The organism is uncultured Parasphingorhabdus sp. (assembly GCF_963975735.1).
Classification (GTDB): domain Bacteria; phylum Pseudomonadota; class Alphaproteobacteria; order Sphingomonadales; family Sphingomonadaceae; genus Parasphingorhabdus.
In genome coordinates this window covers 1-55,580 of the sequence record NZ_CAXBIA010000011.1, presented here as the reverse complement: position 1 = coordinate 55,580, position 55,580 = coordinate 1, and the positions used below count along the sequence as shown (strand labels likewise).

Annotated in this window: 61 protein-coding genes and 1 tRNA gene (1 of these 62 running past the window's edge); 44 read left to right on the top strand and 18 right to left on the bottom strand. The window is 58.2% G+C overall.

The genetic code is table 11. The features are described from left to right. Positions 1-1,072, top strand: the 3' portion of a protein-coding gene (locus AACZ86_RS12130) for an acetyl-CoA C-acyltransferase (protein WP_339692925.1). 107 nt of this gene lie to the left of the window's left edge; only the last 1,072 of its 1,179 coding nucleotides appear in the window; its start codon lies off the left edge, out of view; it ends in the stop codon at positions 1,070-1,072. Positions 1,073-1,135: 63 nt separating this feature from the next. Continuing rightward, a complete protein-coding gene (locus tag AACZ86_RS12125; RefSeq protein ID WP_339692923.1) occupies positions 1,136-1,429 on the top strand; it encodes a putative quinol monooxygenase in 294 nt (97 codons plus the stop codon). Here AACZ86_RS12125 and dgcA read toward each other — a convergent pair. The 3 genes from dgcA to AACZ86_RS12110 are packed head-to-tail and all read right to left on the bottom strand — an operon-like array spanning position 1,426 to position 4,014. Further along, the gene (dgcA, locus tag AACZ86_RS12120; protein ID WP_339692921.1) at positions 1,426-2,406 is read right to left on the bottom strand and encodes an N-acetyl-D-Glu racemase DgcA; all 981 of its coding nucleotides are present in this window, start codon (positions 2,404-2,406) and stop codon (positions 1,426-1,428) included. The two genes, AACZ86_RS12125 and dgcA, sit on opposite strands and share 4 nt — an antisense overlap. Positions 2,407-2,441: 35 nt before the next feature. Then, a complete protein-coding gene (locus AACZ86_RS12115; RefSeq protein ID WP_339692920.1) occupies positions 2,442-3,854 on the bottom strand; it encodes a putative O-glycosylation ligase, exosortase A system-associated in 1,413 nt (470 codons plus the stop codon). Beyond that, positions 3,847-4,014 (bottom strand): hypothetical protein, encoded by a 168-nt coding sequence (locus AACZ86_RS12110; protein ID WP_339692918.1) that lies wholly within the window; start codon positions 4,012-4,014, stop codon positions 3,847-3,849. The genes AACZ86_RS12115 and AACZ86_RS12110 overlap by 8 nt, the downstream gene beginning before the upstream one ends. A 109-nt stretch (positions 4,015-4,123) precedes the next feature. On the opposite strand from AACZ86_RS12110, the gene AACZ86_RS12105 reads away from it, so the two are divergent. After that, positions 4,124-5,356 carry a TIGR04063 family PEP-CTERM/XrtA system glycosyltransferase gene (locus AACZ86_RS12105; protein ID WP_339692917.1) on the top strand — a complete coding sequence of 411 codons (1,233 nt, stop codon included), beginning with the start codon at positions 4,124-4,126 and terminating at the stop codon, positions 5,354-5,356. Between the two features lie 16 nt (positions 5,357-5,372). Further along, positions 5,373-6,401 (top strand): hypothetical protein, encoded by a 1,029-nt coding sequence (locus AACZ86_RS12100; protein ID WP_339692914.1) that lies wholly within the window; start codon positions 5,373-5,375, stop codon positions 6,399-6,401. A gap of 7 nt (positions 6,402-6,408) precedes the next feature. Here AACZ86_RS12100 and AACZ86_RS12095 read toward each other — a convergent pair whose 3' ends face one another. Both AACZ86_RS12095 and AACZ86_RS12090 read right to left on the bottom strand, forming a co-directional pair. Next, positions 6,409-6,753, bottom strand: a complete 345-nt coding sequence (locus AACZ86_RS12095; protein WP_339692912.1) for a hypothetical protein — start codon at positions 6,751-6,753, stop codon at positions 6,409-6,411. Beyond that, on the bottom strand, positions 6,743-6,976 hold the full coding sequence (locus AACZ86_RS12090) for a hypothetical protein (protein WP_339692910.1): 234 nt from the start codon (positions 6,974-6,976) through the stop codon (positions 6,743-6,745). The genes AACZ86_RS12095 and AACZ86_RS12090 overlap by 11 nt, the downstream gene beginning before the upstream one ends. A 169-nt stretch (positions 6,977-7,145) precedes the next feature. Between AACZ86_RS12090 and AACZ86_RS12085 the strand changes: the two genes are divergently transcribed. After that, the gene (locus AACZ86_RS12085; RefSeq protein WP_339693013.1) at positions 7,146-7,724 is read left to right on the top strand and encodes a S24 family peptidase; all 579 of its coding nucleotides are present in this window, start codon (positions 7,146-7,148) and stop codon (positions 7,722-7,724) included. 56 nt (positions 7,725-7,780) lie between these two features. Then, complete coding sequence (locus AACZ86_RS12080; RefSeq protein WP_339692908.1) at positions 7,781-8,443, top strand: MBL fold metallo-hydrolase; 663 nt, start codon at positions 7,781-7,783, stop codon at positions 8,441-8,443. Between the two features lie 40 nt (positions 8,444-8,483). Here AACZ86_RS12080 and AACZ86_RS12075 read toward each other — a convergent pair whose 3' ends face one another. Both AACZ86_RS12075 and AACZ86_RS12070 read right to left on the bottom strand, forming a co-directional pair. Next, the gene (locus AACZ86_RS12075; protein ID WP_339692906.1) at positions 8,484-8,849 is read right to left on the bottom strand and encodes a hypothetical protein; all 366 of its coding nucleotides are present in this window, start codon (positions 8,847-8,849) and stop codon (positions 8,484-8,486) included. Between the two features lie 63 nt (positions 8,850-8,912). After that, a complete protein-coding gene (locus AACZ86_RS12070) occupies positions 8,913-9,308 on the bottom strand; it encodes an MAPEG family protein (RefSeq protein ID WP_339692904.1) in 396 nt (131 codons plus the stop codon). Positions 9,309-9,505: 197 nt separating this feature from the next. Between AACZ86_RS12070 and rpmF the strand changes: the two genes are divergently transcribed. The 4 genes from rpmF to AACZ86_RS12050 all read left to right on the top strand — a co-directional run bounded on the left by rpmF (position 9,506) and on the right by AACZ86_RS12050 (position 12,899). Then, positions 9,506-9,685 carry a 50S ribosomal protein L32 gene (gene rpmF / locus AACZ86_RS12065; RefSeq protein ID WP_100093644.1) on the top strand — a complete coding sequence of 60 codons (180 nt, stop codon included), beginning with the start codon at positions 9,506-9,508 and terminating at the stop codon, positions 9,683-9,685. 52 nt (positions 9,686-9,737) lie between these two features. Further along, entirely contained in the window at positions 9,738-10,781 is a 1,044-nt protein-coding gene (gene plsX / locus AACZ86_RS12060; RefSeq protein ID WP_339692901.1) for a phosphate acyltransferase PlsX, read from the top strand. Next, complete coding sequence (locus AACZ86_RS12055; protein WP_339692900.1) at positions 10,778-11,746, top strand: beta-ketoacyl-ACP synthase III; 969 nt, start codon at positions 10,778-10,780, stop codon at positions 11,744-11,746. The genes plsX and AACZ86_RS12055 overlap by 4 nt, the downstream gene beginning before the upstream one ends. Positions 11,747-11,858: 112 nt before the next feature. Then, the gene (locus AACZ86_RS12050; RefSeq protein WP_339692899.1) at positions 11,859-12,899 is read left to right on the top strand and encodes a helix-turn-helix transcriptional regulator; all 1,041 of its coding nucleotides are present in this window, start codon (positions 11,859-11,861) and stop codon (positions 12,897-12,899) included. 20 nt (positions 12,900-12,919) lie between these two features. Here the strand turns inward: AACZ86_RS12050 and AACZ86_RS12045 are convergent. Beyond that, a tRNA-Val gene (locus tag AACZ86_RS12045) sits at positions 12,920-12,994 on the bottom strand. Between the two features lie 43 nt (positions 12,995-13,037). Continuing rightward, complete coding sequence (locus tag AACZ86_RS12040) at positions 13,038-13,415, bottom strand: response regulator (RefSeq protein ID WP_339692898.1); 378 nt, start codon at positions 13,413-13,415, stop codon at positions 13,038-13,040. A 138-nt stretch (positions 13,416-13,553) separates the two neighbouring features. On the opposite strand from AACZ86_RS12040, the gene AACZ86_RS12035 reads away from it, so the two are divergent. Continuing rightward, on the top strand, positions 13,554-14,441 hold the full coding sequence (locus AACZ86_RS12035) for an N-formylglutamate amidohydrolase (RefSeq protein ID WP_339692896.1): 888 nt from the start codon (positions 13,554-13,556) through the stop codon (positions 14,439-14,441). A gap of 228 nt (positions 14,442-14,669) precedes the next feature. Here AACZ86_RS12035 and AACZ86_RS12030 read toward each other — a convergent pair whose 3' ends face one another. Both AACZ86_RS12030 and AACZ86_RS12025 read right to left on the bottom strand, forming a co-directional pair. Beyond that, a complete protein-coding gene (locus tag AACZ86_RS12030; RefSeq protein ID WP_339693011.1) occupies positions 14,670-15,455 on the bottom strand; it encodes a SapC family protein in 786 nt (261 codons plus the stop codon). A 52-nt stretch (positions 15,456-15,507) separates the two neighbouring features. Next, positions 15,508-16,956, bottom strand: a complete 1,449-nt coding sequence (locus tag AACZ86_RS12025; RefSeq protein WP_339692894.1) for an FAD-binding oxidoreductase — start codon at positions 16,954-16,956, stop codon at positions 15,508-15,510. A 176-nt stretch (positions 16,957-17,132) separates the two neighbouring features. Here AACZ86_RS12025 and AACZ86_RS12020 point away from each other — a divergent pair, with 176 nt between their 5' ends. Both AACZ86_RS12020 and AACZ86_RS12015 read left to right on the top strand, forming a co-directional pair. Then, entirely contained in the window at positions 17,133-17,639 is a 507-nt protein-coding gene (locus AACZ86_RS12020; RefSeq protein WP_339692892.1) for a hypothetical protein, read from the top strand. A 107-nt stretch (positions 17,640-17,746) separates the two neighbouring features. Further along, on the top strand, positions 17,747-19,180 hold the full coding sequence (locus AACZ86_RS12015) for a DEAD/DEAH box helicase (RefSeq protein WP_339692890.1): 1,434 nt from the start codon (positions 17,747-17,749) through the stop codon (positions 19,178-19,180). A gap of 39 nt (positions 19,181-19,219) precedes the next feature. On the opposite strand, the gene AACZ86_RS12010 is transcribed toward AACZ86_RS12015, so the two are convergent. Both AACZ86_RS12010 and AACZ86_RS12005 read right to left on the bottom strand, forming a co-directional pair. Further along, entirely contained in the window at positions 19,220-19,819 is a 600-nt protein-coding gene (locus tag AACZ86_RS12010) for a hypothetical protein (protein WP_339692888.1), read from the bottom strand. A gap of 126 nt (positions 19,820-19,945) precedes the next feature. Further along, the gene (locus tag AACZ86_RS12005) at positions 19,946-21,373 is read right to left on the bottom strand and encodes a sigma-54 dependent transcriptional regulator (protein ID WP_339692886.1); all 1,428 of its coding nucleotides are present in this window, start codon (positions 21,371-21,373) and stop codon (positions 19,946-19,948) included. A 313-nt stretch (positions 21,374-21,686) separates the two neighbouring features. Between AACZ86_RS12005 and AACZ86_RS12000 the strand changes: the two genes are divergently transcribed. From AACZ86_RS12000 to AACZ86_RS11970, 7 genes are all read left to right on the top strand, one after another. Further along, positions 21,687-22,817, top strand: a complete 1,131-nt coding sequence (locus AACZ86_RS12000) for a Re/Si-specific NAD(P)(+) transhydrogenase subunit alpha (RefSeq protein WP_339692884.1) — start codon at positions 21,687-21,689, stop codon at positions 22,815-22,817. A 9-nt stretch (positions 22,818-22,826) separates the two neighbouring features. Continuing rightward, complete coding sequence (locus AACZ86_RS11995) at positions 22,827-23,123, top strand: NAD(P) transhydrogenase subunit alpha (RefSeq protein WP_066743604.1); 297 nt, start codon at positions 22,827-22,829, stop codon at positions 23,121-23,123. A gap of 98 nt (positions 23,124-23,221) precedes the next feature. Beyond that, the gene (locus AACZ86_RS11990) at positions 23,222-24,670 is read left to right on the top strand and encodes an NAD(P)(+) transhydrogenase (Re/Si-specific) subunit beta (RefSeq protein ID WP_339693009.1); all 1,449 of its coding nucleotides are present in this window, start codon (positions 23,222-23,224) and stop codon (positions 24,668-24,670) included. A gap of 36 nt (positions 24,671-24,706) precedes the next feature. Then, complete coding sequence (locus tag AACZ86_RS11985; RefSeq protein ID WP_339692878.1) at positions 24,707-25,402, top strand: amino acid racemase; 696 nt, start codon at positions 24,707-24,709, stop codon at positions 25,400-25,402. A 93-nt stretch (positions 25,403-25,495) separates the two neighbouring features. Continuing rightward, the gene (locus tag AACZ86_RS11980) at positions 25,496-26,689 is read left to right on the top strand and encodes a parallel beta-helix domain-containing protein (RefSeq protein ID WP_339692877.1); all 1,194 of its coding nucleotides are present in this window, start codon (positions 25,496-25,498) and stop codon (positions 26,687-26,689) included. Next, positions 26,689-27,699 carry an SO2930 family diheme c-type cytochrome gene (locus AACZ86_RS11975; RefSeq protein ID WP_339692875.1) on the top strand — a complete coding sequence of 337 codons (1,011 nt, stop codon included), beginning with the start codon at positions 26,689-26,691 and terminating at the stop codon, positions 27,697-27,699. The genes AACZ86_RS11980 and AACZ86_RS11975 overlap by 1 nt, the downstream gene beginning before the upstream one ends. A gap of 8 nt (positions 27,700-27,707) precedes the next feature. Next, on the top strand, positions 27,708-28,130 hold the full coding sequence (locus tag AACZ86_RS11970) for a GFA family protein (protein ID WP_339692873.1): 423 nt from the start codon (positions 27,708-27,710) through the stop codon (positions 28,128-28,130). Positions 28,131-28,175: 45 nt separating this feature from the next. Here the strand turns inward: AACZ86_RS11970 and AACZ86_RS11965 are convergent, their stop codons facing one another. Together AACZ86_RS11965 and AACZ86_RS11960 are read right to left on the bottom strand one after the other, a co-directional pair. Next, positions 28,176-28,610 (bottom strand): DUF2147 domain-containing protein, encoded by a 435-nt coding sequence (locus AACZ86_RS11965; protein ID WP_339692872.1) that lies wholly within the window; start codon positions 28,608-28,610, stop codon positions 28,176-28,178. A 42-nt stretch (positions 28,611-28,652) separates the two neighbouring features. Continuing rightward, positions 28,653-29,912, bottom strand: coding sequence for a multidrug effflux MFS transporter (locus AACZ86_RS11960; protein WP_339692870.1), 1,260 nt, complete (start codon positions 29,910-29,912; stop codon positions 28,653-28,655). Positions 29,913-30,001: 89 nt separating this feature from the next. Here AACZ86_RS11960 and AACZ86_RS11955 point away from each other — a divergent pair, with 89 nt between their 5' ends. After that, the gene (locus AACZ86_RS11955; RefSeq protein WP_339692868.1) at positions 30,002-31,579 is read left to right on the top strand and encodes a pentapeptide repeat-containing protein; all 1,578 of its coding nucleotides are present in this window, start codon (positions 30,002-30,004) and stop codon (positions 31,577-31,579) included. 39 nt (positions 31,580-31,618) lie between these two features. Further along, complete coding sequence (dinB, locus tag AACZ86_RS11950; RefSeq protein WP_339692866.1) at positions 31,619-32,725, top strand: DNA polymerase IV; 1,107 nt, start codon at positions 31,619-31,621, stop codon at positions 32,723-32,725. Positions 32,726-32,760: 35 nt separating this feature from the next. Here the strand turns inward: dinB and AACZ86_RS11945 are convergent, their stop codons facing one another. From AACZ86_RS11945 to AACZ86_RS11935, 3 genes are all read right to left on the bottom strand, one after another. Beyond that, positions 32,761-34,134: a glutamate--cysteine ligase gene (locus tag AACZ86_RS11945; RefSeq protein ID WP_339692863.1), complete on the bottom strand. Its 1,374-nt coding sequence runs from the start codon at positions 34,132-34,134 to the stop codon at positions 32,761-32,763. Between the two features lie 74 nt (positions 34,135-34,208). Continuing rightward, on the bottom strand, positions 34,209-34,790 hold the full coding sequence (locus tag AACZ86_RS11940) for a YqaA family protein (RefSeq protein ID WP_339692862.1): 582 nt from the start codon (positions 34,788-34,790) through the stop codon (positions 34,209-34,211). Positions 34,791-34,966: 176 nt separating this feature from the next. Further along, a complete protein-coding gene (locus tag AACZ86_RS11935) occupies positions 34,967-36,523 on the bottom strand; it encodes an alanine/glycine:cation symporter family protein (RefSeq protein WP_339692860.1) in 1,557 nt (518 codons plus the stop codon). A 107-nt stretch (positions 36,524-36,630) separates the two neighbouring features. Here AACZ86_RS11935 and AACZ86_RS11930 point away from each other — a divergent pair, with 107 nt between their 5' ends. From AACZ86_RS11930 to AACZ86_RS11825, 22 genes are all read left to right on the top strand, one after another. After that, positions 36,631-37,737, top strand: a complete 1,107-nt coding sequence (locus AACZ86_RS11930) for a DUF2855 family protein (protein ID WP_339692858.1) — start codon at positions 36,631-36,633, stop codon at positions 37,735-37,737. A 75-nt stretch (positions 37,738-37,812) separates the two neighbouring features. After that, positions 37,813-39,606, top strand: a complete 1,794-nt coding sequence (locus tag AACZ86_RS11925; RefSeq protein WP_339692856.1) for a cyclic nucleotide-binding and patatin-like phospholipase domain-containing protein — start codon at positions 37,813-37,815, stop codon at positions 39,604-39,606. A gap of 171 nt (positions 39,607-39,777) precedes the next feature. Further along, complete coding sequence (locus tag AACZ86_RS11920; protein ID WP_339692855.1) at positions 39,778-40,266, top strand: hypothetical protein; 489 nt, start codon at positions 39,778-39,780, stop codon at positions 40,264-40,266. Beyond that, positions 40,256-41,590: a terminase family protein gene (locus AACZ86_RS11915; protein WP_339692854.1), complete on the top strand. Its 1,335-nt coding sequence runs from the start codon at positions 40,256-40,258 to the stop codon at positions 41,588-41,590. Before AACZ86_RS11920 ends, AACZ86_RS11915 begins: the two co-directional genes overlap by 11 nt. Before the next feature lie 38 nt (positions 41,591-41,628). Next, the gene (locus AACZ86_RS11910; RefSeq protein ID WP_339692853.1) at positions 41,629-42,765 is read left to right on the top strand and encodes a phage portal protein; all 1,137 of its coding nucleotides are present in this window, start codon (positions 41,629-41,631) and stop codon (positions 42,763-42,765) included. A 150-nt stretch (positions 42,766-42,915) separates the two neighbouring features. Continuing rightward, entirely contained in the window at positions 42,916-43,224 is a 309-nt protein-coding gene (locus AACZ86_RS11905) for a DUF6127 family protein (RefSeq protein ID WP_339692851.1), read from the top strand. 110 nt (positions 43,225-43,334) lie between these two features. After that, positions 43,335-43,724 carry an HK97 family phage prohead protease gene (locus tag AACZ86_RS11900; RefSeq protein WP_339692850.1) on the top strand — a complete coding sequence of 130 codons (390 nt, stop codon included), beginning with the start codon at positions 43,335-43,337 and terminating at the stop codon, positions 43,722-43,724. A 117-nt stretch (positions 43,725-43,841) separates the two neighbouring features. Then, complete coding sequence (locus AACZ86_RS11895) at positions 43,842-45,014, top strand: phage major capsid protein (RefSeq protein WP_339692848.1); 1,173 nt, start codon at positions 43,842-43,844, stop codon at positions 45,012-45,014. Positions 45,015-45,130: 116 nt separating this feature from the next. Continuing rightward, positions 45,131-45,676, top strand: a complete 546-nt coding sequence (locus AACZ86_RS11890; RefSeq protein ID WP_339692847.1) for a hypothetical protein — start codon at positions 45,131-45,133, stop codon at positions 45,674-45,676. Continuing rightward, positions 45,676-46,002 carry a head-tail adaptor protein gene (locus tag AACZ86_RS11885; protein WP_339692845.1) on the top strand — a complete coding sequence of 109 codons (327 nt, stop codon included), beginning with the start codon at positions 45,676-45,678 and terminating at the stop codon, positions 46,000-46,002. Before AACZ86_RS11890 ends, AACZ86_RS11885 begins: the two co-directional genes overlap by 1 nt. After that, positions 45,999-46,220 (top strand): hypothetical protein, encoded by a 222-nt coding sequence (locus AACZ86_RS11880; RefSeq protein WP_339692843.1) that lies wholly within the window; start codon positions 45,999-46,001, stop codon positions 46,218-46,220. The genes AACZ86_RS11885 and AACZ86_RS11880 overlap by 4 nt, the downstream gene beginning before the upstream one ends. Further along, positions 46,217-46,615, top strand: a complete 399-nt coding sequence (locus AACZ86_RS11875) for a DUF3168 domain-containing protein (protein ID WP_339692841.1) — start codon at positions 46,217-46,219, stop codon at positions 46,613-46,615. Before AACZ86_RS11880 ends, AACZ86_RS11875 begins: the two co-directional genes overlap by 4 nt. A gap of 144 nt (positions 46,616-46,759) precedes the next feature. Then, positions 46,760-47,167 carry a phage tail protein gene (locus AACZ86_RS11870; RefSeq protein ID WP_339692839.1) on the top strand — a complete coding sequence of 136 codons (408 nt, stop codon included), beginning with the start codon at positions 46,760-46,762 and terminating at the stop codon, positions 47,165-47,167. Beyond that, the gene (locus AACZ86_RS11865) at positions 47,160-47,483 is read left to right on the top strand and encodes a gene transfer agent family protein (protein ID WP_339692837.1); all 324 of its coding nucleotides are present in this window, start codon (positions 47,160-47,162) and stop codon (positions 47,481-47,483) included. Before AACZ86_RS11870 ends, AACZ86_RS11865 begins: the two co-directional genes overlap by 8 nt. Then, positions 47,476-47,757, top strand: a complete 282-nt coding sequence (locus AACZ86_RS11860; RefSeq protein ID WP_339692835.1) for a phage tail assembly chaperone — start codon at positions 47,476-47,478, stop codon at positions 47,755-47,757. Before AACZ86_RS11865 ends, AACZ86_RS11860 begins: the two co-directional genes overlap by 8 nt. Beyond that, entirely contained in the window at positions 47,750-48,337 is a 588-nt protein-coding gene (locus AACZ86_RS11855) for a tail tape measure protein (protein ID WP_339692833.1), read from the top strand. Before AACZ86_RS11860 ends, AACZ86_RS11855 begins: the two co-directional genes overlap by 8 nt. A 1-nt stretch (position 48,338) precedes the next feature. Next, positions 48,339-50,687: a DUF2460 domain-containing protein gene (locus tag AACZ86_RS11850; protein ID WP_339692831.1), complete on the top strand. Its 2,349-nt coding sequence runs from the start codon at positions 48,339-48,341 to the stop codon at positions 50,685-50,687. Beyond that, entirely contained in the window at positions 50,684-51,502 is an 819-nt protein-coding gene (locus tag AACZ86_RS11845; RefSeq protein WP_339692829.1) for a DUF2163 domain-containing protein, read from the top strand. The genes AACZ86_RS11850 and AACZ86_RS11845 overlap by 4 nt, the downstream gene beginning before the upstream one ends. Positions 51,503-51,528: 26 nt before the next feature. Continuing rightward, entirely contained in the window at positions 51,529-51,921 is a 393-nt protein-coding gene (locus AACZ86_RS11840) for a peptidoglycan endopeptidase (protein WP_339692827.1), read from the top strand. Further along, positions 51,922-54,147, top strand: a complete 2,226-nt coding sequence (locus tag AACZ86_RS11835; RefSeq protein WP_339692825.1) for a phage tail protein — start codon at positions 51,922-51,924, stop codon at positions 54,145-54,147. Between the two features lie 45 nt (positions 54,148-54,192). Further along, positions 54,193-54,642, top strand: a complete 450-nt coding sequence (locus tag AACZ86_RS11830) for a DUF2793 domain-containing protein (protein WP_339692824.1) — start codon at positions 54,193-54,195, stop codon at positions 54,640-54,642. Between the two features lie 190 nt (positions 54,643-54,832). After that, positions 54,833-55,580 (top strand): outer membrane beta-barrel protein (locus AACZ86_RS11825; protein WP_339692822.1); only part of this gene is annotated, 748 nt, incomplete at its 3' end.

The following is a 55,580-nucleotide window of genomic DNA, read 5'->3' as shown; positions in this document are numbered from 1 at the left end:
AGCGGCGATCGAAAGAGCCGGTATTGATCCAGGCACGATCGACGATGTCGTCTGGGGCAGCGCGCTGCAGCAGGGATCGCAAGGCGGCAATCTGGCTCGTCAGGTTGCGCTGCGTGCAGGCTTCCCGATCGAAGTACCCGGCATGACGATCGACCGCCAATGTTCTTCTGGCCTGATGGCGATTGCCACAGCGTCCAAACAGGTGACGCTGGACATGATGGATGTGGTTGTCGGCGGCGGACAGGATTCGATCTCGACCGTCCAGACACCGGAAATGCGGGTGCAGCCGGATCGTGAACTGATGAAGATGCATGAAGATATCTACATGCCGATGTTGCAGACCGCCGAAGTGGTTGGCAAACGTTATAATATCAGCCGCGATGCGTGCGACGAATATGCCTATCAGTCGCAGATGCGCACGGCAGCAGCCCAGGAAGCCGGCCATTTCGATGCTGAAATTATCGAAGTGACCACCACCATGGGTGTGCAGGACAAGGAAACCAAAGAGATTTCCCATATCGAAGTCACCATCAGCAAGGACGAAGGCAACCGGCCATCGACGACGCTAGAAGGTCTTCAAGGTTTGAAACCGGTTCTCGGTCCCGGCAATATTGTTACTGCCGGTAACGCATCGCAGCTCTCCGACGGTTCTTCTGCCAGCGTGATCATGGAAGCAAAAGCGGCCGAGAAAGCCGGGCTCAACCCGCTGGGCCGCTATGTTGGCATGGCGGTTGCCGGAACCAAACCTGATGAAATGGGCATTGGTCCGGTCTTCGCGATTCCGAAATTGCTCGAGCGCTTTGGCCTGAAGATGGATGATATCGGACTGTGGGAGCTCAACGAAGCTTTCGCCGTTCAGGTGCTCTATTGCCAGCAGAAGCTGGGCATTCCTGACGAACTTCTCAACGTCAACGGCGGCTCGATCTCGATCGGCCATCCCTATGGTATGACCGGAGCGCGTTGCACCGGCCACGCTCTGATCGAAGGCAAGCGTCGCGGCGCGAAATATGCCGTCGTCACCATGTGCATCGGCGGCGGACAAGGCGCAGCCGGATTGTTCGAGATTTTCTAGAAATCAATATTTTACGGGCCGGCGGGAAATCGCCGGCCCTTTTTTTATCAGGGAGAGACTATCATGGCAGCAGTAGGCGTCGTCGCAACATTAACCGTGGCCGAAGGCAAGAATGCCGATTTCGAAGCAGCATTTTCCGAGTTGATGGCAGCTGTTAGCGCCAATGAACCGGGTAACGAATTTTATGCGGTGTTTCAGTGCAAGGACAATCCGCAGCAATATAAAGTGCTTGAACGCTATGTCGATCAGGCAGCACTGGATGCGCACGGCAAGTCGGATCATTTCCGGGCGAGCGGTCCGAAGCTGGCACCATGTATGGCTGCTGCTCCGGTGATCGAATATCTGGACGGAATCTAGCTCGGGCTTTCCGAGGGCAATATTCTGCCGAATTCGAATTGAAAGGCGTCGACGCGGTCCTTTGCGAGCAGCAGGGGTCCGTCGAGGTCGACCCACTGGGCGAGTTGCGCCAGAGCGAAGGCCGGCCTTATTGCCAGCGATGTCGAGAGCATACAGCCGACCATGATTTTCATCCCCATGGCCTGCGCTGCATGGGCCATGGCGATCGCTTCGGTCAGCCCGCCAGCCTTGTCGAGTTTGATGTTCACCACATCGTAAAAGGGCGCGAGACGTTCCACATCGGCGCTGGTGTGGCAGCTTTCGTCGGCACAGAGCGGAACCGGTGACCGGACCCCGCTGAGCAGATGATCCTGACCGGCACTGACCGGCTGTTCGATCAGTTCGACAGAATATTGCGCGAGCTGTGCGGCTTCGGCGGCGATGTCTAGATCGTTCCAGCTTTCGTTGGCATCGACGATCAGGCGAGCATCGGGTGCGCCGCGGTGGACGGCGGCAACCCGTTCGCGGTCGTCCTTGCCCGACAGTTTCAGTTTCAGCAGCCTCTGGCCGTTGAAAGAGGCCTGGCGGGCCTGGGCCTCCATCGTCTCCGGCTCACCCAGCGATATGGTAAAGGCCGAGATCAGCGAGACCGGTCCGGGCAGGCCTGCCAATTGCGCCAGGGACATGTTTCTCTGACGGCATTCGAGATCCCAGAGCGCGCAATCAAGCGCATTGCGGGCGGCGCCACGGGGCATGTTCTGCAGCAGCACCGCTCGGTCCAGTTCGGGATATCTGGCAACAAATCGCGTGATTTCTTCTGCGCAGCTTTCAGCGCTTTCGCCTTCGTAATAAATCGGAGTTGCTTCCGCAATGCCCGTATGCGTGCCGTCCGAGACTTTGCACAGCACGACATCGACGTGGCTCTTGGCGCCACGGCTGATGATGAAATAGCCGGCGACAGGCCATCGTTCGACGGCGACAGAAACAGTGAGTATCATCTCTCGCTTCTACCGGAGACCGTCACGAGCGCCATTTAATTTGTAAAGGACCTGCCCGATAGCGGCAATGGCTTCGGTTTCGCCGTTCCGGTCAGTTGGTTGGCGATCGGCTGCCACTTTGCTTCTGCCGACCGGCGAGTCATATATGTGTCGAGACCGATCTGCAGCGCAACCAGCATATAGATGAATGGCTGGTAGGCGATGCCGACGAACAGCGCGCCGACGAGGAAAATGATGTGTCCGTGTTGCAGCGCGATGGCGAGGGGAGCCACCCATTGTTCGCCCTGTTTTTCGGATTTCGCATATTTTCGTCGCAGCAATTCCATGCGCCACAGGCCGCCGACATGAATGAGCAGCCACAGGATCAGGCCGGGATAGCCCTGTTCGCCCAGCATTTCGAAATAGCTGCTGTGGAATGCGCGCGATTCATCTTCGATAAGCCGGGCGTCGACATCGTCCGGATCAATGCCCCATTGCTCATATTGCTCGACATCCACTTCCGACAATTCATAGGTCAGCTTGTTGATCCGGTAGACATCAAAGCCCCCTCCGAACGGATGCTGGTTTGCATAATCGATCGTCCACCGCCAGACCGCGAGCCGGGTCGACGCGGACTGGTCTGCTTCGTAATTTTCGATTGTCGCCATACGTTCGGTGAAACTTTGCGGCAAAAACGGAATCGCAAGGAGACCGAGCGCCATTGCCAGCCCGCCGTAGACCAAGCGGTGGCGGGAAAAGCGCAATTGCAGCACTGCCAGAACCCCGATGCATACCAGACCGGTGCGCGCCTGTGTGCCGATGGGGATCAGCAGGGCGGCGAAGATCAGGCAATAAGCGAAAATCTTCACTCGCCAGTCGGGCGGGAAAATGGTCCCGTAATTGGCGAGCCAGAGGATCAGCGGTATGATGCAGATGGCAACGGTCGAGATGATCGACCCTTCGTAGAGGCCGCTATTATTGTCGACCAGCAGCACCAGCACACCATAGCCGCCACCGGAGGCCAGCGTCTTGATCCCGCCGGTGATGATCAGGGTACCGGCGCAAAGCACCATGAACAGCGCCAGCGCTTCGAGCCGCAATCTGGTTTTCAGTGTGAACGGCAGGAATATTGCGAAGACCAGCGCTTTCCAGACCCAGTCCCATTTTTCCAGCGCGGCATCGGGAACTTCCGCCTGGATCGTCGTATATCCGCAATAGATGAGCAACAGGATCATCATCGCCTGACGCAGGGAAAAGCGACTGTCCTGCTTATTGTCTGCAAGCATGTAGCCAAGGAAGGCGAGAGCGAAGACGACCAGCGACAGGGGCACCGAGTTGAGCATGAAATAGCTCAGCCGCTGTGGTGCCACGATATCCACATAGGCATAGATCAGGGTAAACAGAAATGGTCGTTTGAAGGCGATGAACAGCAAAGCCACGAGATATCCGACGAAGACGAGATCACGCATCGGGGCGTGATCCGTTGCTGGTCGGTCGTTTCAGAAAACCCGCTGGTTCCTTGTCGCGTTCCGGAGGGTCTTCGACATCAAGATCGTCGCGATGGATCAGCCGCCAAGCTGCGATCAGCAGCAAGCCATGCGTCAAAGCGATAGAAAAATTGTCTATCATTTGCCCAATTCATCCCGACACGAGCGGTGATACCACGCTCTTCCATATTGGCGCGATACAGACATTGGGTTGACGGGACGTTAATCCTTTTTTGGCAAGGATCCGGGTCATGACGCGTATTCTCCACATCCTCGATCACAGCCTGCCCCTGCACAGCGGATATTGCTTCCGCACCCGTGCGATCATGAAGGCGCAAATTGCTGCCGGTCTGACCGTCGCCGGAGTCACCGGCGTGCGCCAGAACCAGCACGGCTATGTCGCGAAGCAGCCACTGGAAGAGGAAGATGGTCTCCAGTTCTTCCGTACCCTGGCTCAGGTACATGGACCATCGCCGGTGCGTGAATGGCGGGAAGTCGCGGTGCTGTCCGATCGGATCGATCAAGTCATCCGCGACTGGCAGCCGGATATGTTACACGCCCATTCGCCGGCACTCAACGGACTGGCGGCCTTGCGGGCTGCTGAAAAATCAGGGTTGCCGCTGGTATACGAAATACGGGCTTTTTGGGAAGATGCCGCAGTGGGCAATGGCACGGGCAAGGAAAACAGCCCCCGCTACTGGTTGACCCGGCAGTTGGAAAACCATGTGATCAATGGTGCCGACGCGGTCGCGGTGATCTGCGAAGGCCTGCGGTCCGATCTTATGTCGCGCGGGGTGAAGTCGGAAAAAATAACCATCTCGCCCAATGGTGTCGATCTGGATCTGTTCGGCAAGCCACCGGCGCGCGATGAGAAATTTCTGGCCGAACTGGGCCTGACCGGAAAGCGGGTTCTGGGATTCATCGGCAGCTTTTATGATTATGAGGGGCTCGACGATCTGATCGCAGCCCTGCCGATGCTGCAACGCTTGCATCCGGACGTGCATCTGCTGCTCGTCGGCGGCGGTCCGATGGAGGAAGCGCTGAAGGCGCAGGTGGATCGATTGGGAGTCGGTTCTGCAGTGACCTTTACCGGTCGTGTGCCCCATGCCGAAGTGGAGCGCTTTTATGGTCTGATGGATATCATGGTCTATCCGCGCAAGGCGATGCGGCTCACCGATCTGGTGACTCCGCTCAAACCGCTCGAAGCGATGGCGCAGGGTCGGCTGGTGGCAGCGTCTGATGTCGGCGGTCACCGCGAACTGATTACAGATGGTGTTACAGGCACGCTTTTTCCTGCCGGTGATCCGGAAAAAATCGCGGAAAAACTGGCCAGTTTGCTGGATAACAGCGCGTCCTGGCCTCAAACCATTGAAACGGCGCGGAAATTTGTTGAGGCAGATCGTAACTGGTCGTCAAACATTTTGCGTTACACTCCTGTTTACCAAAGGTTGATCGCGCGTAAATCCTACGAGCGCGCGGCCTGACAAGGTGGAGAATCATGTGGACCAGACAGAACAGGATATGGATCGGTTTAAACAGCCTGTAATGGCTGTTGCCGGCGGGATTGCAGCCGCCCTGGTGATTGCCACCTTGCCCCATGTCTATCTTGAAAATATCATTGGCGCGACCGGATTGTCAGAAATCATTCCGGCTGCGGCCCCGCCTCTGGGAAATACAGCGCGCGGTCTGATTGCCGTCATGACGGGGATGGTCTCCACTTCGGCAATCTATCTATTCTTGAATCACAAACCGAAATTTCTTGGAGGAGGCTCCGATATGAGCTTGGCAATTCGCAATAATCTGACGACCGATGCAATCGATGACGGGCGGGGAGGTAAATCACGCTTTACCGTACCGAAATTGAACCTGTCGGCAAAATCGCTGACAAAATTTTTGAAAAAGCCGAAAAAGGTCGCTGGCCAGGTGACCGATCTCAGGGATCTGCCGGACATCAAACCAGCGGATCGTCATCCGGATGCGCCCGCGCGCCATCCGATCTTTGCATCCTCTGATCTGGGCGTTCCGCTTACCGAAAAAATCAAGAAATTCGATGAAGCAGCGGTTGACCAAGATCTAGCGGAACCGGTCGAAGAATCCGCGCCGTCGATTTCCTCGGGCGCTCCCATCGTAGCCGAGAAGATGATGGATCCGCCGTCCGAGAATGAGACGTCAGTCGATTTACCGGAAGATGTTGCTCCACAAGAGAAGTCTTCTGCTCCCCGCGAAGACCTGACCACCCTTTCCCTTGCCCAGCTTGCCGACCGTCTGGAGGCGGGTCTCCGCCGTCTGGAAGCGCTGGAAACGCGTGATCAGGTTGCGCCGCCCCCGCCGATTGCTGAACCCGCTCCAACAGTGGACAAGACAGTTGCGCTGGCCGAAGTTCCCGAGGCACGCGCTCCGCTTGCTATGCCGCCGTTGCGGTCGGTCGACTCAGATGAACCCGTTGCTCAGGACAACCGCCAGGCCGATATGGATGCAGCGTTGAAGGCTGCGCTTGGTACTCTGGAAAAAATGACGGTCCAGCGCTAATCGCACTCTAGTCCCGGCAGCTTGTGACGGGATCGATGATCGAGAGGGCTTCGACGAGCATTCGGGATTCCGAATGGTCTGTCACCAATATATCCGCGAGGAAATAACCCCGCATTGCAAATTCATGTTCCGGCAGCGCCCTCGCTAGATTTTCCATATCGTCCGGTGTGGTTGCATCCGTCAGCTCAATCAGAAAACTATGCCGCGTTCCGGTGAACGTAATGCTCGCCCAGGGGCGTTCGCGTTCCAGGGTGACGCGGACCCGGCCGCCGGCCAGCGCCCGGATCTGATCGGCGATCGACGAAGCGGGGTCCCGTTCACGGGCCCTGGGATGAGTCGCATCAACCGGCATGGTCTGTCCGCCATAGATTCATGAAATATTCTGCGCGTTCGGATACGCTCTTTCCAGGCTCTCTACCGTTGCGCAAATCCTGGACAAAGCGTGGATCGGATACGGAAAGTCGTCCGAACCGTGTCCAGGCCATGTCCGTTTCACGCAGGAATATCTCGATTTTTCGCAACAATGACACCGTGTTCTCCTTCTCTCTGCCTGTCGCCCGGTTCGGCGACTCCATGAATAGGGAAATTCCTATTTGAAATGTGATTTCCTACATGTCTAGGAAAAATCCTATTGCCAAATTCGGCCAGTGCGGATAGGATGCAGCTATTGTGACCGATGACCCGCGCGCCAACCTGGAAGAACTGATCCGTGAAAACGGTCATGATTTTGCTGCGATCTCGAAAATGCTCGGCAAAAATGCTGCTTATATCCAGCAATATATTCGTCGTGGTTCACCGAGAAAACTGGATGAGGAAGACCGGCGGCGGCTGGCGGAATTTTATGGAGTGGAGGAGCATCTTCTCGGTGCCCCTGCGGTTCGCGAATCCAGACGTTCCCGCTCTGCCAGATCTGATGGTCTGCTCCGGATCAAGCAATTGCAGGTTGGTGCTTCGGCCGGTCCGGGATCTCTGGCGGATGACGAATATGCTGAATCCATGGGCTTTGGCCCGAAATGGCTGAGGCGGCTTGGCATAGATCCCGCCAATCTTTCGCTGATTGCTGTCGACGGCGATTCCATGAACCCGACCCTGGGTGATGGGGATGACATCATGGTCGACCACAGCGCTGCTTCCCGGCCCTTGCGCGACGGCATATATGTGCTGCGCATGGATGATGTGCTTCTGGTCAAGCGGGTGGCCATGGGGCCTGCCGGAAAACTGTCGGTCCGCAGCGACAATCCGCAATATCCCGACTGGGATGATGTCAGCCCGGAAAGCGTCAACATCATCGGTAAAGTCGTCTGGACCGGACGGCGGTTGTAGCACCTCTCCATTTTGGGGCCTTGCAAGTTGCGCATCGCGCCGCCAAATAGTCTGACATGACAGATGCACCCCTCAAGGCCGTGATTATTCCGGTCACTCCGCTCCAGCAAAATTGCACGCTCCTGTGGTGCACCAAGACCAACAAGGCGGCGCTCAGCGACCCTGGCGGCGATTTGAACCGGTTGAAGGCAGCGGTAGAAGAGCATGGCGTGGATCTGGAGAAGATCATCATCACCCACGGCCATCTCGATCATTGCGGGCAGGCGGGGATGCTGGCCGAGGAACTGGGTATCCCGATCGAAGGTCCGCACAAGGATGATCTGTTCTGGATTGACCAGCTGGACGGTGATGGCGCCCGCTATGGCATGGAAGCGAAAAGCTTTGTTCCGGATCGCTGGCTGGTTGACGGGGATCAGGTGACCGTTGGCGATCTCGTGCTCGACGTCATCCATTGCCCAGGTCATACGCCGGGCCATGTGATTTTCTACCATCAGCCGTCAAAACTGGCGGTGGTCGGCGATGTCATATTCCAGGGATCGATCGGACGCACGGACTTCCCGCGCGGCAACCATCAGGACCTGATTGATGCGATCACCCAGAAACTCTGGCCTCTGGGTGATGATGTGACCTTCATTCCCGGTCACGGTCCGACCAGTCAGTTCGGCTATGAACGCAAAACCAATGCGTTTGTCGCGGATGACGTGCTGGCGGCGCGTTAGGGCCTCCACACCGCTTCGATCTGAGAAATGGCGCTATATCCTAGTCATTTGGCGAGTGGGATATGGTAAACTTGACTGATGTCAGGTCCAATAAATCCGTGTTTTCATACCCGAAGGCATAGCCTTCCAGCAGATTCAAATATCCGTCTTCCATGAACAAGACAAAACCCATGCCGTCAGCCAAGCCTTCCACGCTTGCATATATTTCGTGACCCAGCACGCGAGGACTTGATACCCGCGGAATTGCAGTAGCGACGGAAATCGTTGTAAAAAATCCGCCGCCCGTGTTTTCACGTTCTGCAACCGAAGCGCCCGCAAGCTGCGCCGCCAGTCCATCTGCATATTGAGGTGTCTCAACAAAAATGGACCGGAGAACAGCAAGTTCCAATCTGGTGAAATCAGACACGGTTTTCAATTAACAGGATGCTGGTTGGGCCTTCTTTTGGTACCCTGTTCCCATCCAAGCCCGTTACGCCCCCAGATAAGGAATCGTGATCGCATAAATGCCGAGGCCCAATAATGTCAGCATCGTAATCAGCGTACCAATCATCCGGCCTTTGCCGAATTTGCCATCGTCCATACCGACGCCATGCGCGATGCGGCCGAGCAGATAGAGGCCGCTGACGATCCAGAGCCATGTGGGGGATGTTGTGCTGGCCAGTTCAATCGCGCCAACGAGAAGCAATACAAATGGCGCGCTTTCTATATAGTTGCTGTGAGCCCGCATGCGGCGGATGACGTTTTCATTGCCACCATCGCCAATGCTGACCTTCTCGCTGCTTCTGACCTGTCCCACGCGGATCATCAGCCAGATATTTATCAGCGCCGCAGCGCCTGCTACGGTTAATGTTATCGGTAAAATCATCTTGTCCCCCAAATATGTGTAATTTATAGGCCGTCTATAGAAGCAGAATGCTTGCAACGCACAGGAATTTCATTATACGCGCCAATTCGCGTGCAATCTGTTGAACCTCAACCAGGTGATTCTCCAACAATATGGAGACTGGATCGTTTGGCTTGGATGCAGGCATTTGATATTAAATTTAAAGAACAGGCTTAGCAATGGCTGTACCAAAAAGAAAAACTACACCGTCGAAGCGCGGTATGCGCCGGTCTCATGATGCTTTGAAAGTCGAAGCATATCAGGAATGTCCGAATTGCGGTGAACTGAAGCGGCCGCATCATATGTGCGGAAGCTGCGGCCATTATAATGGCCGTGAAGTCTTGGCCGCTGATCTTTAATCAGCTAGTCTCTCGACTTCTGACGCGCAATCAAGGGGAATAACTGGTGGGAATGAGGCCGCGAATCGCGATTGATGCGATGGGCGGAGATGAAGGCCCGCGAGTCATGGTTGCAGGCGCTGCGCTCGCGCGGCACCGCCATGCAGGTTTTCAGTTCCTTTTTGTCGGTGACGAAGCGCAGATCAGAGATGCGCTCAAGGATCACCCCAATCTCAGCGCGGCATCCGATATTTTGCATGCACCGGATGTTGTGTCCGGCGACGACAAGCCGGGCCAGGCGCTGCGCAATTCCAAGACAACATCCATGGGCATGGCCGTCAATGCCGTGAAGACCGGTGAGGTTAGCGCTGCGGTCAGTGCTGGCAATACCGGCGCTCTCATGGCCATCGCCAAGCTGGCGCTGCGCACGATGCCGGGCATTGACCGTCCCGCATTGTCGGCACTGCTGCCGACGATGAAAGAGACCGATGTCGTCATGCTCGATCTCGGCGCCAACACCGAATGCAACAGCCGGAATCTGGTGCAATTCGCGGTGATGGGCGCTGCCTACAGCCGGATCATGCACGGCTTTGACCGGCCCAAGGTAAAGCTGCTGAATATCGGTACCGAAGAAGCAAAAGGTACGGGCACGATACAGGAAGCCGCGGCGACGCTGAAAGGTGCCGCTGGCCTGCATATGAATTTTCTCGGATTTACCGAAGCGGACAAGATATCGACCGGAGAGGTGGATGTGATTGTGACCGACGGCTTCTCCGGCAACGTCGCCCTCAAGGCGCTGGAAGGCACGGCGCGGTTTGTCACCGATCTGCTCAAGCAAAGCTTTCTCAGTAGCCTCCGTTCCAAAATCGGGTTCCTGATATCCCGGCCAGCGACCGAAATGCTGCGTGACCAACTCGATCCCAACAATCATAACGGGGCGGTATTTCTTGGTCTGAACGGCGTGGTCGTGAAAAGCCATGGCAGCGCAGATGCAAAAGGCGTGGCCAATGCGGTCGAAGTTGCCGCTCGTCTCGTGGAGGATAGTATATTGGAACGCATCAGCGAAGATCTGACAAAAATCAGTGAAGCAGCCCCGGTCACAGAGGTGACGAAATGAGCGCTGCCGCCACACGTTCGGTTATCAAGGGAACCGGTTCAGCTTTGCCGCGAACCCGCGTCTCCAACGCCGAACTGGCGAAGCGGGTCGATACCACCGACGAATGGATTGTCGAGCGAACCGGTATAAAATTCCGTCATATTGCCGAGGATGACGAGACGACATCCAGCCTGGCCATCGAAGCGGGTGGAAAGGCCATGGAGGCCGCAGGCTTGTCCGGCTCTGATATTGATTTGATCATCGTCGCAACGGCAACGCCCGACCAGACATTTCCGGCAACCGCGACGATCGTTCAGGACGCGCTGGACTGTAACGGTTGCGTTGCTTTTGATGTGGCTGCGGTCTGCTCCGGCTTCCTGTACGCCCTTTCGGTAGCGGACAGCATGATCCGGGTAGGCAGCGCGAAAAATGCGCTGGTGATCGGCGCAGAAACATTCAGCCGCATACTCGATTGGGAAGATCGCGGGACCTGTGTGCTCTTCGGAGACGGTGCGGGTGCGGTTGTGCTTTCGGCCGAACAGGGTGAAAGAGGCGTGCTTGCCACGCGTTTGCACGCCGATGGCGCGCACAATCAGCTATTATATGTTGATGGCGGAGCCGGAACGACCGGAACGGTTGGCAAGCTGCGCATGAAGGGCCGCGAGGTTTTCCGCCATGCCGTTGTCAATCTGGCTTCGGTCCTGAAAGAAGTTCTGGAAGAAGCGGGTGAATCGATCGAAAATGTTGACTGGGTGGTCCCGCATCAGGCCAATGCCCGGATATTGGATGCCACCGCCAAGAAGCTGAATCTCCCTCCCGAAAAAGTAATCAAGACCGTCGACATACATGCCAATACTTCGGCAGCATCGGTCCCGCTGGCTCTTGATGCCGCTGTGCGTGACGGTAGAATCAAGGCTGGAGATTTGCTGGTTCTGGAGGCTATGGGCGGCGGATTTACCTGGGGAGCCTCGGTCATCCGTTACTGAACATGTTGTTTTCGCTTATATATTGATCCCGATTTTACATCTTCGTCGCTAATTTTACATCTTTGTCGAAAGCCGGTTGAGAATATTCCATTCTCCGCTCTAGCTTGGCAATATGGTATATCCAGCAACCACAAATCTGACGATCTCTGCCCAGTTTCTATATCGCGCCTATCTCAGCTGCCATGCTCTCCAAGCGCGCAAGCCCCAGCTATTGAATGCGCTGCAATGTTCTGAAGCGGAATTGCGAGATCCCGGCTATCAACTGAGGGATGATTCGATTGCCAGTCTTTGCGCCGCGGCGCGAGGAGAGCTCAACCGAACGGATATCCATTCGGCGATCGGGCAGCAGTTGGTTCCGCAGGGGTTTTCCGACCTTGGATTTGCTGCCTTTTTCCAGCCCAATTTTGGCGAGGCGCTGATCCAGCTGGTAACGGAGCAAGGATTGGGCGGTGAGCAGCCGGTCGTAAAACTCATGCCCCTCTCTTCCGGTGACCGTCTTGTCTGGAACGATGACAGGCAGGTCTCGTCCGACCTTGTCCATGTCGTCTTTGCACTTATCTATTATTGTGGTGAAGCGCTGGCCGAACGTCGCTTCCGTACAGTGAAGGCCGTGCATTTTGCGCACCCCCGGCCCGAAGGGTTCAGGGGGTTCGGGGAAGGCGATTCGAAGCGCGAGCCGATTTTCTGCCATTTCAATCGCCCGTCCACTTATCTCGAATATCATCGATCGGCGATGACCAAGCCATTGCCGCGTTACAATCCAGCGATCGTTTCCGCTACCGGGAGCCAGAAGGCCGCCTTCGCACGGGGCAGATTCGAACGGGAGAATCTCGCGAAGCTGACCTATCAATATCTATTATATCTCCTCGACAAATCCGGGCTCAGTCTTGACGCTGCTGCCCTGACATTTGGCATGGCAGAACGGACATTGCGCCGCAAATTGGTGGCAGAAGGCATATCCTATCGTCAGTTGCTGGAGCAGGTCAGACGGGATACCTGCCATCTCTATTTTCTCGAAGGGACGCGAAATCTGTCCGAAATAGCCGCGAAACTGGGATATAGTGAATTGAGCGCCTTCACGCGCGCTTATACAAGCTGGTATGGCCATCCGCCGAGCCAGGACACTGGCACGGCGACGGCACTTGCCGCCTGACGAATAATTATTCCGGAAAATGGTGGGCGTAGAGAGAGTTGAACTCCCGACCCCTTCGATGTCAACGAAGTGCTCTACCACTGAGCTATACGCCCACGCTGGAGGCCGTCTAGCCAGCCGCTTCGGCTGGCGCAAGGCTTAATTCAAGTCGCTGATACTGTCCGGTTCAAACAGCCGGTCAACCTCCAGAACCAGATCCCGCAAATGGAAGGGTTTCGACAAAATTTTTGCTTTCGGAACCGACTGTCCCGCGCGTAATGTCACGCCGGAAAAACCGGTAATAAACATGACCTGGGTTTCCGGGCAGACCGAGGCGCAATGTTGTGCCAATTCGATTCCATCCATTTCCGGCATTACAATGTCGGTCAAAAGAAGGTCGAATTTTTCCGAATCGAGCAACGGAACAGCCGCAGTTCCGCGGTCCACAGCGACAACTTCATAGTTGGCTTTCTCCAGAGCCCGTGTAAGATGCTCACGCATCGCCTGTTCATCTTCCGCGAGGAGAATCCTGATCATTTTGTCGCGCCTTTCCGAATATGTCTGATTTCAGACCGGCGATTATGCCGAGGCCACTCTATAAGTGCAAATCGGTTAATTTTTTCCCGAGGCCGATGAATTTTCTGCTGGTTGGTGTCAGCGTTTCAGGGAATGAACATGACTAACGTCGATCCTGACCAACATTTGCCCTCGGTGTCGGCCTTTTCCCTGACCAATGTCGAAGCGTTGAAATTTCCGGTGCTGGTCAGCGTGCCTCACGCCGGCAGGGAATATCCGGCGGCGCTGCTCGACAATCTAAACGTCCCGGCGTCCCATCTGCTCCGGCTGGAAGATCGCTATGCCGATCGGCTCGCGGCGTCGGCCATTACTTCCGGATTTCCTGCGATCATTGCCCGGAAGCCGCGGGCTTGGGTTGACCTTAATCGTAGTCGCACGGAAATCGATCCGGATATGGTCGTCGGGATGGATCCGGCACAGGCACCGAGGATCAGCAGGAAGGTAAGGGGCGGCTTGGGCATTGTGCCACGGCGTCTGCACGGGGCTGGCAATCTCTGGCGGGAGAAGTGGCAATATCAGCATGTTCTGGACCGGATAGACCAGGACCACGAACCCTATCATTCAATGGTCGAGCATATTCTCGAGCAGATCCGATCCGCTTTTGGCTGCGCACTCTTGTTGGATCTGCACAGCATGCCGTCGGTGTTTGACGAGAATCGCCGCCAGATTGCTTTTGTTATCGGCGACCGCTTCGGCCGTAGCTGCGAATCGCGATATGCGGAACTGGCCGCAGACCATTTCCGGAGCGGGGGCCATCAAGTTCAGGCAAACCATCCCTATTCCGGCGGCTATATTCTGGAACGCCATGGCAAGCCCCAGCGCAATATCCATGCATTGCAGCTCGAGGTAGACCGTTCCCTGTATCTCGATGAAAGTCTTCGCGAGCCGATTGCCGTAGCGGGGGCCGTAGCGGAATTGATCCGGAACTGTTGCACGATGCTCGCCGAACAGCTGTCTGCCCGCGATCAGCTGGAAGCAGCGGAATAAGAGAATCGCAATAAAAAACCACCTCGCCGGTTAGGCGAGGTGGCCAAGGTTCAGGGAGGTGGCATTTCAAAGAAATGCCTGCATGGATCCAATCGGGGGATGCAGACCCATACAGGATATTATGTGGGCGCTATTGAAATGACTTTCAAGTCCCAATCAACGGAATATTATTCAGCTCCCGCCGCCCCGGTTCGACCGAACCGGAAGCGGCTGATGCCAGCGCTGCGGCTAGGCCGGAACGGTCGGCGCTTCCGTCACTTGTGGCATTTTTCCGGCGCTAACCTGTCTTGCGAAAACTTCGCGCATCAACTGTAGCGAGAAGAGATGGGCGTAGATCAATGGCAACATGCCATTCTGGTTGATCTTGCGGAGCTCGTCGCCGCGCATGTCGCGCAATTTCTCTTCGTTGACCATTTTAAATCCGCGATAGACGAAGGGTTTTTCAACGCCGGTCTGTTGAATGGAGACTTCGCCATCCATCAACAGGCCCAGTTTCTCCAGTTCCTGGACAAATTGACCGGTGCGTTGGCCTGCCTGTTCAAACTGCTCGCAGAAATTCAGGATATTCTTCGTGGTTTCGCTGGGCTGGTCCTTGTCAAACAGCGCGTCCCCTTCCTTGTGATCACCGATCGCATCGGTTGTCGGGTCGAAGCAAAGCGAAAGCTCTTCTGCATCCGGACGCAATTTCGCGAGCATGAAGGGATAGCGTCGGACGTAGGCCGGAACATAGGCCGGTTCGCTGAATTTACCATCGTCGCCCAGGAACGTGTTCACGCCTTCGTTCAGACCCATGAGAATCAGGGGAACACTATTTTCACCAACCGAAAATACGATCGGATAGCTGCGCGCGGCATTGATGAATTCATCCGAGGTAATCGGAATGGCATGCTGCGTTTGCATGAAGGACGCGTTGTCGAGTCCTTTGACTTTCCATTTCGCATGCTCGTTCGAGTTGAGCGGGACGAGGTCTTTGTAGAACATTGGTAGTGCTTGCGCTTGCGACGTGCTCGCCATGGTCAAATTCTCCGAAAAAATTTCTGTTGAAGCCGAATAGTTATCTTGCGCTTTAAGAGCCTGACTGGTCCGACGCAAGAGGAACGAGTTTGCCCGGGTTCATAATGTTCTTTGGATCGATCGCGGTTTTTATTGCGCGCAAAACAGAGAGGCGCGCATCGGACGACAGTCGCTCCAGTTCCGTGCGCTTGCTCTGTCCGATACCATGTTCTGCCGATATCGAGCCGCCCGCTGCGATGACCAGGTCATGGACCAGCGGGGTTATCTTCTGGGCATATTCCCGCGGCCAGTCCGGTGATTGTGCACCCGGCGGGGCTTTCACGTGAAAATGGACGTTGCCGTCTCCCATATGGCCGAATGCAAGAACCTCGGTGCCCGGGAATTTCGCTTCGATGATCGGCGATGCTTCGTTGATAAACCCGGCCATGCCGGGCACCGGAACGCTTATGTCATGCTGCAGGGCGGGGCCGTTGGCACGCTCTGCTTCGGAGATGGAATCCCGGATCTTCCAGAAATCCTCCGCCTGCCGTTCGCTGGCCGCCAGCGTTGCATCTTCGATCAAATCCCGCTCCATTGCGGTTGCGAGCAGGCCTTCGGTCACTGACCTCGGATTTTGTGCTTCCGGATGATCGCGGACAATTTCGATGAGCACATGCCAGCGATGCGCGCCTTCCAATGGCGAGCGGGTGCCCGGGATGTGGCGCAGCACCGAAGCCAAGCAGGTCTCGGGAATGATTTCAAAGCCTTCCAGCGATTGCGGCGCCCGGCTATTGAGAAAACGGAATAGCTGATAGGCCTGATCTGTGCTGCCGACCGCGGCCCAGGCAACGCAGCGATCAACGAGAGCGGGTACGGTTCTCAATGTTGCGGCGGTTACGACGCCCAATGTGCCTTCGCCGCCGACGAACAATTGTTTCAGATCATAGCCGCGATTGTCCTTTTTGAGTGCTGCCAGTCCGTCGAAGATGCTGCCGTCCGGTAATACACCCTCAATCCCGGCCACCAGCGCGCGCATCGTTCCGTGGCGCAACACTTGGGTACCGCCGGCATTTGTCGAAACCAGCCCGCCGACCGTGGCGGACCCTTTGCCGCCGAGGGTTAACGGGAATCTCTGTCCTTCTGTTGCGAGGGCATCGTGCAGATTCTGGAGTATGACGCCGGCCTCGCACAACACCAATTGGTCTTCCGGGGCTATCGCGCGAATCTGGTTCATCCGGCGGAGTGACAGGAGGATCGACTGGCCGTTGGCATCAGGCGTAGCGCCGCCGACCATGCCACTATTGCCACCTTGGGGAACGACCGATATCGCGTTTTCATTCGCGATCTTCAATATATCTGCTGTCTCCTGCGTGGTTGCAGGAGAGATCATGGCCATCGCCGCACCAGTATAATGTCCGCGCCAGTCGGTGAGCCAGGGTGCCATATCATCATCGGCGCATGTAAAGCCCTTCGTGCCGACAACCGACTGCATCTGCTCCTGCCATTTCGGCGTTTTCGACATATTTTCGCTCCTGCATTGTCGCTTTGCTATTTCGCCTTATGATGGTCGAAGCCCTGCAGGGGCTATCGAGATCGGCAAATTGGCGCAAGGCGACACAATAGATGATAAGTTGTCAGTTCATGCAATATTCAATCGCCGCTGATATAGCGAAGACAAGGGTTAATTAAGGGATTTCGGTGAGCCTGTCACTTCTTGCGATATTGCTGCTCTCTGTACCAGATGTGCGGGGAATTCAGCCGGTGGACATTTCGTCTCCCGACACGGACGCGGCTGGAACCTATGTGTCAGCCCGACCGCGTGCCTATGCGCAGGTCCGGATTGAAAAGCGGGTGATCATCCGGGTGCCGCGCCAGCGGCCCAGTTCATTGGCGCCGAGAGCCGATTTTTCACAAGAGATTCCGCAGCAGACTTACAAAGAAAAGAAAATAGGCAAATGTCTGCCAATGGACAATATTCTCGGGGTACAGATGTTTGCGGATCAATATCTCGACCTGCTGACACGGGACCGCAAGCGGATCAGGGCGCAGCTCGAGGAGAATTGTCCGTCGCGCAGTTTCTATTCCGGTTTTTACATGGAAAAGTCGGGCGATGGAAAAATATGTGCGGGGAGGGATATCCTGCACTCGCGCACCGGGGCCAAATGCGAAATTGAACGATTTCGCGAACTTGTTCCGCGACGCTAGATCAAGCGAGAAAGCTTGACAAATTCGGGATATGCGACCATTGCCCGGCACGGCCGAAAGGCTAAGACAGGATGCAAGGGTGCATCCTATATTTTTCCGGAACTACTATGAAATTTGCCGATCTCGGCCTGTCTGAAGAATTGCTGAAATCCGTAGCCGAAGCTGGCTATGACGAACCGACGCCGATTCAGGCGCAAGCCATTCCTCCCGTACTGATGATGAAAGATATCATCGGCATTGCCCAGACCGGCACAGGCAAGACCGCGAGTTTTGTGCTGCCGATGATTGACATCCTGGCGCATGGCCGGTCGCGCGCACGGATGCCGCGGTCGCTGATCCTTGAGCCGACCCGCGAACTGGCGGCACAGGTTGCGGAGAATTTCGAGAAATATGGCAAGAACCATAATCTCAGCATGGCGCTGCTTATCGGCGGTGTTTCCATGGGCGACCAGATCAAGGCGCTCGAAAAGGGCGTTGATGTATTGATTGCGACACCCGGCCGGTTGATGGATCTTTTCGATCGCGGACGGATTTTGATGTCTGGCTGCGAATTGCTGGTCATCGACGAAGCGGACCGGATGCTCGATATGGGCTTCATTCCCGATATCGAATCGATCTGTTCGAAATTGCCGGCGACGCGTCAGACGATGCTGTTCTCGGCCACGATGCCGCCGCCAATCAAGCGATTGTCGGACCAGTTTCTCAACAATCCGAAATATATCGAGGTCTCTCGTCCGGCAACGGCCAACACTTCGATCGATCAGTCGCTGATGGAGGTTGCTCCGAAGGCCAAGCGCAAGCTGATCGTCGACATATTGGATCATGAAGGCGTCGATACCGCGATCATTTTCTGCAATCGCAAGACCGAGGTTCGGGATCTTTGCCAGAGCCTGCGCAAGGACGGCTTTGATGCCGGGCAGATTCATGGCGACATGGATCAAAGCTCGCGTCTCGCGGAACTGGACCGTTTCAAGTCCGGCGAAATCAACATTTTATGCGCGTCCGATGTCGCCGCTCGCGGGCTGGACATCAAAGGCGTCAGCCATGTTATCAATTATGATATCCCCTGGCATCCCGATGATTATATTCACCGGATTGGCCGCACCGGCCGCGCTGGTGCCACCGGCGTTGCGATCACCTTTGTGACCCGCAGCGATGCGGAACATGTCGATAGTATCCAGAAGCTGACCGGCATGACAATTCCGGTCCGCACCGAACGCAAGGGCAGCAAGGGCGGCAATATGCCGACTGACAAGGCTCCGGCGAAATCCGCGTCGGACAAGCCGGTTTCGGAAAAATCAAAAGCGCCACGGCGTGATGATGCACCCAAGAAACCACGGCAGGATGACCGGCCGAAAAAGGCGCAGCAAGACGAGGCTCCAAAGCCGCCACGGCAAGAAGACGCGCCGAAGAAGCCGGCCCGCGCTGCCAAGGTCCGCGAAGAAAAACCGCCTGTGGTTCAGGATAGCAATGACGACGGTACCGATGACGGCTGGAACGGCCCGATGCCGAGTTTTCTGGGTGCCAAGCTCAACCGCTAGGCAAATAGCAGACTTTGGATAGGTTCCGCCGCCAGGCTGCTATTTCAGCGTCAGGCTGTCCAGGATTGTCGCGGCCAGCGCGTCCGTCGACTTGGATTGATCGGCGGCATAGGTGATTTCCGCTTGCACCATCGTGCCATCGGGCTTGCGGAGCAGACGCTGGCTGGATTTCAGACCGTTGGTCAATATGCCCGAAGCGCGATATTCATTCTTGCCGACCGGCGCGCCCTCCATGGCGTCATTGCCGTCCTCGATCGCCTGGACCGCTTTGCTCCAGGCGGCATCTTCGCGATTTTCCACCCAGCTGACAGCCAGCTTGGTGCCGCTCGCCGTTTCGGTATATACTTGGCCATTGTCGTCGCTCGCCGATTTATCAACGGTCCAGCCGCTCGGCACCATGATGGTGTAGCCGCGCAGGGCGTTGGCATAGCTTTCCATGCTGGTGAGGTCGACCTCTGCTGTCGCACCATCGCCCTCCGCCGCTTCCTGACGGATCGCCTCGCTCGCCGCATCCGCCTGTTTTGCAAGTTCTTCGCTGGATGGAACATCGCCCACCGCTTCCTGTTTTCCGCAGGCGGAGAGGAGCAAAGCGAGCGTCAGGGCTGCGCCGATTGGAAGATTTGGAAGCATGTTTTTCATGGAAGCAGACTTAAGGCCCGCGATGCGAAACATCAATGGCGATGTTGGATTTCCCGCATTTGCCATTGGCCGAAAATGTCAAATCCAACAGGGTCCAACATATGATCCAACAAGAAAAAGCCGGATTTACGCGGCGTTATCGATGCCCAGATCGGCAAGCTTGCGATAGAGAGTCGAGCGTCCGATACCCAGTCGCCGTGCAACTTCGGTCATCCGGCCGCGATAATGACCGATGGCCAGGCGGATCACGTCGGCTTCTATTTCTTCCAGTGGCCGCAAATTGCCGTCTTCGCAATATAGCGTGATGCCGATACCTTCCGGGCTGCTGATCAGATGCGAGCCGTCATCCCCGGTTTCGGCGACAAACGAGGCGATCTGCGGAAATTCGTCGCAGGTCAGGGCATTGCGGTCGCACATGACCGCGGCGCGGAACAGCACGCTTTGCAATTGCCGGACATTGCCCGGCCAGCGATAGCTGCGCAGCAGATTCAGCGCTTCGTCGGTAATGCCAAGGCTGCGCAGGCCCGGCTGCAGGGCGAGGCGGGCGAGGAAGTGCCGCGCCAGTGCCGGAATGTCGCCGGTCCGGTCGCGGAGCGGCGGGATGGTGAGCTGGACGACATTCATCTGATAATAGAGATCTTCGCGGAAATTATCTTTCTCGACCTCCCGTTGCAGCTTGCGATTGGTCGCCGCGATAATTCTGACGTCGAGCTGGAAACTGTTCGGGCTGCCCAGAGGCTGAATATCCGAATGTTTCAGGAAGCGCAGCAGCCGGACCTGGGTTTCGGGTGGAATCCGGTCGACCTCGTCGAGGAAAATCGTGCCACCTTCGGCTTGCTGGAGCAGTCCGATCTTGCGGTCAAACGCGCCGGTGAAGGCGCCCTTTTCGTGACCGAACAGGATTGAATCGAGCAGATTGCCGGTGATCGCTCCGCAATTGAGCTTGAGCATCGGCTGTTTGGAACGCGGGCTGGCAGCGTGGATGGCGTCGGCAATGACTTCCTTGCCAACCCCGCCTTCGCCTTCGATCAATACCGGAACCCGGGCGCGGGCAGCCTTGGCGGCGATTGCCAAGGCGGTACGGAACGCAGGTGTTGCGCCGACGATTTCTTCAAATTCGAGCGGTACCGAAATTTTCTCGGTGAGCGGGCGCAGTTCGCCATCATCTTTCGAAGATTCGACTGCGGCATCGAGCGCCTTGAGCATCAGTTCCGGGGCGACCGGCTTGATCAGATAGTCGGTGGCGCCTGCGCGTACAGCATCGACGGCCTCGGAGATCGAGCCGACGGCGGTCAGCATCAGGACCGGCAAGGCTGGCCGGCGCGATTTCAGTTCGGCGATCAGTTCGGTGGCTTCGGAACCCGGCACCCAGTGATCGAGAATGATCGCGTCGAGCATCATCCCGTCCTGCGTGCCCAGTGTCGCAATCGCGGTTTCCGCGTCGCGGGCATAGATCGTCCGGAAACCGGCCCGTGAGGCCAGCGCGGATATCAACCGGCATTGCGCTGGCTCATCATCGATGAGCAGCAGTAGTTTAGTGCCGTTTTGTGCCATTTTTATCCCGATTGTCCCAAAATGAGGCATATCAATAGCGCCAACCGGTAAAGAGCCGATTAAAGGACGGATAAATTTTCTATCCAAAATGACGGTGGGTAAGACTTGAGCAGCAGCTAATATAGCGTTACACATCGCGCCAGTTTTGAACGAATATGAAAAAATGGGGAAGTCATGACATCGAATGATAATTTTGGCGCAGCTGAGGAATCCTACAACCGTTTCCTGTCACTGCTGAAAATCGGAACAATCGGATCCGTTCTTGTCGCGACGTTGGTGGTTATACTCATATCCTAACTGATTGGAATATACTGTGAAAATCGCGGTTTTGAAGGAACTCGCCGATGGCGAGAAGCGTGTCAGCGCGTCGCCAGAAACGGTCAAGAAATTTATCGCTCTCGGCGCTTCGATAACCGTGGAAAAGGGAGCGGGTATTTCTGCGTCGGTTTCCGACAAGGATTATCAGGATATGGGGGCGACAATCGGAACGCGCGCGGCCGTCCTGAAAGACGCCGACATCGTTCTTGCGGTGCAGGGCCCCGACCCGGTTTCACTGAAAGGCATCAAGAAAGGCGCGTGGCTGGTTGCCAGCCTCAATCCTTTCGGCGAGCGCAAACGGGTCGATGCTTATGCCAAGCTGGGCATTGATGCGCTGGCGATGGAATTCATGCCGCGGATCACCCGCGCCCAGTCGATGGACATATTGTCATCGCAATCCAATCTGTCGGGTTATAAATCGGTGCTCGAAGCCGCCGCCCATTATGGCCGCGTCTTTCCGATGATGATGACCGCAGCGGGCACGGTTTCCGCCGCGCGCTGTTTCATCATGGGGGTCGGCGTTGCCGGTCTGCAGGCGATTGCCACCGCGAGACGGCTTGGCGCCCAGGTCAGCGCGACCGACGTGCGGGCCGCGACAAAGGAACAGATTCAATCGCTCGGCGCGAAACCGATATTTGTTGAATCGGTCGAAGGCATCGCAGGCGAAGGCACCGGCGGCTATGCCACGGAAATGAGCGAGGAATATCAGAAGGCACAAGCCGAGCTGGTCTCCGCCCATATCGCCAAGCAGGATATTGTGATTACCACTGCGTTGATCCCCGGTCGCCCTGCGCCCCGTCTGATTTCGGACGCGCAGATCAAGACCATGCGCACCGGCAGCGTGATCGTCGACCTGGCAGCAGAGCAGGGCGGCAATGTCGAAGGCGCGGTCGCCGGCAAAGTTGTCGAGAAGCATGGCGTCAAGATCATCGGCGCGAATAATATGCCGTCGAGCATGGCAGCCGACAGCTCGGCCCTGTTCTCGCGCAATCTCTATAATTTTCTCAGCGCTTACTGGGACGAAGAGGCCAAGCGGCCGGTTCTGCCCGATGACGACGAGGTAACAATTGGCATACGCCTGACCAAAGATGGCAAGGTTGTGAACGAGCGCCTTCTGGCGAAATAGGGGTTAGCTATGGACTTTATCTCAATCTTATCAATTTTCGTGATGGCCTGTTTTGTCGGCTATTATGTCGTCTGGTCGGTTACTCCGGCCTTGCACACGCCGCTGATGGCGGTGACCAATGCTATCTCCTCGGTGATCATTGTCGGGGCGCTGATTGCGGCGGCGGCGGGTTCGCAGGCTGATGGTGGTCAGACCGCCAAATGGCTGGGTCTGGTCGGTGTCGTGCTGGCGAGCGTGAATATTTTTGGCGGCTTTGCCGTGACCGAGCGGATGCTCGCGATGTACAAGAAAAAGGAGCGCAAATAATGGGTGCTTCTTTTGATCGGCACCCCAGCGCAGGCTGGGGCCTGAACCAAGGGCACCGTATCGCATCGATAGCGGGTTGGATCCCAGCCTTCGCCGGGATGACATTATTCGCGGCTTCTCCCGCGCTTGCCTCGTCCGGCGAGCCGGTAAACCCCTGGGTCGCCACCGCTTATCTAGTCGCCGGTGTCCTCTTCATTCTCGCTTTGCGCGGCCTGTCATCACCTGAATCCAGCCGGACGGGCAACCGTTTCGGCATGCTCGGGATGCTGATTGCCGTGGTCACGACCTTGTGGACCCACAGCATTGCCAGCCTGCCGGAAATTGCCGGTGCCATTGCCATTGGTGGCGCGATCGGTTTCTTCACCGCGCGCCGTATCGCGATGACCGATATGCCGCAGCTGGTTGCCGCTTTCCACTCGCTGGTCGGCCTCGCTGCCGTGCTGGTCGGTATCGCTGCCTATCTCAATCCCGGTGCCTTTGGCATAATGGACGCGACGGGTGAAATATTGACCGTCAGCCGCGTCGAGCTGGGGCTTGGCGTTGCCATTGGTGCGATTACCTTCTCCGGTTCGGTCATCGCTTTCCTGAAACTTAACGGCAATATGTCGGGCGCGCCGATCATGCTGCCTTTACGGCATGTCATCAATCTGGGCGTCTTGGGCGCGATCATCGGACTGACCGCCTATTTCGCGATTGCGCCGACCGTTGGTACGGGCGCGATCTTCTGGACCATCGTCGGCCTCAGCTTCCTGATCGGTTTCCTGCTGATCATTCCGATCGGCGGCGCGGATATGCCGGTCGTGGTGTCGATGCTGAACAGCTATTCCGGCTGGGCGGCAGCGGCCATGGGCTTTACCCTTGGCAATACCGCGATGATCATTACCGGCGCTCTCGTCGGTTCGTCCGGTGCGATCCTGTCCTATATCATGTGCAAGGCGATGAACCGCAGCTTCATCAGCGTGATCGCCGGCGGCTTTGGTGCCGAAGCGGCGAGCAGCGATGGCGCAGCCAAGATCGACCGGCCGTGGAAACGCGGATCGGCGGAAGATGCCGCCTATATGATGAAACAGGCCGAGAGCGTGATCATCATTCCAGGCTATGGCATGGCCGTGGCGCAGGCGCAGCATGCCTTGCGTGAAATGGGCGATATGCTGAAAGAACAGGGCGTCAGCGTCAAATATGCGATCCACCCGGTGGCGGGTCGTATGCCGGGCCATATGAATGTCCTGCTCGCCGAAGCCAATGTATCCTATGACGAAGTGTTCGAACTGGAAGATATCAACAGTGAATTCGCCCAGGCCGATGTTGCGTTCATCATCGGCGCGAATGACGTGGTCAATCCCGCGGCGAAAACCGACAAGGGATCGCCGATTTATGGCATGCCGGTGTTCGATGTCGAAAAAGCCAAGACGATATTCTTTGTCAAACGGTCGATGGGCGGCGTCGGCTATGCCGGAGTCGACAATGAAGTCTTTTATATGGACCAGACCATGATGTTGCTTTCCGATGCGAAGAAAATGTGCGAGGAAATAGTCAAGGCACTCTAGATGCCGGGCTCGGTTATTTCAGGGATGTGAACTTTAATGCGGAAAATTGGCCTGATTGGCGGGATGAGCTGGGTATCGACCGCCAGCTATTATACGCGGATCAACCGAATCGTGCAAAAGCGGCTGGGCGGCTTCTCCAGCCCGCATATGCTGATCGAGAGCGTCAATTTCAGCGATTACGCCCGTCTGCAATCGGACGATGACTGGGATGCCGCCGCTGGTCTGATGACCCGGTCGGCCAAGCGTCTGGAAAATAGCGGCGCGACCGCCGTGCTGATCTGTTCCAACGCGATGCACAAAATCTATGACCGGGTGCAACCCGAAGTGGGTGTGCCGATCCTGCATATCGCTGATTGCGTCGGCGACCAGATGGTGGCCGATGGCATCAAGTCGGCGACCCTGATCGGGACCCGCAACGTGATGACCGAAGGATTTTACCGTAAACGGCTGGTCGGCAAGGGCATTACCCTGTCTCCGCCCGACGAAGAGCGGGTCGAGGAGATCGACCGGATCATCTATGAAGAATTGATGTTCGGCCAGGTCAAGCGCGAGTCCGAACGGACGATGAAAACCTATATTACCAATATTGCCAAACAGGAGATTGAGGGGGTTGTGCTCGGTTGTACCGAGCTTGATCTGATCGTCGATACCAAGGCGAATATCCTGCCGATCTATGACAGCACCGAGATTCATGCCGACGCGGCGATTGAATGGATTTTGGCCGAGGACTAGTCCCGGCTTTTCAAATTTACTGACATTGATGTCAATGCTCTTGGCATCGACCTGTTTTTGCGGCATTATCCTCCATTCCTCGAGGAGAGAGATATGATACGCAGTTTAATGGTCGCCACCGCGCTATGCCTGAGCGCTCCGACACTCGCAAAAACCGTCGCCGTTGCCCCGGGCGCTGATGCCCAGGAGCGGCTGCAGGAAGCCCTGATTCTGGCCGAGCCCGGCGATGTCATCGAACTGGGTGCCGGTCGATTTGATCTGGTCGACGGCCTCTCGCTTGATGTCGATAATGTGACCGTGCGCGGGGCTGGCCTGGACCAGACGGTGCTCAATTTTGCCGGACAACTGGGGGCGGGGGAAGGCCTGCTGGTGACCTCGGATCATGTCGTGCTGCGCGATTTTGCGATCGAGGACAGCAAAGGCGACGGTATCAAGTCAAAGGGTGCGGACAATATCGTCTATTACAAACTGCGGGTGGAATGGACCCGCGGGCCGCATCCGGAAAATGGTGCTTATGCGATCTATCCGGTCGAGAGCACCAACGTACTGGTCGACAGCGTCACCACCATAGGCTCCTCCGACGCGGGCATTTATGTCGGCCAGTCGGAGAATATCATCGTCCGCAACAGCGTGGCCAAATATAATGTCGCCGGGATCGAGATCGAGAATAGCATCGGGGCCGACGTCTATAATAATATCGCGGTCAACAATACCGGCGGGATCCTGGTCTTCGATCTGCCGAATATTCCCAAACAGGGCGGCCGCAACGTCCGCGTGTTCGACAATATCGTGGTCGACAACAACACCCCCAATTTCGCCCCCGAAGGCAATATTGTCGCCAGCGTGCCCACCGGCATGGGCATCATGGTGATGTCGCATTACGAGGTCGAGGTGTTTGACAATATTATCGCCGAAAATGGCACCGGCAATATCCTGATTGTCTCCTATACCAAGGGGCAGAATGATCCGAACTATAATCCGAAGCCGATTGGCGTCCGGGTTTTCGAGAACAATCATGGCCGGGCAGGCTATAAACCGGCCTTTACCGGAGGGGATTTGTTGAAAGCGGCCTTTGGTGGCGCGATTCCGCCGATTATCGAGGATGGTACCGGCGAAAATATCCTGATCGGAGATGATGTTCCGGTCATGACGCTGGGCCTGACCAGACCCGGCCAGCCGCTGACCGAGGCAAAACCGGCGCTGTCCGCAGGCGCTACCGAGCCCTTTGACGGTCGCCAGTTGAAACCGGTTGTCCTGCCCGAGGCGATGGAAGCCGCGATCCGATAATGCGGTTGCTGGTATCTGCTTGTGCGATGGCGGTGCTGGCTTTGTCGGCGGGGGCCAGCGAACCTGCCGGTGTCGCCGATGCGGTGATCCTGTCCGATGGTCTGCCGCGCAGCCTGTCGGACTATGGCTTTTTCAAGGATGCGTCGGCGTGGCAACCCAATGACCGGGTTGTGCCTTATTCGCTCAACACGCCTCTGTTCACCGATTATGCGGAGAAATACCGGTTCATCTATGTGCCGGAGGGCCAGCAGGCCAAGGCGAATGGCGACGGAATGATCGACTTTCCGGTCGGATCGGCGTTGATCAAGAGCTTCGGCTACGAGATTGACGGCAAGCCGCGGCTGCTCGAGACAAGGGTGTTGCTCCACCGCGCCGATGGCTGGCTGGCACTGCCCTATGTCTGGAATGAAGAGCAGACCGAGGCGGTGCTCAAGGTCGCCGGGGCGCGCATTCCGGTCACCTTCATCGATCCGTCGGGTAAAAAGCGCTCGATCAGCTATGGCGTTCCCAACAAGAACCAGTGCAAGGAATGTCATGCTTTATCCGACGCGGTTGTCCCGGTCGGACCGAAGGCCCGCAATCTCACCCATGACGGGCAACTGGCGGAATTCGCGAAACTCGGCCTGATCGATCAAGAACCCAAGATCGAATATCGCGTGCCGGTCTGGGGAGAGACCGGCGCGCCGCTGGACGACCGCGCGCGCGGCTATCTCGACGTCAATTGCGCCCATTGTCACAATATCAACGGATCGGCGAGCAACTCCGGTCTGTTCCTGACCTATGAAGAGAATATGCCGGTCCGCATCGGGATCAACAAGCGGCCGGTTGCGGCGGGGCGGGGCAGCGGCACCCATGATTTCGACATCGCGCCCGGCGATCCGGACGCCAGTATCATGATCTACCGGCTGAACAGCCTCGATCCGGGCATCAGCATGCCGGAAGTCGGGCGGTCGATCGTCCATGACGAGGGCGTCGCGTTGCTCAGCCGATGGATTGCGGAGATGGAGTAATGGCCCGCATGACCGTCAGAAATGCCCATTGCCATTGCGGCCAGTTGCGGATCGAAACGACGGGTGAGCCCTTCGCTGTGGTGATGTGCCACTGCCGCGGCTGTCAGCAGAGGACCGGGGCACCTTATGGGGTTGGAGCCTATTTCAAGGCGGATACATGCAATATCTCGGGAAGCTCAAACGGCTATGTCAGGACGGGGACAAGCGGCAAGCCGTTCAAAAACCGTTTCTGTCCGGATTGCGGCACAACCGTCTATTGGGTGGCGGCGTTTGACACCGATGCTGTAGGGATTGCCGTCGGTTGCTTTGAAGGTGATGACCTGCCGCCGCCATCGCGCAGTGTCTGGGAAAGCGAGCGCCATCACTGGGTAGACGTGCCTTTGAAGGACCGGTGGCTGGAAGGTCGCAACGGGCCAAGGGTCGAGGACTGAAGAACAGCGCGAGCGCCTTGCTTTCTGGCGCTAGCCGGGGAAGAATTACTTCGCCCGGGTCCAGTTCTGGCCCTGGCAGAAAAAGGCGACGCAGCCTTTCATTTTCAGACTGTTCGCCGAGTTCAGGCTGACTTCCGAGCGATAGCTCTTGCCGGTTTTCGGATCATAGACCTTGCCGCGCCAGATATTTCCGTCCGGCGTGAATCCGGTCAATATCGCCATGCCGAGCAAGGTGCGATTGCGCAGCTTCTTGTCGGGATTGTTGACATCCTTCTGGCCGGGGCCGTTGGGCGGGGTCACCAGATATTTATGGATGCGGCCGCAAACCGTGGTGCCACATTTGGAAATCTTGACGATGGCATCGCGGTCCTGGGTGATCCAGTCGCCGTGGATCGAATCTGCGGCCAGCGCGGGGGTAGCGAAGATCATGGCGGCGGGGATCAGGCCAAAGGCTAGTTTCATCGGGGTAAGAATCGACATGGTCGTGCTCCTCTGCGCGCAGCCGGCATTTTCAACTTTCGCCTATAGACTGTCAATCTTTGCTAGAGCGTCTCTGGTTACACCAATCTGAACGCGGCGGAACAATTTGCCCTCTTCGGCCCAGAAAATAAACGCCAGAGATGCGATGCCGCAGACCATGAAGCCGGTGGCCAGTGGCAGGATGGTGCCGTCAAATTGCAGTCCGATCGCTGCGCCGATCATCGCCGACAGGCCGGTGCGGGTAAAATTCTGGAAGGAGGAGGCAACGCCGGCGGTCTTTCCGAACGGTTGCATCGCGATGGAGCTGAAATTGGCTCCGGTGAAACCGACCATTCCCATCGAAGGCACCAGCACCGCGGTAAAGGACCACATGGTGAGCAAGTCAGCCTCTGCAAGAATGAAATGGACTATCGAAACCAGGATGAAAAAGATCAGCGCGGATTGCGATACACGGCGCGCGCCGAAGCGCATGACGATCCGCGAGTTGGTGAAGCTGGCGACCGACATCGCGCCGGCATTCAGCGCGAAAATATAGGCAAAAATCTCGCCTGCATCGAATATGTCGAAAAATATCTGCTGGGCCGAAGCGATATAGGCGAACAGCGGGGCCATCATCAGGCCGCTGGCGATGACATGGCCAAAGCTGTTGCGGTTGAAAATGACATTATACCATGCAGAGGCGACGGATTTGACCCTGATCGGCGTCTTGTCGTCGGGGTGCAAGGTCTCGGGGAGCCGCGTCATTATCCACAGAAATGTGGCCAGTCCGGCGGTGGAAAGTACCAGAAATATCGCCTTCCAGGGCGCGACGTGGAGGATCATCTGTCCGACCAGGGGCGCTGTGATCGGGACGATCATGAACACCATCATGATGGTGGACATGGACCGGGCCATTGCATCGCCGTCGTAGCGATCGCGGATGATGCTGTTTGCCAATACGCCCATTGCCGCGGCGGCGAGCCCCTGGATGAACCGCCCGATCAGCAGCAATTGGTAATCCCAGGCCAGAGCGCAGAGAATGCCAAACAGCGTATATATGGCGATGGTCACCAGCAACACCGGCTTGCGCCCGTATCGATCCGCGAGCGAACCGTATAAAATAGAGCCCATCGCCATGCCGTAAATATAGGAGGTGATGGTCCATTGCCGGTCGTTGACGCTGGGCAGGGCAAAATCGTCGGAGATCAATCCGAGTGCAGGCAACATGATATCGATCGCCAGCGCGTTCAGCGACATCAGGCTGGCCATCATGATGATGAGTTCGGTGCGACCGATCGGAAAGGGGAGGGCTTTGTTTTGCACCTGCGGTCTATGGCAAGGTCGGCTGGTTGTGGCTATAGCCGAAATGATAATCCGGATGCAATTACAGGCCGGCAAGTGGAGGAAATTGCATGAAGAGCGGAATGTTGCTGCGACTGGTATTCACGGGGATGGCGCTGGGCGGCGCGAGCGTAGCCAGCGCTGAAGCGGCAGAGTCACAATCAGGATTTGGCTGCCAGTCTGCCTATGGCGATATCTGGGCCGAGGACTTTACCGATGCGCCTCACCGCGAGATCGACGGCGCGTCGATACAGACCCCATCCGACTTTATGCGGATGACCGGTACGCGGGAGGCCGGTCTGAAAATCATCAAAGGCGGCGATTTCTCCGGCTGGGATTTCAGCGGGACGTCCTTTCCCGGCGTCTGCTTCGAGGAAAGCGATCTGTCGGGCGCGAATTTTGCGGGTGCGTCGGCGTCTGGCGTCGGGTTCGTCAAAGCGGACCTGAGCGGCGCCAATATGAACGGCGTCCATATGTCCGGTGTCCTGTTCCGCAACGCCGGTTTGCGGGATGTGGCAGCGAAGGGTGCCGATTTCTCCCGTGGCCATTTCGACGGCGGCTGGTTCGAGGGCAGTGTCGAGGGCTGGGATCTCGACGGCGCCGATATGACCGGTTTCACTTTCGCATGCGGCATCACGGTGCCGGATGGCTGCCCGGTCTATCAGGGCGGGGCAAAAATGAGTGCGAAGGGAGCGGATTTCACAGACGCCACGCTGCACAGTTTTGGTCTGCATGCTGTCGATCTGGCCGGTGCCAGAATTGACCGGACGATTATCGGACCCCGCCAGTTGCCCGATCTGGCGAGGAGCGATTTTCGCGGTGCCATCATCCTGCGCGGTGGGTTAAGCGATGTAAGTCTGACCGCCGAAGAAGCGCGGCAACTGGTGACTGCAAATGCCGCACAGGAGGCAGCGGATGCGCAGCCGTCTTTTGATTGTGCCAAGGCGGCCAGCACGGTCGAACGGGAAATTTGCGGTGAATATGCCAGCGATTTGCGCGTGGCTGATCGCGATATTGCGATCTTGTACAAACGCGCGAAGAGTATTGATGCCAGCGTCATCGCAAGCCAGCGGGCCTGGTTGAAGCAGCGCAATCTGTGCGGCGTGGCCGAATATCCCGCGGACTGCATCCGGAAAAGCTATGGCGATCGCAAGGGGCAGTTGCTGGGCTTGCTCGGCGAGAACCAGTGGCTGACCCGCGGAGAGGCGGCATTGTTCATCGACGATGTTCTGCCGCTTCCCGCAGATGTGGTGGGCTCCGAGCTTTTTGCCCGAATATCGCCTATATTGGTTGGTGCCTCGATGACCGAGATATTGATCGAGCGCGCGGATGACGGGCTTTACGAGATCAAGGGTAGCTCCGTGGGTGCCAACGCCCATTTGTGCAGCATCTACGCTTCGCATCTCTATTTCGACATGGAAACGGGCTGGTATATCCCGGTGTCGGAAGGGCGCGCGATACCGATCTTCCGGATATTGGACAATCGGCTGGAGATATTTGCCAATGGCCGGCCGGATTATAAACTATATCCCGAAGCAGGGGATTTCATGAGTTGCGGGATGCGCGCGGGCCTGGACGAGACGATCCGTGTCAATGCCAGCGACGAGCTGATCGAAAGCTATCGGAAATCGCTGAGCGAGGAAATGTAGCCGCTCCCCAAGCGTGCAAACTGCCGCTAGACTGACGCCATGTCTGATTCCACCCCCGATCTGCTCCAGCGCAAGATCATCCATATCGATATGGATGCGTTTTTTGCGAGCGTCGAGCAGCGGGATTTTCCCGAATTGCGCGGCAAGCCGGTGGCGGTGGGCGGCTCCTCGAAGCGCGGGGTCGTGGCGGCGGCATCCTATGAAGCGCGCGTGTTCGGGGTGCGCTCGGCGATGGCCTCGGTCACCGCCAAACGGCGCTGCCCCGACCTGATTTTCGTCAAGCACCGGTTCGAGGTTTATCGCGAGGTATCGCAGCAGATCCGCGCGATATTCCGCATGCACAGCGATCTGGTCGAGCCCTTGTCGCTGGATGAAGCCTATATCGACGTGACCCAGGACAAGATGGGGATCGGCAATGCGACAAGGATCGCCGAGATGATCCGGGCGGAGATCAAGAAACAGACAGGTCTCACTGCCAGCGCCGGGGTCAGCTATAACAAGTTCATCGCCAAGATCGCATCGGACCAGAACAAGCCCGACGGCATTTGCGTGATCAAGCCGCATCAGGGTGCGGATTTTGTCGCCGGGCTGCCGGTACGGCGTTTCTATGGCGTCGGCCCGAAGACGGCGGAGCGGATGGCGAAGCTGGATATCCACACCGGCGCCGATCTGCGCGCGCAATCGCAGGAATTTCTCAGCCAGCATTTCGGCAAGTCGGCGGGTTATCTCTTCCGTGCCTCGCGCGGGGTCGACCATCGCGAAGTGCGGTCCAACCGGATTCGCAAATCGGTCGGCGGCGAGCGGACCTATGGCGATGATCTGGTCAGCGACAGCGACATGCACGACGCGTTCGAACATATTATCGATATCGTCTGGAACAGTATCGAGAAATGCGAAGCGCGCGGACGGACGGTGACGCTGAAGGCGAAATATGCCGATTTCCGGCAGGTGACGCGGTCCCATTCGGTGGACCATTATGTCGCGGACAAGAATGAATTTGCGCGCATCGGTCGCGATCTGTTGAATAGCATCATGCCGGTGGAAAATGGCGTGCGGCTGCTCGGATTGACGCTGGCCAATCTGGAAGGCGCGGAAGCGTCCGCCGGATCGGATGAAAGCGACAGTCAGCCCGCTTTCGAGTTTTAGCCCGGTTTACAGGCAGGCATGCAGCATGATTCCGGTCAGAAACTCATCTCGTCATAGATCCGGCTGACATCGCCATTCCACTCGCCATGATAGCGTTCCAGCAATTGTGCTGCCGGTGATTTGCCTTTGGCAACCACTTCGCGGAGCGGGTCGAGAAAGCCGCTTTCATTGTCGCCGCTGGTGTTGAGGCGATTGCGCGCGGTCAGGCCAGCCGACGATATGTCGAGAATTTCCGCGGCCAGGTCTTTGAGCGTCTGGCCATTGGGAATCGGTGTGTCGAGCCCGAGCTTGGGCACGCCGTTGCGCAGCGCTTCGCGCTCTTCCATGGTCCAGCCCTTGACCCGGTCCCAGGCGGCATCGAGTGCGGTCTGGTCGTAGAGCAGCCCGACCCAGAATGCGGGCAGGGCGCAGATGCGGTTCCACGGGCCGCCGTCGGCACCTCGCATCTCGAGGAAACTTTTCAGGCGTACTTCGGGGAAGGCGGTGGAGAGATGGTCCGTCCAGTCCGACATGGTCGGTTTTTCGCCCGGCAGGACTGACAGATTGCCTTTCAGGAAATCGCGGAAACTGAGGCCGGCGGCGTCAATATATTTGCCATCGCGGAAGACGAAATACATCGGCACGTCGAGCATATATTCGGCGTAGCGTTCGTAGCCGAAACCCTCTTCGAACACGAAGGGCAGCATGCCGGTGCGGTGCGGATCGGTATCGGACCAGATATGGCTGCGGAAGCTCTGGTAACCGTTGGGCTTACCTTCGGTGAAGGGCGAATTGGCGAACAGGGCTGTTGCCAGAGGCTGCAGCGCCAGGCCGACGCGGAATTTCTGCGCCATGTCGGCTTCGCTGGCATAGTCGAGATTGACCTGGATCGTGCAGGTGCGCAGCATCATGTCGAGGCCGAGATTGCCGACGCGCGGCATATGGTCGAGCATGATCTTGTAGCGGCCCTTGGGCATGATCGGTAATTCGGCGCGGGTCTTGTCCGGCCACATGCCCATGCCGAGGAAACCGGTGCCGGTCTTCTCGCCAATCGCCTTGACCTGTTGCAGATGGCGGCCGGTTTCGTTGCAGGTCTCGTGCAGATTTTCGAGCGGCGCTCCGGACAGTTCAAGCTGGCCGGCTGGTTCGAGGCTGATCGCGCCATCACTGCCCGACATGGCGATGACCTTGCCGCCTTCTTCAACGGGCTTCCAGCCAAATTCCTGCATCGCGTGCAGCAGGTCCCTGATGCCGCCGGGTTCGTCATAGCTGGGCGCGTGGTGATCGGTGGTGGAATAGACGAATTTCTCGTGCTCGGTACCGATCCGCCAGCGATCCTTCGGCTTCTCGCCTTCGGCCATCGGACTGATCAACTGCTCGATATTCTCGATCACAGGATCGTTGCTGTTTGAAACCTGTCTTGTGCTCATCGTTCAGCCTTAGGAAATCCTTTGGTTCTGTACCATTAAAAAAAAGCTGTTCCGCTAAAAGCTTTTGTTCCTTGTCACAATAGCCAGCGGACGGCGGCAAATCCGCCGACGAACAGGACGCCGACCGCGGTCGTCGCCAAGGCGAAATTCTTGTCGATCCACGCCTTCATCGGCGGACCGAAATAGCGCAGCAGCACGGCAACCAGAAAGAAGCGCGCGGAACGGGCAACAATCGCCGCGCCGATCAATATGTAGAGCGGCATTGCGGTGCTGCCGGCGGCGATGGTGATGACCTTAAACGGTAATGGTGTGAAGCCGGCCAGCAAGACGACAATCCAGCCCTGTTCATTAAAATTCTGGGCAAAAACGTCGAATTTCTCCGCCGCACCATAAAATTCGAGGATCGGCATGCCGACCGCTTCAAACACAAAATAGCCGATCGCATAGCCGAGGAGCGAGCCGAGCACCGATGCGATTGTACAGATCAGTGCGTACCAATAAGCGCGCTCCGGTTTCGCCAGACACATGGGTGCCAGCATGACGTCGGGCGGGATCGGGAAGAAGCTGGATTCGGCAAAACTGATCCCGGCGAGCCATTTCGTGGCTTGCCGATGGGCTGCCTTTTCGAGCATCCATTCATAGAGGCGTTTCAGCATTATTTTTAGACCTTAGTCGCCGGGCGGGCGCATCCGCGCCCTTGGCTTTCGCGCCAATAAGGCGCGGCGGCCAGTCGGCCTTGCCTCGCTTCGCTCGGTAGTTTTCTGGGCAGAGCGAGCAACGCCGCGCAGGCAGATGGGCGCGTCCGGCGCTGGTGTTTCAAGAAATCCAACATCTAGTGACCGGGCGCACCGGTCACTTCTTCCAGCAATTCCTTTGGCGTTTCGCGGCCATGGTCGCTACCGGCAGAGCGGTTGCCTTTGGCCAGGGCGAAGACAACACCGGAAAGCGCCAGCAGAGCGACAATATTGGGCAAGGTCATCACCGCATTGGAAATATCGCCCATGCGCCAGATCAGCTCGAGCGGTGCGAAAGAGCCGACGAAGATCACCAGGCACCATAGGATTCGCCACGTGAAGTGAAGCCGGTTTTCACCCTTCAGGGTCGATCCCGGGGTCAGGTCATAAAGATAGGTGATCGCCCGCTCGCCATAATAGCTCCAGGTCAGTAAAGTGGTGAACACGAACAGGATCAGCGCCACCGACGCGATCAGTGTGCCGACCGGAATGCCGAAGATGGGAAAGGGAAAGGCCGCTGCATAGGCGCCGGAGGTCATGGCAAAGCCGTTCAGATCCGATTGCCATGCGTGTTCGACGACCTGTTTGACGCCATTGGCATCGGTAAAGGTGAAGTCGCCGGCGACTGTCAGCATCACCAGCGCGGTCATCGTACAGATAACAACCGTGTCGATGAACGTGCCCATCATGGCGAAACGGCCTTGTGCCGCGGGGTCGTTGGTTTGTGCGACCGCGTGGGCGATCGGGGTCGATCCCTGGCCCGCCTCGTTGGAGAACAGACCGCGAGCGACACCGGCACGAATGGCGATGATGATCGCTGCGCCCAGAAAGCCGCCGCTGGCCGATTGCGCGTTGAAGGCGCCTCCGAAAATCCGTCCGAAGGTTTCCGGCAGGTCGGGCAGGTTGATGATCAGCGCGATCAGGGCCATCAGCAGATAGGCTCCGGCCATCCACGGAACGATGGTTTCGGCCACCCGGCCAATCGATTTGATCCCGCCGATGATGACGACGAAAACCGCAATGGCTGCGACCGCGCCGCCAATCCATTCTTCGACACCGAACAGTTCATTGGCGCTGTCGCCGAGGCTGTTGGCCTGAATACCGTTGCCGGTAACCAGCGCGGAGAATAAGGTGCCGAGACAGAATAATATCGCCAGCCATGTCCATTTCGGGCCGAGACCGATGGTGATATAGGACATCGGGCCGCCGCGATAGGTGCCGTCAGCGGCCTGCTCGCGGAAGCGCACGGCCAGCGAGCCTTCGGCAAAGGCCAGTGCCATGCCGAACAATGCAGTTACCCACATCCAGAAAATGGCGCCCGGTCCGCCGAGCGTGATCGCGGTCGCGACGCCGGCAAGATTGCCGGTTCCGACCTGACCGGACAATGCTGTGGAAAGCGCCGCGAAAGGAGAAATTTCGCCTGCGCCGCTGCTGGATGATTTTTTGAACAGTCCGGCGAGAGACGGGAATAGCCGGCGCAGGGGATAGCCGCGAAGGCCGATCATGAAATATATGCCGGCACCGAGCAATATCACTACCATCGGCGGGATCGGAAGTATTTCGGCTCCTTCCCATGTACCGGCCCAGATAAAGTCCGATATATTGGTGACGGGCACGATCGCCGCTTCAAAACCTGAAACCGGTGCTGCACTCACTAAACTTCTCCCCGATGGCGCATATCGCGCATATTCTTTCCCGAGCGGCAGGATTAGCAGGCCAATGGTTTTTGGCAAATGCTTTTGCCATCTGCTTTCCAGAGCCTATGCTGGCGAAAACCGGAAAAGAAGATGGAGACGAAATGATGCACAGTCTGTGGGTGAAGAAAGAGGATCTCGCACAAAGCGAATGGCATGAGGCTGATATGCCGGCTCTGGCCGACGGGCAAATCCTGCTGGCGGTCGAGAAATACGCCCTGACAGCGAATAATATCACATATGCCGTGGTCGGTGACGGCTTTGGCTACTGGAATTTCTTCCCGACCGGTGATGACCAATGGGGCATTGTTCCGGTCTGGGGATTCGCCAGCGTGGTGGCCTCGGAAAATGCCGATATCGCAGTGGGCGAGCGGATCTACGGCTATTTGCCGATGGCCAGCCATTTGCTGGTCACGCCGACCAACGTACAGGACGGGGGCTTCGTCGACGGCGCTGCGCACCGGCAGGGGCTGGCGATCATCTACAATCAATATCACCGGCTCGGGCAGGACGAAAGTCCGCTCGAGGCAGAACGGGCGATCTTCCAGCCGCTCTTCACCACCAGCTTCCTGATCGAGCATTTCATGCGCTCGAATGACTGGTTCGGGGCAGAGGCGCTGCTGATGACCAGCGCGTCGTCAAAAACCTCGCTCGGTCTGGCGATGGTTGCGAAAAACCTGAGTCCCAAAATCCGGCGCATTGGTCTGACATCGGCGGGCAACAAGGCGTTTGTCGAGCAGTCAGGGCTTTATGACGAGGTTCTGACCTATGACAATCTGTCGGCTGCCGATGCCGCGAAGCCGACCGTCTCGGTTGATTTTGCCGGCAATAGCCAGCTGCTTGGCGCTATTCATTCCCATTGGGGCGATAATCTGAAATTCAGCTCCCTGGTCGGGGCGACCCATATTTCCGAACGCGGCGGTGCCGATGCTCTGCAAGGTCCCAAGCCGGAGCTGTTCTTTGCCCCCACGGCTGCAGAGAGTCTGATGAAGGAAATCGGACCGGCGGCGTTCCGGGCGCGGGTAGACGAGCAGTTTTCCGCATTTGTTGCAGGCGCCAGTGCCTATCTGACGGTCGAGCGGCTGGACGGACGCGATGCCCTGCAAACCGCCTATCTGGCGATGCTGGCGAACGAGGTGGCACCCAGTCGCGGACTGATGTGTCATCTGAATTGATGTCTAAAGCCTTGATTGTGCGACGATTTGGCTGGATAATGGACCAGTTCGGGTCGCGCCGACAGGGAACATAGATTGGCTGAACCAACAAAAATACCGGATCTGGGGCGGAAGGCCCTTTTTCAGGGGGTGTCCCCGGAAGCCCTGGGCGCGTTGCAAGATGCCTCTGTGATGAAGCAGATTGCGGGCGGCGAGGCGCTGGTTCGCCAGGGTGACGACGCAGACGCACTGTATTTTGTCGAGTCCGGACGGTTTCGGGTCGTGGTCAACAAGGCGCGGATTGTCGCCCATATCGAAACCGGAGAAGCGGTCGGAGAGCTGGCTTTTTTTGCCGGTGGAAAACGCACAGCCGATGTCATCGCGACCCGTGATTCGATGGTGCGGAAGGTCTCGCGGCAGGCCTTTGACGAAATCGCTCTGCGCCATCCCGAATTATACGCGGCGATGCTGAAGCTGGTTTCCGAACGGCTGGCGGTCGCGACCGCGCGAACATCGTCGATCACATCGAATAATCCGCGGGTGATTGCGCTGCTGCCTGCGGGAAACGGCGCCTTGCCCGACGGGTTTCTGATGCGGATGGCCGAGGCGTTTGAGGCGGTGGTCGCGGCAGGCACGCCGGTCGTGCCGCTTGATCGCGGAACCAGCGAAGCGGCGGACAGCGGGGAATATCAGTCCTGGCTGGCAGAGCAGGAAGCCAAGGGCGCCTATGTCCTGATCGACGGCAGCGGCCCGGAGGACTGGGGGCAGATGGTGTGCCGCAACGCCGATGCGCTGGTGATGGTGGCGCGGCCCGGTCAGGCAGATCCCGAACCGAACGCGATGGAAATATCGGCGATGCGCTCGATTGCGGAGCCGCAGCGGACCTTGCTGTTGCTTCGGAAAAGCAGTGACAAATCAATCAGCAGGAGCAGCGAGTGGATTGATCCGCGTGGCCCCAAATTGCATCATCATGTCGCGCTCGACAATGATGCGGATTTTACCAAGGTCGCCCGTTTCCTGACCGGTCGTGCGGTTGGCGTGGTGCTGGCTGGCGGCGGGGCTCTGGGCTGTGCCCATCTTGGCGTGATCAAGGCGTTGCGGCAGGCGGATATTCCGATCGATTTCATCGGCGGTGCCAGCGCCGGCGCGGCGATGGGCGGCGCGATTGCCCGCGGCATGACGGTCGACGAGACGCTCGACCAGATGGAGGCGATGTTCATCCACGCCAAGGCGATGAAACGGCTTACTTTGCCAATCTACTCGCTGCTCGATCCGACGGTGTTCGACAGCGAGCTCAGAACCCGTTACGGCACCCGGGATATTGCCGACCAGCCGATCAATTTTTTCGGGGTCTCGACCAACCTGTCGACCAACGGCCTGCATATTCACCGGCGCGGACCTTTGTGGGAATGCGTGCGGGCTTCGGGATCCTTGCCGACCATATTGCCGCCGTTTATCGACAAGGACGGCAATATCCTGGTCGACGGCGGGGTGCTCGACAATGTCCCGGTCAAGGTCATGCACGGGCTGAAATCCGGACCGAATATTGTCGTGTCTTTAGGTGATCCGCATGAAATATGGCGGACCAAGGCCCTATATGGTGACATTCGCGGCCGTTGGCGCTTGCTGCGCGACGTGATCTTCCGCCGCAAACGGGATGCAGAATTCCCCTCGATTGTCGAAATCATGTCGCGGTCGATGGTGGTCGCAAGCCGGATGGCTTCAAAGGAAATGCTCGGCGAGCAGGATATATTGGTCAATCCGCCGATCATTCCGAATATGCAGATACTTGACTGGCATCTCGGCCGGGAACTGGCGGAAATGGCGGCTGAATATATCAGCGAGCATGTGGTTCCGACCATCGATCTCGATTCAAATTTTACCAAATAGGTACAAAATACTTGACATCGTCACGCTATTTGGGTACATATCAGGAACATCGCGAAATTGTGATTCGGGCCGACCAGCTCTGAATGATCCCGCCGGACCGGCGAGGCCTTCGGACCGGAAGGCCCTTTTTTATGTCCGGACGGTTCGCGCCGATCCGGTGCGGAGTATATTATGCCGAAATCAAGAGTCGGGGGATGTTATGACCACAGGGGCAAGCTCAAGTTCCTGAAAAATCTTGCCATAAGTTCGCACGTGTCGGCTTCGGCCAAGGCGGCCGGTGTTGCGGTGTCGACCGTGTATCACTGGCGCGAGCGGGATCCGGAGTTTCTACGGGAATGGATGCGGTCTCTGGCCGCCGGCTACGAGCTGCTGGAAATGGATTTGCTCGACCGTGCGCGTAACGGCGTCGAGAAACCCGTTTTCCATGAAGGCAAGCAGGTTGCGACGGTGAAGCACTATAATGACGGCATTGGCGTCAAATTATTGCTGGCGCACAAGCAGATGGTGGCGCTGACCCGCGCAATAGAGGATGATATCAGTCCGGAACAGATACGCATCAACCTCGACCGCAAATTGGCCGATATGCGGACAAAGCTGCTCAGGCGTCGCGAACTGGCCGAAGGTCAGGCAAAGCCGCCGGCCTCCGATAATGATGAATGAATTGACCGATGCGGAGTTTTATGCGGATTCGAGCGCGCGGGAACGCAGGGCTCTTTTCTCCTCGCTGAACCGGCGGGAGCAGCAGGACATCCTGTACCACTGGAATTTCTGGGCCCGGCCGGAACAGAGACCGCCCGAAGGTGACTGGTCAATCTGGCTGATCATGGCGGGGCGCGGCTTTGGCAAAACCCGGGCCGGAGCCGAATGGGTGCGGCAGATTGCCGAATGCGACGGCAGTGCCCGCTTCGCGCTTGTGGGTGCGAACTATGCCGAAACCCGGACGGTGATGGTCGAAGGGGAGAGCGGCCTGCTGTCGATCGCGCCGCCAACGCAACGGCCGGTCTGGGAACCGTCGCTGAAGCGGCTGACCTGGGAAAATGGCGCGCAGGCGCATCTCTATTCCGCCGCTGAACCGGAGGGATTGCGTGGCCCTCAACATAGTCACGGCTGGTGCGACGAGATTGCCAAATGGATGAACAATGCCGGACAGGCGGAAGCGGCCTGGGACAATCTGAAAATGGGTCTGCGCCTCGGTTATCGTCCGCAGATGGTTGCCACAACCACGCCGCGTCCAGTGCCGCTGGTGCGGGCTCTGGCTGGCGGCGAGGCGGCTATTACAAGAGGCCGGACGCAGGATAATGACCTGCATCTGCCGGTGGCTTTTCTCACCGCGATGACAGCGGATTATGGTGGAACAAGGCTTGGGCGTCAGGAACTGGATGGCGAGTTGATCACGGATGTCGAGGGCGCGCTATGGACAAGGGGGATGATCGAGGAGTGTCGGGTTTCTCGCAACGTCGCTCGAGACGAACGGGAGATTGGTTTTGCCAGAATAGTCATTGGCGTCGATCCGCCAGCCTCGGCAAGGGGCGACGCCTGCGGGATCATCGTTGCCGGACTGGGCGCGGATGGCAAAGCTTATGTTATGGCCGACTGCAGCGTGGGAAGGGCCAGTCCCGAAACATGGGCCCGCAAGGTGGCCGATGCAGCGGATCGCTTCGATGCCGACCGTGTGATTGCGGAAGCCAATCAGGGCGGAGCGATGGTCAAATCGGTGCTGCACGCGGCGAAGATTTCGTTGCCGGTCAAACTGGTCCACGCCGCGCGCGGCAAGGTTGCACGGGCGGAACCGGTGGCGGCGCTTTATGAAAATGGACGGGTGCATCATGTCGGCGCGTTCCCGCAACTGGAAGACGAGATGTGCGGGTTGCTGACCGGCGGCGGCTACGAAGGGCCGGGCCGGTCGCCGGATCGCGCGGATGCGCTGGTCTGGGCGCTGACGGAGTTGATGTTGGGGAAAGCGCGGGTGCCGCGGGTCCGTTAGCGGGGCCTCGATCTTTGCCGAGGAACAAAGGAACAAACATGACATTTTGGGAAAATATCGCGCTCGCGTTCAAGGGCGGGGGTGGACCATCGCGGCCGCCTTTGGGGCGCAGCTATATCGGCACTTATGGTGGCGCGGCTCTTTCGGGGGACGCGCCTTTTTCATATGAGGGCCGGGTGCGCGAGGCCTATGTCGAGAACGCCATTGCCCAGCGGGCGGTGCGGATTGTCGCCGAGGGGGTTGGCGGCGCGCCGCTGCTGCCGGTGGACGAAAAGGTCATGGTTCTGGTCGATGGTCCAGGGACCAGCCAGTCGTTGCTGGAGACTATCGCCGCGCATCTGTTGCTGCATGGCAATAGCTACGTGCAGGTGATCTGTGCCGAGGATGATCGGCCGGCCGAGCTTTACGCGCTTCGTCCGGACCGTATTACCGTCGAGCCTGATGCCAAGGGCTGGCCGGTCGCCTATAATTACCGCGCAGGCGAACATCGCACCCGCTTTGCGGCGCAGGATGCGATGGGCCGGCCGGCGATTGTGCACTTGAAGGGCTTCCACCCGACCGATGACCATTATGGGCTCGGCTGTCTGGGCGCTGCGGCGAAAGCGGTGGCGGTGCATAATGCGGCGGCGAAGTGGAACAAGGCGATATTAGACAATGCAGCGCGGCCTTCGGGGGCGCTGGTCTATGATCCGGGGGCCGATGGATCGGCGCTGACCGGGGAGCAGTTTGACCGGCTGAAGGCCGAGATGGAGGCGAGTTTTGCCGGGTCCGGCAATGCCGGGCGGCCGATGCTGCTTGAGGGCGGTCTGAAATGGCAGTCGATCAGCATGACTCCGGCGGACATGGACTTTGTCGCGCTGAAAGAAGCGGCCGCCCGGGAGATCGCGCTGGCCTTTGGCGTGCCGCCAATGCTGCTCGGTCTGCCGGGAGACAATAGCTACGCCAATTACCGCGAGGCCAACCGGGCTTTGTGGCGGCTGACGATCTTGCCGCTGGCGGGGAAGATATTGGACGGGCTTTCCGCTGCACTGGGCAGCTGGTGGCCGGACGCGAAGCTGGCGGTGGATCGCGACCAGATTCCGGCCTTGTCGGAGGATCGGGAGCGGTTGTGGAAGCAGGTTTGCGAGGCGGATTTTCTAACGCCGGAAGAGAAACGGGCGATGCTGGGGGTTTGAAGAAGGTAAAGCCCCTCCTCTTTAGAGGAGGGGTTGGGGTGGTGGCGATGCTTCAGCATCGCTCGCGAATGCGAATTTTGCGCTGACCGATAGGCCCCACCCCAACCCCTTCCCTGAAGGGGAGGGGCTCAAAAAAGGAACGTCAATCAAATGCAAAACAACGAAATGCTCGCCCGCCTGATGGCGCAAGCGGAAGGCGATGGCGCGGATCTTGTGACGCTGCGCGCGATTGTCGAGGAAGCGACGGACAGCGGCGCTGTGCGGGTGCTCGACAGGCTGGGGCTGGCCGATCCCGGTGCCGAGGATGATATTGACGAACTGCGCGAGCTGCTTCGCGCCTGGCGTGACGCGAAGGCGAGCGCGTGGAAAGCGGCGATCCGCTGGATCGTGCGGGGGACGCTGGCGCTGCTGCTGGTCGGGATCGCGATGCGGCTGGGTCTGGGGCACCTGGTATCGTGATGGGGATGCAGACGCCCGTTCGTGCTGAGCCTGTCGAAGCTTCGCTTGCCGGGAGGGGCCCTTCGACAGGCTCAGGGCGAACGGATTCTCCTTCAAACAATCCCGGTACCGTGCGCTTCGCTGGTTATGCCGCGATCTTTGATCGTGTCGACAAGGGCGGGGATATCATCCGGCCCGGGGCGTTCGGCATTTTGGCGGAAGGAAAATCCCTGCCGCTGCTGTGGCAACATGACCCGATGCGGCGGATCGGCAGCGTCGATTTTGCGCGCGAGGACCGGCGCGGTCTGCGGGTGATCGGGACCGTCTCGACGGAAACCCGGGCCGGGCGGGATGCCGCGGCGCTCCTGTCCAGTGCGGCGGTGAAGGGGCTGAGCTTTGGCTATCGCGTCAAGCGAGCGGCGGGCGAACAGCCGCGCGAATTGCTTGATCTGGATGTCGCGGAGATTTCGCTGGTGACGTCTCCGATGCAGGCATTGGCGCGCGTCCATCTGGTTGAATAGCCCTGATTTTTTCGCGCGAACACGCGAAGTCACGAAGAGGAACGACCTGTTTCGTGGCTTTGTGACTTCGTGCGATTTTCACGTTCGAATGAAGGAAAAACCAAGGAAAGGAATATTATGGAACTCTCTCCCGAAACCCCATTGGAAACCAAGGCCGAACCGCTCGAAGCATCTTTCGATGCGGTGCTGATCGCCGAGGAAACGGAAAATCACGGCAAGGCGATTGCGACCTTGCGCGGCGATGTTGATGGCCTGAAGGGACAGGTCGATGCAATCGGCAAGGTTGCGGCCAGGCCGGCACTCGATGGTGCGAAAGGCATGCCGACTTCTCCGGCCGCGCAGGATTTTGTCACCAAATATCTTCGGCGCGGGGAGCAGGCTGGCGTCGAGCTGAAGAGCTTCTCCGGTGCTTCCGGTCCCGAGGGCGGTTTTGCCGTGCCGCAGGAAATTGACGCGCTGATCGGGGCTACGCTGAAAGATATTTCGCCGATCCGGTCGATTGCGACGGTCGTGCGGACTGGCAGTGCGGGCTATCGCAAGCTGGTCACAACCGGCGGCACGCCATCCGGCTGGGTCAGCGAGACCGCAGGGCGGCCGGAAACCGATACGCCGGATTTCAACGAGATCGCGCCGCCGAGCGGTGAGCTTTACGCCAATCCGGCGGCCTCGCAAGCGATGCTCGATGATGCGGCTTTTGATGTGGAATCCTGGCTGGCGGACGAGATCGCCCGCGAATTTGCCCAGGCGGAAGGAGCGGCCTTCGTCGGCGGCTCGGGTGTCAATCAGCCGCGCGGTTTTCTGAACGCGGCGGTGACCGACGAGAGTGACGACATCCGCGACTTCGGGTCGCTGCAATATGTGCCGTCCGGCGCGTCAGGCAGTTTCGACAGTGAGGATGTGCTGGTCGATCTGGTCCACACGCTCCGTCCCGCCTACCGGCAGGGCGCGAGTTTTGTGATGAACAGTTCGACGCTGGCGCATATCCGCAAGTTCAAGACGGCGGATGGCGCCTTTTTGTGGCAGCCTTCGCTCGCCAGTGGACAGCCCGCAACCCTGCTCGGCTATCCGGTGGTCGAGGCCGAGGACATGCCCGATATCGCTGCCGACAGCCTGTCGATCGCCTTCGGCAATTTCCGGGCCGGCTATCTGATCGCCGAACGCAGCGCGACCAGCATCTTGCGTGATCCGTTCACCAACAAGCCGTTTGTCCATTTCTACGCGACCAGGCGGGTTGGCGGGCAGATCATGAATTCGGAAGCGATCAAGCTGATGCAGTTCAGCGCGTCCTGAAACCTTCTGATTGAAGCCCTTGCTGCGCTTCGGTGCAGCGCGCCCGTGCCGGCTGCTCCCCCTCTCGATCCGGCACGGGCGCATATTTCAAACCCAAGTGAAAGGATGCCGCGACCGTGAGCTTCCCCATTGCAGACTGGCCGGAACTACCGGCAGCGCTGATCGCAGAGGTCAGGGATTTTGTTCGGATCGATCATCAGGCCGATGATGCCGCGATTGACGCATTTTTGCGCAGCGCGGCGTCCTTGTGCGAGGATTTTACCGGCCAGATGCTGCTCGTCCGGTCGGTGACCGATATCTTGCCGGCGCGGCAGGCATGGCAAAAGCTGAAGCGGTTGCCGGTGCAGTCCATTATTTCGGTCGAGCTTGTCGCCGCAGACGGAACCGCATCGGTGCTGGCGGTCGAGGACTATGCCGTCGATATCGATAGCGAAGGAATCGGATGGATAAGGCTGCGTCGCAGCGACGGGGGGTCGCGGATCCGGGTGGCCTATATGAGCGGTCTGGCGACGGATTGGGAGGAACTACCTGCGGGTCTGCGCCAGGGGATCGTGCGGATGGCGGGATATTTCTACGCCAATCGCGACGGTGTCGATGCCGGTGGCCCGCCGAGTGCGGTGACCGCGCTGTGGCGACCTTATCGGCGTATGAGGATGGCGTGATGGGACAGGAATTTTCCGGAATCTTGCGCGAGCGCATTGTCGTCGAACGTCAGGCCGCCGGTCGAGATGCGCTGGCCTCGGCTGACCCACAATATAGCACCATCGGAGAATATTGGGCTGCGGCAGAGGCCCTGGACGGGGGCAGTGCCAGCGAAGCGGAGAGCCGTTCGTCGATGCCGCGCTGGCGGTTCATATTGCGCGAAACCCGGGCGATCAAACCGGGTGACCGGCTGCTCTGGAGCGGTCGAACAATGACCATAGCGAGCGTCATCCTGGAGCATCGGCTGATCCCGAAAACCATCCTGCAGGCGGAAGAGACGAGATGATGGAAAAATTGCAGAAGCGCGGGGAGGCGATTGCCGAACGGCGGCTGGCTCGCGCAAGAACCGAAATCAAATCGGCGCTGGTGGATGAATTGTCTGGTGACGTGCGGGTAACTGAGACTGCCGGAGGAATCCAGGTGGAAGCCCGGCGCCTGAAACAACGGCTGATCGAGAATAGCAGCCTGCGCGATGTCGCCTTTCTGATGCGGGCCGTGCGATGAGCAGCGCGCTGGAAGCGGTACAGCAGCAGCTGGTAGCACGGCTGGTCGGGCATGCGGCGTTGATGGATCTGGTCAGCGGCATATTTGACGGACCGCCGCCACGAGCCGATTTTCCTTATATCGCGCTGGCTACCGGGGTCTCGCTTGACTGGAGCCACAAAGGCGGTGTTGGACGCGAGTTGAGTCTTGCGCTGATCGTTCACGACGACGGCGAGACGGCGGCGCGTCTGCACCGGGTGATGGCGCTGGTTGAAGAGGCTCTGGAGCCGGGACTGGATGATCCGGATGGCTGGCAGATCGTTACTTTCACCTTCCGCCGGACCCGAATTTTGCGCAGCGCAATCAGTCCCTGGAGCGGGTTGGTCGAGTATCGAGCGAGGGTATTGAGGGAATAATTATAGCTCACGAGCAGGAGCGCCGAACCGACGCGCAGCGGAGGCAAGCGCGACCGCGCGCCGGGCGAAAGCCCGCCCTGTCGGAGGCGTTCGCGTAGCGAACTGCCGCGAGACAAAAGAAAAACAACATAAAGGAACCGGAACATGGCAGCAGAAAAAGGCAGCGCCTTTCTCCTGAAAATTGGCGATGGGGAGGATCCGGTCGCTTACACAACGATCGCAGGTCTGCGGACCACGCAAATGTCGATAAACGGCGAACCGGTGGCGATCACCAGCAAGGATAGCAGCGGCTGGCGGCAGTTGCTGTCGGGCGCGGGGGTGCGGTCGGTATCGGTATCCGGTGCCGGCGTATTTACCGGCTCGGACGCGGAGATCAGGATCAAGAACCATGCGCTGGGTGGCATCATCGACGCCTATGAACTCAGCTTCGAGGGCGGCGAGCGGATGCAGGGCGATTTTCTCGTCGCCCGGCTGGACTATAGCGGCGATTATAATGGCGAGCGCAGTTACACATTGAGCCTCGAAAGCTCCGGGGCGGTCGCCAGTGTCTGACCGGCCTGCAAATGCCCTGCGCGGCGAGGCAGAGATTGTCATTGACGGCACGCGCCTGATTCTGCGGCCCAGTTTCGCCGCTCTGGTAGCCGCCGAGGAGGAACTGGGGTCGCTGTTCGATCTGGTCGAACGGGCGGCCGGCGGGCGGCTTTTGCTGTCGGAAATTGTTACGCTGTTCTGGCATGTTACGTGCGACCGGCCGGAGCATCTGACCCGTGATCAGCTGGGCGAGGGAATGATGAAACTGGGCCTCGCCGGGGTAACGCCAGCGCTGAAGATCCTGCTGAAACAGATATTGTCGGGCGGCGGTGCGTGACGCGTGCCCCCGCGAAGGCGGGGATACATCTCCGGCTGGCTCGGCAGACGACCTGTCTCGAGATGGACCCCGGCCTTCGCCGGGGCACAATGATTTTTCATCATCGACACATAAATTATCCGGCGCCGTCTCCGCAGTCCTCGGCTGGACACCCGACCAGTTCTGGAAGGCAACACCTGCTGAACTGGCAACCATATTTGCGGCCCTCGCCGACAGCGTCCCGCTCGGCACTGAACAATTTGAAAAACTGAAAGAAGATTTCCCCGATGGATGAAGAAATCGAACGGCTGGTGGTAAGCGTTCGTGCCGATACCGCCGGTTTTGCCAAGGACGTGGCCGATATGAAAGGGCAGCTGGACGGCCCCTTTACGTCTGGTCTCGAACGGGCCGGATCGGCTCTGGAATCCACGCTCAGCCGAGCTATCCGGCGCGGATCGCTGGGCTTTGAAGATTTGCGGCGGGTCGCGCTGTCGGTGATGAACGACATTGCCAGCGCCGCGATCAGCGGTGGTTTGACGGGGCTGTTTGGCGGTGGCTCGAGCGGGTCCGGCGGCGGTCTGCTCAACTTGGGGACATCTCTGCTCAGCGCCTTTCTCGGAGTGCCGGGGCGGGCGACTGGTGGTCCGGTGACGGGTGGCCGCGCCTATATGGTCGGAGAGCGCGGGCCGGAGCTTTTCGTGCCGACGGCAGCAGGGCGGATCGAGCAGCCGGCTTCGGTTGGCACTACCCCCGATATCCGGCTTACCATCAATATCTCGGACAACGGCCAGGGCAGCGCCCCCGAGCAGATGCGTCGGTCGAGCCGGCAGGTGGCGCGGGCGGTGCGCAATGCGCTGAGCGCGAAGGCGGGCTGATATGGGCTTTTGGCTAGCAGAAAAAAGAACGGGACAGCGGAGCAGCTTCATCCAGCGTTTCGATCCTCGCTTCTGGACGATCAATTTCCCGCGCCCGATGATGGCGTCGGTGGTGACGACTGCAGCAGATGCGCTCCGGGTGGATGCGGTTTTCTACAATAGCGACGATCTGGCCGGGCTGATCTGGGAAAGCGAAGACACGCTTGACCATCCGCTGCTCGCCTATGAAACCGAGCGCGATTATTCGCGGCTCAGCTGGCAATTTCACTGGCGGTCTGACGGTATCATGCCGCTCGATGCGATCAATGGTCCGACGCTGACCATCGAGGGGCGGGATGCGACCGGTGATCCGAAATCCTGGTATGTGCGGCTGTGGAACTATGCCAGCGGTACGCCGACCGATGCGCGTATTTCGATAGAATTTTCCAAGATCGAAGGCGGGTTCCTGTTGCCGGGAGAAGCCGATCCGGTGTTTCCCGAAGATATCGACCGGCTGTTCATCTCGATCATTCCGCCGGAATATGACGAGCTTGGTACGCGTTATGACATGCCGAAGACCGGATGGGTCGAAATGAGTGCTATCCGGACCGATGGCCAGGGCGCGGTGCTGGAAATTGGTGACATCATGGTGCCGGAAAACGGTCTGTCGATGGCAACCGCTTATGACGATAGTTTCAACCAGACGCCCGAGCGGTTGCTGCGAATGACGCGGGCGTTGGGCTATCGCGGGTCGATCAATCATTATCTCGGGATGAGCCATTATTTCCGGCTGGAGACGGTCGGAGAGGGACTATATGCCAGTCTTTCCGCTCCGCAAGCGGGCGAAGAATTTGCCGCGATCAACCAGCCGGCGGCTGTGTGGCACCGCGACCTGATATCCCGTGCGGAAGCGATGGGATTTTCCGTGATCCTGTCGCTGTCCTACGAACTGTTCGACGCGCATTGCTGGAGTGACTGGAAGCAGCGGGCGGAGAATGGCGATCCGGCTCTGACCGGCTGGGAGCCGCCGTCAACGCTGCTTTCGCCTGCCAACGCCGACGCGATGAACTATCTGCAGGCCGTCGCGCGGGCCTTCACTGCCATTGCCCGCGATGCGGGCGTGGCGATCCGTTTCCAGGTCGGCGAGCCATGGTGGTGGATTATGCCAGACAAGCGTATCTGTCTCTATGACACTGCGGCCAGTGCAGTCTTTGGCGAAAATTCGGTCAGCATTGCCAGCATCGACGGACCGAAGACGGCGGCGCAAAATGCCATGCTGGATCAGGCCGGAGAAATTCTGGCTGAGTCAACTGGCGCTCTGCTCGACGCGGTGAAAGACGAAGTGGGAGCGGCTCCAGTCGAAACGCTCTTGCTCGCCTATCTGCCGACGATTCTGGATATAGATGCTCCCGAAGCGAAGCGGGCAAATATGCCGGTCGACTGGGCCTCGCCTGCCTTCGATATATTGCAGCTGGAAGATTATGACTGGGTGATCGCCGGTAACCGGTCGGCTACCGGGAGCGGTATTGAACTGGCAAGCGAGCGGCTCGGCTATCCGGTCGAACAGCAGCATTATTTCACCGGTTTCGTGCTGCAATCGGTGGATCGCTTCATCTGGAGCAATATGGTCGATGCGATCGATGATGCGCGGGCGAGAGGCACGCCGGAGATATTCGTCTGGGCGCTGCCGCAGGTTGTGCGCGACGGATTTACCTATTTTCAGGAAAAGGAAGAGGATGTGAACGGCTTCGACGACGTGCAATTCCCGCTCGCGATTGGCCAGGGGGCCAGCGTGTCGCCGGGTTTCTCCACCAATATCGTGACGACCATTTCCGGTCACGAGACACGCAACAGCGACTGGGCCGATGCGCGGCTGGAATTTGATGTCGGGCCGGGGATCAGGAGCGAGGAAGAATTGCGGATATTGATCGCCTTTTTCCGGGCGCGCAGAGGTGCGGCCAAGGGGTTTCGGTTCCGCGAACCCTATGATTATAGTTCCAATGAAATGGTTGGAGAGCCAACGCCGACAGACCAGCTTCTTGGCAAGGGTGATGGCCAGCGGACCGAATATCAACTGGTCAAAAATTACGGTGATCCAGACGGAGAGCTGCAGCAACGATTTATCACGCGGCCCGATCCGGAGTCGCTGCAAGTCGCGGTGGGCGGGCAATTGACCGGTGGCTGGTCGTTGAGTCCGACCGGCGTCATCGCATTTGACAGTCCGCCGACGGAAGGCAGCGATATCACCGCCGGTTTTCTGTTCGACGTGCCGGTGCGTTTCGCCAGCGATCAATTGCAGGTGAATTACGCGACATTCCTTGCCGGCGATATTCCCGAGGTGCTGCTGGTCGAGGTTCGGGAAACATCATGAGCCTCGACTGGCTGGATCGGGACGTAACCACCGGCACCTATCTCTGGCGGCTGGAGCGCGAAGACGGCGTTGCGCTGGGCTTTGCCTCGCATGACCGGGACCTTGTCATCGACGGGTTTCGCTATCGCGCGACACCGGGGATGGTGCCCTCCTCTATCGCGCTGTCCGACAGTCTCGACATCGACAATGTCGAGATTTCCGGCGTGGTGACGAGCGCTGCGATAGCGGAGACGGATCTCGACGCCGGACGCTGGGACGGGGCGCTGCTCTATATTTCGCTGGTCGACTGGGAGCAGCCGGATGTGGAGCCTTTACCGCTGATCTGCGGCGAATTTGGTGAAATTGTGAGATCGGGCGACAGTTTTACGGTCGAGATGCTGGGCGCGACATCCTTTCTCGACGAACCGATCGCGCCGCTGACATCGCCCACCTGCCGGGCCGAATTTTGTGATCGCCAGTGCAAGCTCAGTCTGCACCGGCACCAGCGGGAGGGCCGGATCATTACGATCAGCGGGGATGAGATCGGGATTGATGAGGTGGGTGACGCGGGTGCGGATTTTGCGTTCGGTTCGCTGCGTTTTCTCGACGGTCCGAATTGCGGGCTAAGCTATGCAATCGTCAGCGGGCAGGGGGATGCGGTCAGACTGGCCGACCAGCCCGTTCAACCGGTTGCGCCAGGGGCGAGGGTTTTGCTCACCGAGGGTTGTAACAAGAATTTCGCGACCTGCCGCGACCGCTTTGCCAACAGCTTCAACTTTCGCGGCGAACCCTATCTCCCCGGCAATGACTTGCTCACGCGATATCGCGGCGCATGAAACTCTCCGGAAAAGGATCACCAAAAATGGCGAAAAAAGCAGTGTCTCTGTGCGGGGCCGAATTCCGGCTGCACGGTCGGGATGCGAAAGATGGTCTGGATTGCATCGGACTGGCCGAACAATGTCTGCTTGCCGCTGACGTCGATTGCGAAGCACCCAATGGCTATTCGCTCCGGGGCGGTTCCGAGGATTCGATCAACGCGTTTATGGCCGATATCGGTTTCATACGCTTCCCGCCCGAAGCCGGGTTATGTGAAGGCGATATCGTTCTGGTCCGACCAAGCCCGGTCCAGTGGCATTTCCTGATCCGCGCCAATGATGGTTTTGTTCACGCCCATGCCGGTCTTGGCAAGGTCGTATTCTGTCCCGGCGAGGCCCCTTGGCCGATTGTCTCGATTTTCAGGCTGGTGGAGGATTGAATGGCGACCCTGGTGTTGACCGCCGCGGGTACCGCAATTGGCGGGCCCATCGGCGGTGCCATAGGCGCCATGATCGGCCAGCAAGTCGACCAGAATGTCCTGTTCAAGCCAAAGGGGCGGGAAGGGCCGCGCTTGCAGGAACTGGCCGTTCAGACGTCGAGCTATGGAGCGCAAGTCCCCCGCATATATGGCAGGATGCGGGTTGCGGGGACGGTGGTCTGGGCAACCGATCTTAAAGAGACCCGCAGCCGGGAAGGTGGAGGAAAAGGCCGGCCGAGCACGACAATCTACAGCTATTCTGCCTGTTTCGCCGTCGCCTTGTCCAGTCGCCAAGTCCAGAGCATCGGCCGGATATGGGCGGACGGAAAAATCTTCCGGGGTGTCGCCGGCGATTTCAAGACGGCCACGCAATTTACCTTTCACGCGGGTAGCGAGGACCAGCCCGTCGACGGGCTGATGGCCAGTGCGGAAGCCAATGACGGGACACCGGCCTATCGCGGTCTGGCGCTGGCCGTTTTCGAAGACATGGACCTGACCGAATATGGCAACCGGATCCCGTCTCTGACGTTCGAAGTGATTGCTGACGACGGTTCGGTGTCCATTGCAGAAATTGTCACGGACCTCTCGGGCGACCGGATTGTTCTGCCGGCGGGTGAAGCGCTTATCGGCTATGCGGCCGGGGGAGAAGACAGGCACGCTGCCTTGCGCTCGCTGACCGATTCGATTCCGCTATCCTTTTCGTCCGATCCGGTTGCCATTGACCGGATCGAAGCGGAGGTGCGCCTGGGTGCAGATCCTGCGACCGGCTTGAAGATCGACGGCGATTTCGTGCGCGTGGCTGGCAGGCAGGAAATCGCACTACCCGAACAGCGTTCTGCTTCGATTTCTGCGACTCCGAGACAATTGTCGGTCCGCTATTACGATCCGGCGCGCGACTATCAGTCGGGGATCCAGTCCGCGTCCCGCCCGGGGGCAGGCCGGATATCGCTGGCGCGGGATTTTCCGGCGACCATGGCTGTCACCGACGCCAGAGCGCTCGCATTAGACGGGCTATGGTCCGCATTTGACGAACGCTCGTCGTTGCATGTTTCCTTGGCTTTGGGCCGAGAGCCCTATCGGCCCGGTTTGCTGGTCAGATTCGGCGCATTTGAGGGGCTTTGGCGCATCCGGCAATGCGAGATCGGGCGCGGGTTCGTGCAGCTTTCGTTGACCCGGGCCTATAGCAATAAAAATCTGTCTCCAATCGAATCGGAACAGGGCAGAAACGTACCGGATTCGGACCTTATCGCCGGATCGACCCGCCTTGTGCTGGTCGACCTGCCGTTCGCTATTGATGCACCCACTGCTGTTTCGGATTCAGCCAGGCTTTATGCGGCAGCTGCCGGTGATGTGGGGTGGCGAAACGCCCAGCTTTTTGCTTCCGGCCCTGATGGCGCAACCGGCGCTTACATCGGCCAGATAGCTGCGCCCACAATCATGGGAACGACCTTGGGAACGCTTGATCCCGCGAACCCCGCCTTGATTGATCAGCTCAATTCTATCGATGTCGAAATGCGTAATCCGGCCATGGCGCTGGCCTATGCCGATGAATCGCAGTTGCTGGCCGGTAGCAATGTCGCCGTTATCGGTGGGGAAGTCATCCAGTTTGCCGAGGCGGTTCCCTTGGGGAACGGGCAATATCGTCTGACCAGGCTGATCCGCGGGTTGGGCGGTACGGAGGCCGAAATCGCGTGGCATAGCGCGAATGAAGATTTCATATTGCTCGATGCGGCGTCGATGCTGGAGATCGCTTCGGCCATTTATCCCGCTTTTTCACCGACCACTGTCTTTGCACTCGGCCGGGACGATCTCGCTCCGGTTTCCGCATCAATAGCATCACCAGGCCGCGCCTTGCTGCCCTGGTCGCCGGTTCATCCGACTTGGAATTTTCTCGATAATGGTGATCTGGCGATCGGCTGGACCCGTCGGTCCCGGGCGGGAGCAATCTGGTCCGACCATGTCGAAGTGCCGCTGGCGGAAGAGGTCGAGAAATACAGGGTTGAGCTATCGGCATCTGACGGTTCGGTTGTCCCCGTTTTACAAGAATCCGCAACGCCGCTGACCACTGTACCTGCAGCTCAGATTGAGCCATTTTTCATAAATAATATCAGTGATATAAGCGCCCAAATCTTCCAAGTGGGGGCGCACGGCCGGTCCGCGGCGCTGGTATTTGAAATACCGCTTTGAATTCACCCCATTCTACTCTCGTAAACTCACTGGAAAGAACCCGTTATGGCTATATTGGAAACCGCCCGTCTTAAGCTTCCGCTGCTCGCTGCAGGTCAGGCACACAAGGAGCTGTTCCATAACGAAGCCCTCACGCGCATCGACCATTTGATACATCCGGCGGTGCAGGCGATCGAAACCGATCCGGCAGCGATTATACCGGTGCCCGGACAATGCTGGATTGTCGGATCGGGTGCCACAGACGAATGGCTGGGACATGATGATGAAATAGCCGGTTGGACCGGCAATGGCTGGCTGTATATCACGCCGCTTTCGTTGATGCGCGTCTATATCGAATCGACAGATAGTATCGCGGTGTATCGCGGGTCGTGGCAATTGGCATCTCCAATCGAAAGTCCGGTGGCTGGCGTCGTTGTGGATGTTGAGGCGCGTAGCGTGATCGATTCGATATTGGCGGCGCTAGAAGCGCAGGGAATTGTCCTGTCCGGTGCATAAAATCGATTTCTGAAGCCACTTGAGACACCGGTTTGCCTAAATCGTCCAAATTTGGAGACCATTTTTTGCGCTAAACACCGAAAATGGCGACATTTTCGCAACAGTTCTGCGATTTGGCCGCTTGCACTGGTCGATGCAAGACGCTAGAAAGCGGCGTGAATTTAGAACCTAATTGAGAAGGGGAATATAAATGCGGAAGCTTGCCTTAGGAATGGCGCTTGCCTCCACAGCGCTGGCAACACCTGCCATGGCCCGTGATGGCCAATGGTATGTTGGTGTCGAGGGCGGTGCAATGTTGGCCGAAGATCTGACGATCGATCTTGCCGGCGTAGACGGTGCGCTCGAAACTAATCATGACACCGGTTATGATTTCGACGGTATCGTCGGATATGATTTCGGTGGTTTCCGGTTGGAAGCTGAAGTCGGATATAAAGCTGCGGCTGCCGATAGTGTGCTAGCCAGTACGCCTGGTATCCCACAGTCAGCAAGTGGCGCTGGAACAACCTTTTCTGGTTCGACAGCGATTAATGGCGAAGTAAATGCTCTCAGCTTCATGCTGAACGGTATGTTCGACTTTGGCGATGACGATGGTCTTCAGGGCTTTCTTGGCGGCGGCGTTGGCGTTGCACGGACCGAAGTCACGAATGTCTTTGCCGGACCTTATATTGATGATTCGGACACAGGCTTTGCATGGCAAGTGCTTGCAGGCGTTCGTGCTCCGTTGAACGATAGCTGGGATGTTGGACTGAAATATCGGTTCTTCAACCATGAAGGCGTAAACCTCGTAGATCAAATCGGCCGTACAGCCGATACCCGTCTGCGTACCCACTCTATCTTGGGTAGCTTGATTTACAACTTCGGCGGCGAACCAGCGGCACCACCGCCACCACCGCCTCCACCACCACCGCCACCTCCACCACCGCCACCACCGCCGCCAC

What these genes read in the sequence shown, in the direction of transcription:
- AACZ86_RS11955 (WP_339692868.1), top strand. Translation starts at nt 30,002, where the DNA reads ATGAAGAGCGGAATGTTGCTGCGACTGGTATTCACGGGGATGGCGCTG.
- AACZ86_RS11945 (WP_339692863.1), bottom strand. Translation starts at nt 34,134, where the DNA reads ATGAGCACAAGACAGGTTTCAAACAGCAACGATCCTGTGATCGAGAAT.
- AACZ86_RS12115 (WP_339692920.1), bottom strand. Translation starts at nt 3,854, where the DNA reads ATGCGTGATCTCGTCTTCGTCGGATATCTCGTGGCTTTGCTGTTCATC.
- AACZ86_RS11840 (WP_339692827.1), top strand. Translation starts at nt 51,529, where the DNA reads ATGGCGAAAAAAGCAGTGTCTCTGTGCGGGGCCGAATTCCGGCTGCAC.
- AACZ86_RS11995 (WP_066743604.1), top strand. Translation starts at nt 22,827, where the DNA reads ATGGACTTTATCTCAATCTTATCAATTTTCGTGATGGCCTGTTTTGTC.
- AACZ86_RS12095 (WP_339692912.1), bottom strand. Translation starts at nt 6,753, where the DNA reads ATGCCGGTTGATGCGACTCATCCCAGGGCCCGTGAACGGGACCCCGCT.
- AACZ86_RS11965 (WP_339692872.1), bottom strand. Translation starts at nt 28,610, where the DNA reads ATGTCGATTCTTACCCCGATGAAACTAGCCTTTGGCCTGATCCCCGCC.
- AACZ86_RS11830 (WP_339692824.1), top strand. Translation starts at nt 54,193, where the DNA reads ATGGCTATATTGGAAACCGCCCGTCTTAAGCTTCCGCTGCTCGCTGCA.
- AACZ86_RS12035 (WP_339692896.1), top strand. Translation starts at nt 13,554, where the DNA reads ATGACTAACGTCGATCCTGACCAACATTTGCCCTCGGTGTCGGCCTTT.
- AACZ86_RS11930 (WP_339692858.1), top strand. Translation starts at nt 36,631, where the DNA reads ATGCTGGCGAAAACCGGAAAAGAAGATGGAGACGAAATGATGCACAGT.
- AACZ86_RS12110 (WP_339692918.1), bottom strand. Translation starts at nt 4,014, where the DNA reads ATGATAGACAATTTTTCTATCGCTTTGACGCATGGCTTGCTGCTGATC.
- AACZ86_RS12040 (WP_339692898.1), bottom strand. Translation starts at nt 13,415, where the DNA reads ATGATCAGGATTCTCCTCGCGGAAGATGAACAGGCGATGCGTGAGCAT.
- AACZ86_RS11905 (WP_339692851.1), top strand. Translation starts at nt 42,916, where the DNA reads ATGCAAAACAACGAAATGCTCGCCCGCCTGATGGCGCAAGCGGAAGGC.
- AACZ86_RS12025 (WP_339692894.1), bottom strand. Translation starts at nt 16,956, where the DNA reads ATGTCGAAAACGCCGAAATGGCAGGAGCAGATGCAGTCGGTTGTCGGC.
- AACZ86_RS12015 (WP_339692890.1), top strand. Translation starts at nt 17,747, where the DNA reads ATGAAATTTGCCGATCTCGGCCTGTCTGAAGAATTGCTGAAATCCGTA.
- AACZ86_RS11990 (WP_339693009.1), top strand. Translation starts at nt 23,222, where the DNA reads ATGACATTATTCGCGGCTTCTCCCGCGCTTGCCTCGTCCGGCGAGCCG.
- AACZ86_RS12105 (WP_339692917.1), top strand. Translation starts at nt 4,124, where the DNA reads ATGACGCGTATTCTCCACATCCTCGATCACAGCCTGCCCCTGCACAGC.
- AACZ86_RS11845 (WP_339692829.1), top strand. Translation starts at nt 50,684, where the DNA reads ATGAGCCTCGACTGGCTGGATCGGGACGTAACCACCGGCACCTATCTC.
- dgcA (WP_339692921.1), bottom strand. Translation starts at nt 2,406, where the DNA reads ATGATACTCACTGTTTCTGTCGCCGTCGAACGATGGCCTGTCGCCGGC.
- rpmF (WP_100093644.1), top strand. Translation starts at nt 9,506, where the DNA reads ATGGCTGTACCAAAAAGAAAAACTACACCGTCGAAGCGCGGTATGCGC.
- AACZ86_RS12010 (WP_339692888.1), bottom strand. Translation starts at nt 19,819, where the DNA reads ATGAAAAACATGCTTCCAAATCTTCCAATCGGCGCAGCCCTGACGCTC.
- AACZ86_RS12080 (WP_339692908.1), top strand. Translation starts at nt 7,781, where the DNA reads ATGACAGATGCACCCCTCAAGGCCGTGATTATTCCGGTCACTCCGCTC.
- AACZ86_RS12085 (WP_339693013.1), top strand. Translation starts at nt 7,146, where the DNA reads ATGCTCGGCAAAAATGCTGCTTATATCCAGCAATATATTCGTCGTGGT.
- AACZ86_RS11915 (WP_339692854.1), top strand. Translation starts at nt 40,256, where the DNA reads ATGATGAATGAATTGACCGATGCGGAGTTTTATGCGGATTCGAGCGCG.
- AACZ86_RS11875 (WP_339692841.1), top strand. Translation starts at nt 46,217, where the DNA reads ATGAGCAGCGCGCTGGAAGCGGTACAGCAGCAGCTGGTAGCACGGCTG.
- AACZ86_RS12070 (WP_339692904.1), bottom strand. Translation starts at nt 9,308, where the DNA reads ATGATTTTACCGATAACATTAACCGTAGCAGGCGCTGCGGCGCTGATA.
- AACZ86_RS11850 (WP_339692831.1), top strand. Translation starts at nt 48,339, where the DNA reads ATGGGCTTTTGGCTAGCAGAAAAAAGAACGGGACAGCGGAGCAGCTTC.
- AACZ86_RS12030 (WP_339693011.1), bottom strand. Translation starts at nt 15,455, where the DNA reads ATGGCGAGCACGTCGCAAGCGCAAGCACTACCAATGTTCTACAAAGAC.
- AACZ86_RS11940 (WP_339692862.1), bottom strand. Translation starts at nt 34,790, where the DNA reads ATGCTGAAACGCCTCTATGAATGGATGCTCGAAAAGGCAGCCCATCGG.
- AACZ86_RS11835 (WP_339692825.1), top strand. Translation starts at nt 51,922, where the DNA reads ATGGCGACCCTGGTGTTGACCGCCGCGGGTACCGCAATTGGCGGGCCC.
- AACZ86_RS11910 (WP_339692853.1), top strand. Translation starts at nt 41,629, where the DNA reads ATGACATTTTGGGAAAATATCGCGCTCGCGTTCAAGGGCGGGGGTGGA.
- AACZ86_RS11980 (WP_339692877.1), top strand. Translation starts at nt 25,496, where the DNA reads ATGATACGCAGTTTAATGGTCGCCACCGCGCTATGCCTGAGCGCTCCG.
- plsX (WP_339692901.1), top strand. Translation starts at nt 9,738, where the DNA reads ATGAGGCCGCGAATCGCGATTGATGCGATGGGCGGAGATGAAGGCCCG.
- dinB (WP_339692866.1), top strand. Translation starts at nt 31,619, where the DNA reads ATGTCTGATTCCACCCCCGATCTGCTCCAGCGCAAGATCATCCATATC.
- AACZ86_RS11885 (WP_339692845.1), top strand. Translation starts at nt 45,676, where the DNA reads ATGGGACAGGAATTTTCCGGAATCTTGCGCGAGCGCATTGTCGTCGAA.
- AACZ86_RS12055 (WP_339692900.1), top strand. Translation starts at nt 10,778, where the DNA reads ATGAGCGCTGCCGCCACACGTTCGGTTATCAAGGGAACCGGTTCAGCT.
- AACZ86_RS12005 (WP_339692886.1), bottom strand. Translation starts at nt 21,373, where the DNA reads ATGGCACAAAACGGCACTAAACTACTGCTGCTCATCGATGATGAGCCA.
- AACZ86_RS11870 (WP_339692839.1), top strand. Translation starts at nt 46,760, where the DNA reads ATGGCAGCAGAAAAAGGCAGCGCCTTTCTCCTGAAAATTGGCGATGGG.
- AACZ86_RS11855 (WP_339692833.1), top strand. Translation starts at nt 47,750, where the DNA reads ATGGATGAAGAAATCGAACGGCTGGTGGTAAGCGTTCGTGCCGATACC.
- AACZ86_RS12125 (WP_339692923.1), top strand. Translation starts at nt 1,136, where the DNA reads ATGGCAGCAGTAGGCGTCGTCGCAACATTAACCGTGGCCGAAGGCAAG.
- AACZ86_RS11920 (WP_339692855.1), top strand. Translation starts at nt 39,778, where the DNA reads ATGCCGAAATCAAGAGTCGGGGGATGTTATGACCACAGGGGCAAGCTC.
- AACZ86_RS11970 (WP_339692873.1), top strand. Translation starts at nt 27,708, where the DNA reads ATGACCGTCAGAAATGCCCATTGCCATTGCGGCCAGTTGCGGATCGAA.
- AACZ86_RS11895 (WP_339692848.1), top strand. Translation starts at nt 43,842, where the DNA reads ATGGAACTCTCTCCCGAAACCCCATTGGAAACCAAGGCCGAACCGCTC.
- AACZ86_RS11975 (WP_339692875.1), top strand. Translation starts at nt 26,689, where the DNA reads ATGCGGTTGCTGGTATCTGCTTGTGCGATGGCGGTGCTGGCTTTGTCG.
- AACZ86_RS11880 (WP_339692843.1), top strand. Translation starts at nt 45,999, where the DNA reads ATGATGGAAAAATTGCAGAAGCGCGGGGAGGCGATTGCCGAACGGCGG.
- AACZ86_RS12090 (WP_339692910.1), bottom strand. Translation starts at nt 6,976, where the DNA reads ATGGAGTCGCCGAACCGGGCGACAGGCAGAGAGAAGGAGAACACGGTG.
- AACZ86_RS12050 (WP_339692899.1), top strand. Translation starts at nt 11,859, where the DNA reads ATGGTATATCCAGCAACCACAAATCTGACGATCTCTGCCCAGTTTCTA.
- AACZ86_RS11985 (WP_339692878.1), top strand. Translation starts at nt 24,707, where the DNA reads ATGCGGAAAATTGGCCTGATTGGCGGGATGAGCTGGGTATCGACCGCC.